This window comes from Nostoc sp., from assembly GCF_036916655.1.
In the GTDB taxonomy this organism is placed as follows: Bacteria; Cyanobacteriota; Cyanobacteriia; order Cyanobacteriales; family Nostocaceae; genus Nostoc.
In genome coordinates this window covers 1-57,671 of the sequence record NZ_JBALFY010000010.1, presented here as the reverse complement: position 1 = coordinate 57,671, position 57,671 = coordinate 1, and the positions used below count along the sequence as shown (strand labels likewise).

Annotated in this window: 40 protein-coding genes and 4 pseudogenes; 21 read left to right on the top strand and 23 right to left on the bottom strand. The window is 42.1% G+C overall.

Features of this window, described 5'->3' with window-relative positions; all coding sequences use genetic code 11:
* Positions 1 to 52: 52 nt before the first annotated feature.
* From V7L31_RS02075 to V7L31_RS02065, 3 genes are all read left to right on the top strand, one after another.
* Entirely contained in the window at positions 53 to 439 is a 387-nt protein-coding gene (locus tag V7L31_RS02075; protein ID WP_334694717.1) for a thioredoxin family protein, read from the top strand.
* Positions 440 to 715: 276 nt separating this feature from the next.
* The gene (locus tag V7L31_RS02070; RefSeq protein ID WP_334694716.1) at positions 716 to 2,818 is read left to right on the top strand and encodes an NAD(P)H-quinone oxidoreductase subunit 5; all 2,103 of its coding nucleotides are present in this window, start codon (positions 716 to 718) and stop codon (positions 2,816 to 2,818) included.
* A gap of 369 nt (positions 2,819 to 3,187) precedes the next feature.
* On the top strand, positions 3,188 to 3,415 hold the full coding sequence (locus V7L31_RS02065; RefSeq protein ID WP_334694715.1) for a type II toxin-antitoxin system MqsA family antitoxin: 228 nt from the start codon (positions 3,188 to 3,190) through the stop codon (positions 3,413 to 3,415).
* A 22-nt stretch (positions 3,416 to 3,437) separates the two neighbouring features.
* Here the strand turns inward: V7L31_RS02065 and V7L31_RS02060 are convergent, their stop codons facing one another.
* Together V7L31_RS02060 and V7L31_RS02055 are read right to left on the bottom strand one after the other, a co-directional pair.
* A complete protein-coding gene (locus V7L31_RS02060; RefSeq protein WP_334694807.1) occupies positions 3,438 to 3,653 on the bottom strand; it encodes a hypothetical protein in 216 nt (71 codons plus the stop codon).
* A 61-nt stretch (positions 3,654 to 3,714) separates the two neighbouring features.
* Positions 3,715 to 3,960: a hypothetical protein gene (locus tag V7L31_RS02055; protein WP_334694714.1), complete on the bottom strand. Its 246-nt coding sequence runs from the start codon at positions 3,958 to 3,960 to the stop codon at positions 3,715 to 3,717.
* A 372-nt stretch (positions 3,961 to 4,332) separates the two neighbouring features.
* On the opposite strand from V7L31_RS02055, the gene V7L31_RS02050 reads away from it, so the two are divergent.
* Positions 4,333 to 5,910, top strand: a complete 1,578-nt coding sequence (locus tag V7L31_RS02050; RefSeq protein ID WP_334694713.1) for an NAD(P)H-quinone oxidoreductase subunit 4 — start codon at positions 4,333 to 4,335, stop codon at positions 5,908 to 5,910.
* A 271-nt stretch (positions 5,911 to 6,181) separates the two neighbouring features.
* Here the strand turns inward: V7L31_RS02050 and V7L31_RS02045 are convergent, their stop codons facing one another.
* Entirely contained in the window at positions 6,182 to 7,156 is a 975-nt protein-coding gene (locus tag V7L31_RS02045) for a DUF4351 domain-containing protein (RefSeq protein ID WP_334694712.1), read from the bottom strand.
* 134 nt (positions 7,157 to 7,290) lie between these two features.
* Here V7L31_RS02045 and V7L31_RS02040 point away from each other — a divergent pair, with 134 nt between their 5' ends.
* The gene (locus tag V7L31_RS02040) at positions 7,291 to 8,013 is read left to right on the top strand and encodes a Uma2 family endonuclease (RefSeq protein ID WP_334694806.1); all 723 of its coding nucleotides are present in this window, start codon (positions 7,291 to 7,293) and stop codon (positions 8,011 to 8,013) included.
* Positions 8,014 to 8,208: 195 nt separating this feature from the next.
* Here the strand turns inward: V7L31_RS02040 and V7L31_RS02035 are convergent, their stop codons facing one another.
* The 7 genes from V7L31_RS02035 to V7L31_RS02005 form a co-directional block, all read right to left on the bottom strand.
* Positions 8,209 to 8,784, bottom strand: coding sequence for a TIGR04376 family protein (locus V7L31_RS02035; RefSeq protein WP_334694805.1), 576 nt, complete (start codon positions 8,782 to 8,784; stop codon positions 8,209 to 8,211).
* A 207-nt stretch (positions 8,785 to 8,991) separates the two neighbouring features.
* Complete coding sequence (locus V7L31_RS02030) at positions 8,992 to 11,061, bottom strand: prolyl oligopeptidase family serine peptidase (protein ID WP_334694711.1); 2,070 nt, start codon at positions 11,059 to 11,061, stop codon at positions 8,992 to 8,994.
* 333 nt (positions 11,062 to 11,394) lie between these two features.
* Positions 11,395 to 17,172, bottom strand: a complete 5,778-nt coding sequence (locus V7L31_RS02025) for a response regulator (protein WP_334694710.1) — start codon at positions 17,170 to 17,172, stop codon at positions 11,395 to 11,397.
* Positions 17,173 to 17,255: 83 nt separating this feature from the next.
* Positions 17,256 to 20,171 carry a methyl-accepting chemotaxis protein gene (locus V7L31_RS02020; protein WP_334694709.1) on the bottom strand — a complete coding sequence of 972 codons (2,916 nt, stop codon included), beginning with the start codon at positions 20,169 to 20,171 and terminating at the stop codon, positions 17,256 to 17,258.
* A 14-nt stretch (positions 20,172 to 20,185) separates the two neighbouring features.
* Positions 20,186 to 20,716 (bottom strand): chemotaxis protein CheW, encoded by a 531-nt coding sequence (locus tag V7L31_RS02015; RefSeq protein WP_179068518.1) that lies wholly within the window; start codon positions 20,714 to 20,716, stop codon positions 20,186 to 20,188.
* Positions 20,717 to 20,729: 13 nt separating this feature from the next.
* Complete coding sequence (locus tag V7L31_RS02010) at positions 20,730 to 21,095, bottom strand: response regulator transcription factor (RefSeq protein WP_069073698.1); 366 nt, start codon at positions 21,093 to 21,095, stop codon at positions 20,730 to 20,732.
* A gap of 331 nt (positions 21,096 to 21,426) precedes the next feature.
* Positions 21,427 to 22,605, bottom strand: a complete 1,179-nt coding sequence (locus V7L31_RS02005; RefSeq protein ID WP_334694708.1) for a response regulator — start codon at positions 22,603 to 22,605, stop codon at positions 21,427 to 21,429.
* 378 nt (positions 22,606 to 22,983) lie between these two features.
* Between V7L31_RS02005 and hmpF the strand changes: the two genes are divergently transcribed.
* On the top strand, positions 22,984 to 24,747 hold the full coding sequence (gene hmpF, locus V7L31_RS02000) for a pilus motility taxis protein HmpF (RefSeq protein WP_334694707.1): 1,764 nt from the start codon (positions 22,984 to 22,986) through the stop codon (positions 24,745 to 24,747).
* A gap of 53 nt (positions 24,748 to 24,800) precedes the next feature.
* Here the strand turns inward: hmpF and V7L31_RS01995 are convergent, their stop codons facing one another.
* Together V7L31_RS01995 and V7L31_RS01990 are read right to left on the bottom strand one after the other, a co-directional pair.
* Entirely contained in the window at positions 24,801 to 24,971 is a 171-nt protein-coding gene (locus V7L31_RS01995; protein WP_334694706.1) for a hypothetical protein, read from the bottom strand.
* A 21-nt stretch (positions 24,972 to 24,992) separates the two neighbouring features.
* Complete coding sequence (locus tag V7L31_RS01990) at positions 24,993 to 25,202, bottom strand: hypothetical protein (RefSeq protein ID WP_334694705.1); 210 nt, start codon at positions 25,200 to 25,202, stop codon at positions 24,993 to 24,995.
* A gap of 151 nt (positions 25,203 to 25,353) precedes the next feature.
* Between V7L31_RS01990 and V7L31_RS01985 the strand changes: the two genes are divergently transcribed.
* Together V7L31_RS01985 and V7L31_RS01980 are read left to right on the top strand one after the other, a co-directional pair.
* Entirely contained in the window at positions 25,354 to 25,680 is a 327-nt protein-coding gene (locus V7L31_RS01985) for a hypothetical protein (RefSeq protein WP_334694704.1), read from the top strand.
* Positions 25,681 to 30,240 (top strand): annotated as a pseudogene (locus V7L31_RS01980) (tetratricopeptide repeat protein); the annotation flags it as partial.
* A gap of 842 nt (positions 30,241 to 31,082) precedes the next feature.
* Here V7L31_RS01980 and V7L31_RS01965 read toward each other — a convergent pair.
* The 5 genes and pseudogenes from V7L31_RS01965 to V7L31_RS01945 all read right to left on the bottom strand — a co-directional run bounded on the left by V7L31_RS01965 (position 31,083) and on the right by V7L31_RS01945 (position 34,151).
* Positions 31,083 to 31,487: pseudogene (locus tag V7L31_RS01965) on the bottom strand (type II toxin-antitoxin system VapC family toxin).
* Positions 31,484 to 31,762, bottom strand: coding sequence for a DUF2281 domain-containing protein (locus tag V7L31_RS01960; protein WP_334694700.1), 279 nt, complete (start codon positions 31,760 to 31,762; stop codon positions 31,484 to 31,486). Before V7L31_RS01960 ends, V7L31_RS01965 begins: the two are co-directional and overlap by 4 nt.
* 93 nt (positions 31,763 to 31,855) lie before the next feature.
* A complete protein-coding gene (locus V7L31_RS01955; protein ID WP_334694699.1) occupies positions 31,856 to 32,593 on the bottom strand; it encodes a Uma2 family endonuclease in 738 nt (245 codons plus the stop codon).
* Between the two features lie 139 nt (positions 32,594 to 32,732).
* Complete coding sequence (gene tilS / locus V7L31_RS01950) at positions 32,733 to 33,752, bottom strand: tRNA lysidine(34) synthetase TilS (protein ID WP_334694698.1); 1,020 nt, start codon at positions 33,750 to 33,752, stop codon at positions 32,733 to 32,735.
* Between the two features lie 63 nt (positions 33,753 to 33,815).
* A complete protein-coding gene (locus V7L31_RS01945) occupies positions 33,816 to 34,151 on the bottom strand; it encodes a KGK domain-containing protein (protein ID WP_334694697.1) in 336 nt (111 codons plus the stop codon).
* Positions 34,152 to 34,530: 379 nt separating this feature from the next.
* On the opposite strand from V7L31_RS01945, the pseudogene nrdJ reads away from it, so the two are divergent.
* From nrdJ to V7L31_RS01910, 6 genes and pseudogenes are all read left to right on the top strand, one after another.
* Positions 34,531 to 37,164 (top strand): annotated as a pseudogene (nrdJ, locus tag V7L31_RS32515) (ribonucleoside-triphosphate reductase, adenosylcobalamin-dependent).
* A 144-nt stretch (positions 37,165 to 37,308) separates the two neighbouring features.
* A complete protein-coding gene (locus tag V7L31_RS01930) occupies positions 37,309 to 37,527 on the top strand; it encodes a hypothetical protein (protein WP_334694696.1) in 219 nt (72 codons plus the stop codon).
* 100 nt (positions 37,528 to 37,627) lie between these two features.
* Positions 37,628 to 37,714 (top strand): annotated as a pseudogene (locus V7L31_RS01925) (RNA-binding protein); the annotation flags it as partial.
* 53 nt (positions 37,715 to 37,767) lie between these two features.
* A complete protein-coding gene (locus V7L31_RS01920; RefSeq protein WP_334694695.1) occupies positions 37,768 to 38,937 on the top strand; it encodes a pyridoxal phosphate-dependent aminotransferase in 1,170 nt (389 codons plus the stop codon).
* Between the two features lie 77 nt (positions 38,938 to 39,014).
* Entirely contained in the window at positions 39,015 to 39,452 is a 438-nt protein-coding gene (locus V7L31_RS01915; RefSeq protein WP_334694694.1) for a secondary thiamine-phosphate synthase enzyme YjbQ, read from the top strand.
* Between the two features lie 284 nt (positions 39,453 to 39,736).
* Positions 39,737 to 40,786 carry an aromatic ring-hydroxylating dioxygenase subunit alpha gene (locus V7L31_RS01910; protein WP_334694693.1) on the top strand — a complete coding sequence of 350 codons (1,050 nt, stop codon included), beginning with the start codon at positions 39,737 to 39,739 and terminating at the stop codon, positions 40,784 to 40,786.
* 1 nt (position 40,787) lies between these two features.
* Here V7L31_RS01910 and V7L31_RS01905 read toward each other — a convergent pair whose 3' ends face one another.
* Both V7L31_RS01905 and V7L31_RS01900 read right to left on the bottom strand, forming a co-directional pair.
* Positions 40,788 to 41,465 (bottom strand): SDR family oxidoreductase, encoded by a 678-nt coding sequence (locus V7L31_RS01905; RefSeq protein WP_334694692.1) that lies wholly within the window; start codon positions 41,463 to 41,465, stop codon positions 40,788 to 40,790.
* Positions 41,466 to 41,484: 19 nt separating this feature from the next.
* On the bottom strand, positions 41,485 to 41,655 hold the full coding sequence (locus V7L31_RS01900) for a hypothetical protein (protein WP_334694691.1): 171 nt from the start codon (positions 41,653 to 41,655) through the stop codon (positions 41,485 to 41,487).
* Positions 41,656 to 41,875: 220 nt separating this feature from the next.
* Between V7L31_RS01900 and V7L31_RS01895 the strand changes: the two genes are divergently transcribed.
* The 4 genes from V7L31_RS01895 to V7L31_RS01880 all read left to right on the top strand — a co-directional run bounded on the left by V7L31_RS01895 (position 41,876) and on the right by V7L31_RS01880 (position 47,161).
* Positions 41,876 to 42,271, top strand: a complete 396-nt coding sequence (locus V7L31_RS01895) for a hypothetical protein (protein ID WP_334694690.1) — start codon at positions 41,876 to 41,878, stop codon at positions 42,269 to 42,271.
* 451 nt (positions 42,272 to 42,722) lie between these two features.
* Positions 42,723 to 44,513, top strand: coding sequence for a WD40 repeat domain-containing protein (locus V7L31_RS01890; RefSeq protein WP_334694689.1), 1,791 nt, complete (start codon positions 42,723 to 42,725; stop codon positions 44,511 to 44,513).
* Positions 44,514 to 44,966: 453 nt separating this feature from the next.
* Positions 44,967 to 45,635, top strand: a complete 669-nt coding sequence (locus V7L31_RS01885; protein ID WP_334694688.1) for a 2OG-Fe dioxygenase family protein — start codon at positions 44,967 to 44,969, stop codon at positions 45,633 to 45,635.
* Between the two features lie 257 nt (positions 45,636 to 45,892).
* The gene (locus V7L31_RS01880) at positions 45,893 to 47,161 is read left to right on the top strand and encodes a tetratricopeptide repeat protein (protein ID WP_334694687.1); all 1,269 of its coding nucleotides are present in this window, start codon (positions 45,893 to 45,895) and stop codon (positions 47,159 to 47,161) included.
* 123 nt (positions 47,162 to 47,284) lie between these two features.
* Here the strand turns inward: V7L31_RS01880 and V7L31_RS01875 are convergent, their stop codons facing one another.
* The gene (locus V7L31_RS01875) at positions 47,285 to 48,118 is read right to left on the bottom strand and encodes a DUF4114 domain-containing protein (RefSeq protein ID WP_334694686.1); all 834 of its coding nucleotides are present in this window, start codon (positions 48,116 to 48,118) and stop codon (positions 47,285 to 47,287) included.
* Positions 48,119 to 48,659: 541 nt separating this feature from the next.
* Between V7L31_RS01875 and V7L31_RS01870 the strand changes: the two genes are divergently transcribed.
* The gene (locus V7L31_RS01870; protein WP_334694685.1) at positions 48,660 to 52,634 is read left to right on the top strand and encodes a PAS domain S-box protein; all 3,975 of its coding nucleotides are present in this window, start codon (positions 48,660 to 48,662) and stop codon (positions 52,632 to 52,634) included.
* Positions 52,635 to 52,924: 290 nt separating this feature from the next.
* Here V7L31_RS01870 and V7L31_RS01865 read toward each other — a convergent pair whose 3' ends face one another.
* The 3 genes from V7L31_RS01865 to V7L31_RS01855 form a co-directional block, all read right to left on the bottom strand.
* Positions 52,925 to 55,045, bottom strand: coding sequence for a caspase family protein (locus V7L31_RS01865; RefSeq protein WP_334694684.1), 2,121 nt, complete (start codon positions 55,043 to 55,045; stop codon positions 52,925 to 52,927).
* A gap of 179 nt (positions 55,046 to 55,224) precedes the next feature.
* The gene (gene sat / locus V7L31_RS01860; protein WP_334694683.1) at positions 55,225 to 56,403 is read right to left on the bottom strand and encodes a sulfate adenylyltransferase; all 1,179 of its coding nucleotides are present in this window, start codon (positions 56,401 to 56,403) and stop codon (positions 55,225 to 55,227) included.
* A 215-nt stretch (positions 56,404 to 56,618) separates the two neighbouring features.
* Positions 56,619 to 56,999: a hypothetical protein gene (locus V7L31_RS01855; protein ID WP_292872777.1), complete on the bottom strand. Its 381-nt coding sequence runs from the start codon at positions 56,997 to 56,999 to the stop codon at positions 56,619 to 56,621.
* A 131-nt stretch (positions 57,000 to 57,130) separates the two neighbouring features.
* Between V7L31_RS01855 and V7L31_RS01850 the strand changes: the two genes are divergently transcribed.
* Positions 57,131 to 57,331, top strand: coding sequence for a hypothetical protein (locus V7L31_RS01850; RefSeq protein ID WP_334694682.1), 201 nt, complete (start codon positions 57,131 to 57,133; stop codon positions 57,329 to 57,331).
* A gap of 170 nt (positions 57,332 to 57,501) precedes the next feature.
* A complete protein-coding gene (locus tag V7L31_RS01845) occupies positions 57,502 to 57,630 on the top strand; it encodes a ribbon-helix-helix domain-containing protein (RefSeq protein ID WP_334694681.1) in 129 nt (42 codons plus the stop codon).
* Positions 57,631 to 57,671: the final 41 nt, after the last annotated feature.

Here is a 57,671-nt window from a genome sequence, read left to right as displayed (position 1 = left end):
TTCAGTCCTGATAGCTAGTTTGATATAAAAACCTTATAATCCAAGAGGCGTCATGGTGTTGTCGGTTAGTGAGCGGACATTTACTCAAGAAGTTTTAGAATCCCCTATTCCTGTTTTAGTTAATTTTGAAGCACCTTGGTGTGGCTTGTGTCGGATTATCCACCCACTATTGTTGGAATTTCAAGCCCAATGTGGGGAAGAAATTAAATTAGTTGCGGTTAACGCCGATCAAAATTTTAAATTGTCAACTACTTATAGGCTAAAATCACTACCTACTTTACTATTGATTGAAAATGGCACTGTTCGCGATCGCTTGGAATGCTTTCGCGGCAGAGAAGATTTACGTCTAGCTTTAGAAGAGATTAAAGTCAGCTACAGCAATTGCCCGAAAATCTACACTAGTTCCAAAACAATGGATTTAGAATATCGATCAGCCTGATGGATATTGATATTGGGCATGGGGCATGGGGCAAAACAGTTCCGAGTTCCGTTAGGTTTAGCCCGTGCTGAGTGGGGAATCTCACTTCTTTACTCAGCACTCCTGAAGGGTATGGGGCAAATGACCAATGACCAATGACAGATGACCAAATCTAAAACCATGCTTAATACCCCACCCAATCAGTCTTGGGTGGGTTATTTTATGCTAAAGGGTGTGTGTCACAATTATTAACAGTTTGGACACACTAATCAAGAATTCTAAAAGTAGGCGTCAGTGATGGAAGTAATCTATCAGTATGCCTGGCTGATTCCAGTGTTCCCGCTTTTTGGGGCAATGCTGGTCGGTCTAGGGTTAATCTCGTTGAATCAGGTGACAAACCGCCTACGGCAGCTTAACGCTGTGGTGATTATCTCCATGATGGCAGCAGCTATGGCGCTGTCGTTTGCCTTGTTATGGAGTCAAATTCAAGGACACGCGCCTTATCTCCGCACCTTTGAATGGGCAGCAGCAGGTAATTTTCACCTGAGCATGGGCTACACGATCGACCACCTGACAGCCCTAATGCTGGTGATTGTCACAACGGTAGCCTGCTTAGTCATGCTTTACACCGATGGCTACATGGCTCACGATCCCGGTTACGTGAGGTTTTACGCCTATCTCAGTTTGTTTGGCTCTTCAATGTTAGGTCTGGTGGTCAGCCCCAACCTAGTACAGATTTATATATTCTGGGAACTGGTCGGGATGTGTTCCTACTTGCTGGTCGGCTTTTGGTACGATCGCAAGTCAGCAGCAGATGCCGCTCAAAAAGCGTTTGTAACCAACCGCGTCGGCGACTTTGGTCTATTACTCGGCATTCTGGGGCTATTCTGGGCAACAGGAAGCTTTGATTTTAATATCATGGGCGATCGCCTCGCCCAACTCGTCGAATCAGGTTCCATCAGCAATTTTCTCGCTGTCCTGTTTGCGATTTTAGTTTTCTTAGGGCCAGTTGCGAAATCAGCCCAATTCCCCCTCCATGTCTGGCTACCGGACGCAATGGAAGGCCCCACCCCCATTTCTGCCTTGATTCACGCGGCAACAATGGTGGCAGCGGGTGTTTTCCTGATTGCCCGGATGTACCCAGTATTTGAAGGCGTTCCAGTTGCAATGAATGTCATTGCCTTTACTGGGGCGTTTACGGCATTTTTGGGGGCAACCATTGCCATTACCCAAAACGACATCAAAAAGGGCTTGGCTTACTCCACCATTTCCCAACTCGGTTACATGGTGATGGCAATGGGCATAGGTTCCTACAGCGCTGGATTATTCCACCTGATGACCCACGCCTATTTCAAAGCGATGCTGTTCTTGGGTTCAGGTTCCGTAATTCACGGTATGGAAGGTGTTGTTGGACACGACCCCGCCTTAGCCCAAGATATGCGCTTGATGGGCGGATTGCGAAAGTATATGCCCGTCACGTCAATTACCTTTTTGATTGGTTGCTTGGCAATTTCTGGTATTCCACCCTTTGCTGGCTTCTGGTCAAAAGATGAAATTCTAGGGAAGGCTTTTGAGGCTAATCCACTCCTCTGGTTCATCGGCTGGCTAACTGCCGGGATTACTGCTTTCTATATGTTTAGAATGTATTTCTCGACATTTGAAGGCAAATTCCGGGGTACTGACGAGAAAATCAAGCAAAAACTTAAGAAGGCGGCGGCGACAATTGTCCTGGAATTAGAGTCAGAAGAACTAGCGCCGAATTTTGGGCCTGGGGCGATGAAGAAAGGAGAATTGGCTGCCACTGGTGAGCATCATGATTCCCATGACTCCCACGGGCATCACAGCGACTCCCCCCACGAATCGCCGTGGACGATGACCCTGCCGTTGGCACTGTTGGCTGTGCCTTCGATTTTGATTGGTTTGGTGGGAACTCCTTATGCCAATTATTTTGAAGAGTTTATCTTTCCTCCTAGTGAAACCCTCTCCGAAGTTATAGAAAAGGCTGCCGAGTTCAATCCGACGGAATTCTACATTATGGCGGGTGCCTCAGTGGGAATTTCCTTAGTTGCGATTACCTTAGCCTCGCTGATGTATTTGCAAGGGAAAATTGACCCGGCTGCGATCACTTCTAAAATCAAACCACTTTACGAGTTATCCCTCAACAAGTGGTACTTTGATGACATTTACCATCGGGTTTTTGTCCTCGGCTTGCGTCGCCTAGCTAGACAAGTTATGGAAGTTGACTTCCGCGTTGTCGATGGTGCTGTTAACCTCACAGGCTTTTTCACCCTTGTTAGCGGTGAAGGTCTGAAGTACCTAGAAAACGGTCGCGCTCAATTCTATGCCTTGATTGTGTTTGGGGCGGTTTTAGGCTTAGTGATTGTCTTTGGTGTTACCTGATTTTTATTGGGGTGGGCGATCGTCCGCCCCTACATTAATTTCTTGATTTCCTGGTTTGGTTGCCAGATGATCGCATTACGAAATAATTTATTTTCTCGATTACTGTTATTAACTTTTATCTATAGAACATCCAAACTCTTTTCTTGAGCTAGTGACAAATTAGTTTTAAGCATGAAGTTTCGAGTTATCAAATATTATTAGTTTTTGCTCATAAATCTGACTCACTAACTCCTACTTTGGCATCCTCACACAGTCATCTGTAATCAACTCGCGGGGATTAGTTACGCAGGGAGGTAAATATGATATGAAAAAAAGACTCCTGGAAAAAGCGGAGAGAAGCTTAGATGGTTTTACAACTAGGATACAAAGATGATGAGATGCGTAATTTGTCAGCACGGAGAAACTAAACCAGGTTTAGTAACTGTGACATTAGAAAGAGATGAATGTATTATTGTCTTAAAAAAAGTTCCGGCAGAAATTTGTGATAATTGTGATGAATATTATTTAAGTGATGCAGTTACAGAACAGGTTTCAGAAAAAGCAGAGTCAGCTATTAATAATGGAGCAGAATTAGAGATTATTAGATATGCAGCTTAGTTTTCTTATTGGCGTTTCTGCTTTAGTTTGGTTTTGCAAGTCCTTCTGCAATCTCTCTTTTAGCAGATTGGGCAGATGCAATCAGTTGTTGTTGAGTTTTCTTAGATGATTTATTCCATTTCAATTCATCTTGCAAATCTTCCAGGTACTCTCGAAGATGTTCTGCAACTCTTTCTTGTACATCTTCAGATAAAGATTCCATCATCTTAATTACAGTAGCGATCGCTGGAGATGACATAATCGAATTTCCCTTATCAACTTTCACTGTTTATTTTACTAAAAAAACTCAATCAAATCGCCTACTGTAATCCCAAAGCTCTGAAACTGGGAAAGTTTGTCCTGCTGCTGCTTGTCGCACGGACTCTTGCAAATCGGCTAATATTTGTTGCTTTTGGCTCTTGTTCATCAATCCAAGCTAAACCACTGGCGTTATCAGAATTTATGGAACTTATAAGCTGTTGCCAAAGTTCTATAGGGACGAGTACATCTGTTGTTTCTCCATCTACGTTAGTGAGATAACGAATTTGATTTTTAATTTGTGCCATTATCATTATGGTTATTTCTCCTTTGATGCATTTTTGTACCAAATCGCTTTTTTCAACAACCACCAAACAGCATAGTGTATTGTTAGCGATGGGTTGGATTACGCGTAGACGCGGAGCGGCTTGTCGTAGACATCGCACATTGCTTAAATTCTAGTTTAGCGGCTTTATCTAGGGTAAATTTTTGACTTAAATACCAGTATTTAAACTGATATTCTGAATTCCCTCAAGTAAAAATAGATTCCTCGGATACCAAATGGGGGATTGCCAATTTAATTAAATCAACCTAACAATGAAGGAAAAATTGCTAAAAAGCTGTTAGTTAATAACTAGTGACTTTTTGCCAAACATGATTTTGATAGCAGATTGATTGTGATGAATATAGCTAATTTCCCCTGGCTGACGACGATTATTCTGTTTCCGATAGCGGCGTCGCTACTTCTTCCCATCATCCCTGACAAAGAAGGCAAAACAGTGCGCTGGTACTCCCTCGTCGTAGGGCTGATAGATTTTGCACTAATTGTTTATGCTTTTTATACTGGGTATGATTTCTCCAATCCAGATTTGCAGTTGGTGGAAAGTTACCCCTGGGTACCACAACTGGGTTTGAATTGGTCAGTAGGGGCTGATGGCTTGTCCATGCCCCTAATTATTTTGACTGGATTCATTACCACGCTGGCGATTTTAGCAGCTTGGCCTGTCACCTTCAAGCCTAAGCTATTTTTCTTCTTGATTTTGGCGATGTATGGCGGTCAGATTGCCGTGTTCGCTGTCCAGGATATGCTGTTATTTTTCCTGGTGTGGGAACTGGAACTAGTACCGATATATTTCCTGCTGTCGATTTGGGGAGGCAAAAGGCGGCAGTATGCAGCGACTAAATTTATTTTATACACCGCCGGCGGTTCGCTGTTTATTTTGCTGTCTGCCCTGACAATGGGATTTTACGGCGATACGGTAACATTTGACATGAGAGCGATCGCCTTAAAAGATTTCGCCCTGAATTTCCAACTTGCCCTCTATGCTGGCTTCCTGATTGCCTACGCCGTCAAGTTGCCGATTATTCCCTTGCACACGTGGCTACCAGATGCCCACGGTGAAGCTACAGCCCCCGTACACATGTTATTAGCAGGTATTCTCCTGAAAATGGGCGGTTATGCCTTAGTTCGGATGAATGCCCAAATGCTGCCCGATGCCCACGCTTATTTTGCGCCAGTGTTGGTAGTTTTGGGGGTAGTTAATATCATCTACGCCGCCTTGACATCCTTTGCCCAGCGAAACCTGAAGCGAAAAATTGCCTACTCCTCAATTTCTCACATGGGCTTTGTGATGATTGGTATTGCCTCCTTCACCGATTTGGGATTGAGTGGGGCAGTATTGCAAATGGTTTCTCACGGGTTAATTGGGGCGAGTTTGTTCTTCCTCGTCGGGGCAACTTACGATCGCACCCACACTCTAATGTTGGATGAAATGGGCGGTGTTGCCAAGAGAATGCCGAAGATTTTCGCCATGTTCACCACTTGTTCAATGGCTTCTTTGGCATTGCCAGGGATGAGCGGTTTCGTGGCAGAATTGATGGTATTTGTGGGCTTTGCTACTAGCGATGCTTATAGCTCTACCTTCAAAGTCATTGTGGTGTTCTTGATGGCAGTGGGAGTGATTTTAACTCCGATTTATCTGCTGTCGATGTTGCGAGAAATTTTCTACGGTAAAGAGAACGAAGAATTAGTTTCTCACCAAGCTTTGATAGATGCCGAACCCCGTGAAGTATTTATCATTGCCTGTTTGTTAATTCCGATTATTGGTATTGGTTTCTATCCCAAATTGCTAACTCAGATGTACGACGCTACAACTGTACAATTGACAGCAAGATTGCGTGATTCCGTGCCGACATTAGCACAGCAACAAGAAGAAACGCTAAAGGTTTCTTTGAGTGCGCCGGAAATTGGTAATTAAGTTGCGATCGCTAGTTTAGTTTAAATATTGATTACTTTGAGGGCGGGTTTTTTACCCGCCCTTTTTGTTATTCACTCAAAAGTTTTGATTTGGTAAAGTAAAAAACAACTCATCGAATTGAGTTAAAAAAATCCTGTATAAGATAAGTAACAATAACTAACTAACGGATAAATTCCTTGTAGAGACGGCGATTTATCGCGTCTTTCTAACCGTCAAAATGAATTTTACAAACTAGTAGATGTATTTTTTAGATTTTCTATAAAAATAGATTTTAAACTGATTGATTTATTTGCAACCAGTTAAGTAAATCTTCCATAGCAGTAAAATCTAACAAAGCTTCGCCAAGGGTTTCTAATTGATTTAAAGAAAGAGATTTGATGCGCTCTTGCAATTCTGGTGATAATTCTCCCACTCGTCTTTGTAGTAACCTTAAAATAAGCTGTTGTTTACCTTCTTGTTTACCACGCTCGTAGCCGATGCGCTCACCTGTAGTTACATATCTCATAGTCCGCTCCTGTTCAAATTGTTTAAACTCTTCCCAAAACTGATTTTCCAATGCCTTTGGTAATATCATAACCCAATCGATAAATCGATATAGATTGCGAATATCCTGCTCTTCTAACCCCAAATCATATAGTCTGCGAATTAAACTAAATTTCCATATTTTGCGTTGTTCGGGTGATGAGCGCGTCTGCTGCGTTTTCAAATGCGCCATGACCACAGTTGCAAATGGATTATTGCTATTTTCTAACTCGTGAAAGCGATTTTCATAATCCAAAAGTTTAACACTACCAAATTCAAAACTTAAGCGAGTGTTGGGATAATTGTAACTGTAATTGTTTGGTCGCCATTCGCGGTTTGAATCGCACAGAATTGCAAGGCTAATCGCTGGTCGATCGAAGCGGTCAAATATGCGAAAATTGTAGGTAAACATCCGCTTGGCAAAGTTATCTTCTTTTTGTGCCTGAATTTCAACATGGATTAATAACCAAAGTTCTTCCCCTTGGGTTTGCCAAACTTTGACTAATTGATCGGCATATCGCTTACCCTGTTCCGCTTCACGAGCTATTTGCTGAAATTCTTTATCTAGAAATTCGTAGGGACGTTCCCAGTCAATTAATGCATAAGTTTCTGGAAAAAAGAAATGCATTGCTTGGGGAAAATAAGCTTCTATAATTTCTTTCCAAGGGCTATCAAAATCAGCGCGTAGGCGTAGCCCGTCATAGACATCGCTAATATTGGTCATATTCATCCAAGAAGCTGATTTTCGTCACATTTATGTGAATATTGTAATCCACAATCAATTGTCCCTAGTATACTTACTTAAGTATCGATAAATTTTCTACAATCAAGGTAGAATCAGATGTGGTAAAACCGCTAATGTCAAATTACAATCCCCTGCATTGTTTGCCATCTTCCGAAGAACTACCCGACTCAGATGATACCGCTGTGGATAATGAACTACAAAATTTAATTCCCGGCTTGCTAAAAACGATACTAGCTTTGGTTTGGTGCGATCGCTGGGATTGGTTCTTTGGTGTTGATATGGGTATTTATTATCACCCAGACAAACCAGCCATTGTCCCTGATGGATTTCTCAGTTTAGGAGTTAAACGCTTCGTTGATGAGGATTTACGCCTAAGTTATGTGCTGTGGGAAGAAAAGAAGCTGCCAATTTTAGCACTAGAAGTTGTTTCTCAAATATATCGAGAAGAATATAGTACCAAGAAAGAATTTTATGCAAAAGATTTAGGAATTTTGTACTACGTTGTATATAGTCCCCTGCGGCGTAAAAAGACACCTTTGGAAGTGTATCGCCTAGTTGATGAGGAGTATATCTTAATCTCAGGAAATCCCGTTTGGCTACCAGAAATTGGTTTAGGAATTGGGCGAGAACGGGGAGTTTATCAAGGTATAGTGCGGGAGTGGTTGTACTGGTATGACGAAGAAGGGCAAAGATTGCTAACACCAGAAGAACGCATCAGAGAGGCAGAAGAACGCACAGCTTTTGAAGAACAGCGACGCGTGGAAGCAGAACAACAGGTGAAAATGTTAATTGAAAGGTTGAATGCACTTGGTGTTGATCCAGAAACTTTGTCATAGATTCACCAGATTTTGTAATTTTCGCTGCCTTAATGTTAATTAGCTTCCTGGCTGTCGAGGTCAGAATGCGTCATTTCCCGCAACAATAGGCGTTGAGTTTCCAATATCATTAGTGAATCCTTATTTAGCCATTGTCTAGTTTATCTCGATTTTTTCTATCAAGCGATCGCAACCTGAGACTGAAAGTAAAATATTTTACTTTTGCAGATTCCGCTTCATTTGTTCTAGTTCATCCTGAGTTTCCCAGCTACGAAACTTATCTTCTAAGTCATCAAAACCACTAGAATAACTGCTAGTTTGATTCGACCAGCCAACGGTTTCAAAACGCTGCTGGGTTTGTGCTTTAGCACGGGCTGTCTGCGCTTCAGCGGCTTTAGCTTGTACCTCTTGTCGCCGTTGCTGAATTTTTTGCAGTAGTTCCTGAGATTGCTGAATGCGTTCTTTCAGCCCTTGCATCTGTCCCCAACGCTGATTTCCTTCGCGCAACAAGGCTGCTTCTCGCTCACCCGCCGCCGCCGCCAAATCTTCTCTACCAGCGTTTTTAGCTTTTTGAATACGGATATGCCAACGCTGAATTTCTTGAGCGGTGGACAGAATTTCTTCTTGCGATCGCTTCTCTTGTACTTGTAAATCTGCGATCAGCTTTAATGTGTCTTCTTCTTGCTCACGCAGCTGTTCTAGCAGCGCCTCTAACTCCAAATGTGGATTGCTACGCAAGAATTCTTCTAAACGGTTTTCTAGAAACCGACTCAAATCATCAAATAAGCCCACTGCTAAAACTCCAGAAATTGGGTGCGTGACTATCTTATTGTATTGACACTCGTACATTGTCGGGACAATCTGAATTCAGAATTCAGAATTCAGATTGGGCTACGCGCCCCTGCGGTAACAGGAATCAGAATAAATAAGTGGTGGATTCAGACCCGCCACTGATTATTTGCCTTTGGTGTCTCCCTTTGGGAGAAGAACACTAAATTGCTAAAACTTCACATCTAAAGTACGCACCAAAAAAGCCCATTTGTCTGCGGCTTCTTCGATAATTTTAGCTGTGGGTTTACCCGCACCATGTCCGGCTTTAGTTTCAATTCTAATTAAGGTTGGTTTATTACCTGTGTGAGCTGCTTGCAAAGCTGCGGCAAATTTGAAACTATGAGCAGGGACAACACGATCGTCATGATCGGCTGTGGTAATCAAGGTTGCTGGGTAAGCTGTATTTGGTTTGATGTTGTGTAGTGGCGAATAAGCATACAGCGCGGGAAACTCTTCTGGGTTATCTGCTGAACCATATTCGGAAGTCCAAGCCCAACCGATGGTAAATTTGTGGAACCGCAACATATCCATGACGCCGACTGCTGGTAAAGCTGCACCAAATAAATTAGGACGTTGGGTTATGCAAGCACCCACCAATAAACCGCCATTACTACCACCTGCGATCGCTAGCTTCTCTGTCTTAGTATACTTGTTAGCAATCAACCACTCAGCAGCACCAATAAAGTCATCAAAGACATTCTGCTTTTTATCTTTTATTCCTGCTTGATGCCATTCTTCGCCGTATTCTCCACCACCGCGGATATTAGGCATCGCATAGATACCACCCATCTCCATCCACACCAACAGACTCACAGAAAAGCTAGGTGTCATTGAGGCATTAAAACCGCCATAAGCATAGAGATAAGTAGGGTTATTACCATCTAATTTAATGCCCTTTTTGTGGGTAATAAACATTGGCACTCTAGTACCATCTAGGCTCTGATAAAATACTTGTTTTGTCTCGTAATCATCAGGATTAAAATCTACCTGTGGCTGGCGGAAAACCTCGCTTTTTCCTGTCACCAAGTTGTAGCGATAAATAGTGCCTGGTATGGTAAAGCTAGTAAAACTATAAAAAGTTTCAGTATCATAACGCTTACCACCAAAGCCTCCGGCTGAACCAAGTCCGGGTAGTTCTACCTCTCGAATAAACTCACCTTTGAGGTCAAAAATTTTGATTTGGCTATGAGCATCTTTGAGGTAATCAGCGACAAAATGATTATTAAGTATACCGACACTTTCCAAAGTTTCCGCAGATTGGGGAATGATTTCTCGCCAATTTTCTGATGCAGAGTTTTTCGTATCAATTGCAATCACTTTTCCCCGTGGTGCATTTAAATCTGTGCGGAAATAAAAGACGCTATCATCATTGTCAATGAAGCTGTAATCTGCCTCAAATTGGTTAATTAGTTCTATGACTTCCGCATTAGAGTTAGTCAAATCTTTAGAGAAAACTAAATTTTTAGAGTCAGTACCCAGCCAAATTGAAATTATTAGATAGTGTCCATCTTCAGTAACACCACCATTAAAACCCCATTCCTTTTGGTCAGGGCGATGGTAAATTAAAACATCTTCTGATTGAGGTTTACCTAATTGATGATAGTAGAGCTTTTGATAATAGTTAACATCTTCTAATTGAGTTTTTTCATTTGGCTCATCGTAGCGACTGTAGAAAAAACCTTGATGATCGTGTGTCCAAGATGCACCCGAAAATTTAATCCACTTTAGATGGTCTTGGAGGTCTTCACCAGTTTCAACATCGCGTACTTTCCACTCTTGCCAATCAGAACCAGAAGACGATAGACCATAAGCTAAAAGTCTACCATCCTCACTAATAGACAATCCCGAAAGAGCAACAGTGCCATCTTCTGAGAGTTTATTCGGGTCGAGTAAAACTTTGGGTTGATCGTCGAGAGTTTTCAGAGTGTAAAGGACACTTTGGTTTTGCAGCCCATCATTTTTAAAATAAAAGTAGCGTTCGCCTTCTTTAAAAGGGATACCATATTTTTCGTAATCCCAAAGTTTGGTAAGGCGTTGTTTAATTTTTTCTCTAGCAGGAATTTCACTCAAGTAGCCAAAAGTAACTTGATTTTGTGCCTCAATCCAAGTCGTTGTTTCTTCAGAGTCAGGATCTTCTAACCAACGGTAAGGATCTGCGACTAAAGTACCGTGGTAATCATCGACTTGATTACTCTTATGGCTGGATGGGTAGGTGAGCGGCTTTTCAGAATCAGTCATAGTCTTAAGTCAAAAGTGCTTCTTTACATACTACAAAGATAGACCCAAGACGTGGAGTATAGAAACAGAGAGAGGTATCACCGAAACAGCACTCCTGAACTCGTTCCCAGTCTCCAGCCTGGGAACGTATTCTGAGAGACTCTGACTCTCGTCAAGCCAAACACTTGTAGAGACGGCGATTTATCGCCGTCTCGAAAACCCAAAATTGTTGCCAGTAGGCCTTAACCCAAGCGTATTCAGGTTAAGACAAGAGATGCGATGAATCGCCCTCTCTACAATAATCAGTCTTTGCCTTGACAACAGCCCTACAAGGTGTTTCTCAAAATTGTGAAACTAAGCGTTACTTGTAGTGGTAATGAGTTTCTCCCCTTTCAGCATCCGCCCTGCGGCTTCGAGGAGAGCTTCTTCAAGATAAGGCTTGGTAAAGTAGCCACTAGCACCGAGTTGAGACGCAATTTGTCTGTGCTTGTCTGCACCCCGTGAGGTGAGCATGGCGATCGGTAATTGGTTGAGGTTAGAGTCTTTCTGAATACGAGAGAGTAACTCCAGTCCATCACAGCGGGGCATTTCGATGTCGCAAAATACGATATCGCAAGGCAGACCGGAGCGGAGTTTATCCCAAGCTTCCTGACCGTCACGCGCCTGTTCTACGCGATAACCTGCCTTATTAAAAGTTAAGGACAGCAACTCTCGGACGGTAATCGAGTCATCGACAATTAGCACTGTCGGGTCAATCTTCGCTGGAGAGGTATCTGGAGTAGCTTTTTGTTGCCAAGAATTGCCACCAGTTTGTGTAGAAATCCGTCCCTGGAAGATGTCAATTATTTCCAGCACGTCAGCAATGGGCATAATCCGACCATCACCCAGGACTGTAGCACCAGCTACACCGATTGGCTTAGGCGCTGGCCCCTCAAATTGCTTAATTACAATTTCTTGTTCGCTCAACACCAGGTCAATCTGTAGAGCAATCAGGGTATTTGCCGATCGCACCACAACCACAGAAACCATATCATCATCTCTGGTGCCACCATAAACATTACCGCGACTGATTTGGCGATTGAAGGTTAAAAGTTCCTTCAGAGGTCGGAATGGTAGCACTGTATCACGCCAGGAAATAAATGATTGCCCATTGGCATCATGTTGAATATTTTTGACGGGAATATCTAGCGTATCTTCTACACCATCCATCGGGAAGGCAATTCTGGCTCGATCGGAGACGCAGCAGAGGGCTTTACAAATACTTAGAGTCAGTGGTAAACGAATAGTGAAGGTGGTTCCCTTGCCAACAGCAGAATCGGTGTTTACTGTTCCCCGAATTTCGCTAATCTCGGAGCGCACTACGTCCATACCCACACCACGACCGGAAATTTCATCAGCTTGGTCTTTAATCGTAAAACCAGACTGGAACAGCAAATCGTAGACTTCCAGGCGAGACATGGCTTTTGCTTGCGCTTCTGTAAGCATACCAATCTTCACCGCCTTAGCCTTAACTCGTGCAGAGTCGATACCTGCGCCATCATCACCGACAGAAATGATCGTTTGGTTGCCTTGGTGGAAGGCGCGGATAGTAATAATTCCTACAGGTGGTTTACCAACAGCTTGCCTCTCTTCTGGTGTTTCAATACCGTGAGCGATCGCATTATTCAGCATGTGAGTCAGCGGATCGGTCAGATGATCTAAAATCATCTTGTCAATTAAGGTATCACCACCTTCGATCACCAACTCTACTTGTTTGCCACACTTAATAGCGTTGTCACGCACTCCTCGCCGCCAGCGATCGATTGTTTGGGCAAAAGGTACCATTCGCGCTCTAGTTAATCCCTCTTGTAACTGGGTGGTTACTTGGCGGAACTGCCTTGCGACTCGCTCGGTTTCTTCGGTAACAAAATCAATGTCACTAGCTGACTCACGCACTCGCACAATGCGCTCAATCATCTGTTGTGAGAGTGTATGGAAAGGAGTAAAACGATCCATTTCTAACTCACTAAAACCCCTATCAGCGTTGAAATCTGGCGCTTGGAAGCCTGGGTCTTTCTTTTTGCGTCCAGCTAACAGAGAGGCTTCTAGAAGCGATCGCTCGTACAACTCCTGCATCCTGGCACCGACATCTGAGAGTTGTTGTACCTGAATCAGCAAGTTATCTAATGACTGCCGCAGCCGTTCATGATCTTGCTCTAAGGTATTGCGGTTTACCACCAACTCCCCAACCAAATTACTCATATCGTCCAGTTGTTTCACTGGAACCTTCATTGTTTCTTCAAATCTCGCAGCCCGACGAGTAGAGGGGCCGGTAGCTTTGTTGGTGTTAGATTTGACTACAGGAGAATGGGATATTGTTTGATCTGCTTCTGCTAGCAACTTCTCCAAATCGCCAAATTCATCTTTGATTGCTGGTAATGGAATGGGATTTTTCGCCAAGACTGGTTGAATGTCTTGGGGCTGGATGCGATCGCTATCTGTACCTAATAATTCTTCCAGGGCAGCAAAATCTACTTCTGGTATCTCCTTAGTTTTGGAGATTGGTGCTAATTCCTCTCCTAGTAATGCTTCCAAGTCTGCAAATTCATCTTCTGAAGCAATCTCTTCAATAGGTTCTGTAGTTGCTAATTCTTCAGTCGGGGCAATGATAGGATTTTCTGCAACTTCAGATATCTCTCCTAAATTCCACAAATCAGTTTCTACATCTTCCTGAATAACCGTTTGTGTGAAGTCATTGATATCTTCTGAGTCAATTTTTGTCGTATTTTCCCCTAATTCTTCCTGATTTACTGTTGCTATCAGAGTCGTTGCTGTCAAAAATAAATCATTTCCAAAATCTGTATTTTCTGTAAATTCAAAGGTCGTTTCTAAATTATTATTCTCATCAGTTTCTAAAACTTCTGAGTTTATCGGGGCTGAATCTGAAGTTTCGCCAAAACTAATAGTTTCTGATAGTTCATCCACAGAATTGTCTGTGGGTTCCATCTGAATATAGGTGGAATCTGTAACTACATCTTCAAATAGCAGTTGTGGATTTTCATCGAATGGAGCGAATAAATCACCTGGCTGTGCTTCGGCTGATGCTGAATCTGAAGTTTCACCAAAACTAATAGTTTCTGATACATCCACAGAATTATCTGTGGGTTCCATCTGAATATAGGTGGAATCTGTAACTACATCTTCAAACAGCAGTTGTGGATTTTCATCGAATGGAGCGAATAAATCACCTGGCTGTGCTTCGGTTGATGCTGAATCTGAAGTTTCACCAAAACTAATAGTTTCTGATAGTTCATCCACAGAATTATCTGTGGGTTCCATCTGAATATAGGTGGAATCTGTAACTACATCTTCAAACAGCAGTTGCGGATTTTCATCGAATGGAGCGAATAAATCACCTGGCTGTGCTTCGGCTGATGCTGAATCTGAAGTTTCACCAAAACTAATAGTTTCTGATACATCCACAGAATTATCTGTGGGTTCCATCTGAATATAGGTGGAATCTGTAACTACATCTTCAAACAGCAGTTGTGGATTTTCATCGAATGGAGCGAACAAATCACCTGGCTGTGCTTCGGCTGATGCTGCATCTGAAGTTTCACCAAAACTAATAGTTTCTGATAGTTCATCCACAGAATTATCTGTGGGTTCCATCTGAATATAGGTCGAGTCTGTAACTACATCTTCAAATAGCAGTTGCGGATTTTCATCAAAGGGATCTAATGAATTAGCTTCCAGAGCAATACCATATATCTCTGAGGGCTGATTAGTAAATTCTGGAGCAAAATCTAAAGCTTCTGGTTGTTGTGCGAACGACGGTGTTTCAGCCGTAGAGGCATCATTGATTATCGGGGAAGCAGTTGAGTTAATTGGTGCTAACTCATCAAATAAATCATCTCCAGAATTTGATGATAATATCAAATCTAGCTCTTCTTGATGCTGGAAATTGATATCAAAGTCTTCTTCTAAATCAAAACTGGCTATAGAAGAAGGTATGGATTGCTGACTATCGGCAAAAATATCATCAGCCGCCGCAGTAAACAAACTCTCATCTAACGCCCTTTCCACATTCTGCTCAATTAAGGAATCAAATTCGTCTTTTTCCTCTGTGGTTTCCTGGCTCCAGAAGTTGCTCAGATCGTTTTCTGATTGAGAAAACTCAGGTGCGGTTGTTGGAGATGTATCGAATAAATCACCACTTTCTGATTCACTTGTCGGCAGTAGTGTCTGTTCCTCCATATCTGCAAATAGGTTGTCAAAAGACAAGCCTGTTTGCTGGGGTAATTCTATATAGTCACTAGGGGTAATTTCTTCTACCCAATTTGCATTTCTAGTTTCTAAGAATAAGTTATCAAAGCTGTGTTGTTGGTTGTTAGATAGTTCCACACTGGCGGAGGCCTCAGTTTCGGGTTGAGTCACTTCATCTGTTGGCAATAGTTCTTCTTCATCTAATGCCAGTGTCAATAAATCTTCAACTACACTATTTTGGTCAATATTTTCAGGAGTTTGATTTATATCACTAGGAATATCAATAAATTCTTGTAAATTTTCGGGAGAAGAAGAGTCTAAATTTATATCAAGTACGTTAATACCACTCAACTCTAAAGTCGTAGCAGATGTTTGTTGATTTTGCGGTTCGGAATTATCTTTTTCTAGGAAATTGTCGCCAAATAACAGGGATAAATCTTCTGCCGCAGTTGTGGTTGCTGGTTGCTGCGTGTTGCTTGTGTCTTCATCAAAGGAGAGTAAATCGGATAAATCGCCATCAGCAGCCTCAGCGTCAGTGCTGCTGAAGTCAATTCCAAAGTCATCGGTAGCAACAATATCTAAGGTTTCTTCTTGATGCCAGCTTTCGTCTAGTTCGGGAGTTTCACCTTCAAATAAATCGGCAAGGGTATTTAACTCAGCTATTCCTACCTCTGGCCCGTGGGGGTCAATATTGTTACTAATTGGATGTGCTTCGTCATGTGTGGTGAAAGCAAGACTGGTATGAGTTGCAGCGTTTAGTGGTGTCCCTTGCAGAACATATGGGCGATCGCGATCGCTTCTATCTTCTTCTAGATTCAGTTCTTCTGTTTTCTGGGTTAACAGCTCGGTGTTAGCAGATAGAATTGGCTCTGATTCTGTCAAAGCCGCAGACTCTTCATCAAATAAATCAGGCGTAATTTCTAATAACTCAATTTCTGCAAAGCTCAAAAGTGCTTCTAGTTGCTGACTGATTGCAATTTCGGCTTCTCTACCTTGCAGAACTAATTCTTGAGCTTGTTTGATTTCGGTAATGACAATTTTAGCTAAAGTCAGATAAGTATTTTCGGGATTACCGATCGCACTGGCTGCTGCTTGGCACAAACCGCACCACTTAGGCAAATTCCAAGTCTCACCAAGTTTGACTAACTGGTGACAGCATTGCTGGAGGTTTTGCCGAGTTGAAGGGGTTGTGGTTTGCTTAAATAGCTGCAACATTTCCCGCAGTCTTTGCAGCACTTGGGCTTGAAACTCGCCCCAATTATTTTCTTTAGCTGTGACTGGCGCAAGTCCGTGGGTGTCTCGCACTTCCTGGGGTATTACCGAGTCTGGAGATTCCTGATGGGCGTTTTCTGCCAAACTGGGAATATCTCGCCGCAGGAAAAGTTCTGTAAGTGTGGAGACATTCTCTACAGAGTTTGTGTGTAGTTCTGTGGCCTCAGAACTGCTGGCGACTCCACTCTTTGCTTGTTCTACAAGTAGTTCTAGATGTTCATACAGCCATTTAAAAACTGGCTCTGTCTCTGACATCAAAGTATTAGCTGCATCTTCGGAAAGACCATAAGGCCCACTCAAATGCTCTAACAGCGATTTTAAGGTATCAGATACACCAAGAAATAAAGACTCTAACTTTTGGTCAATCTGAACCGGATTATCTTTAAGAACTTTAAAACAATCTTCCAGACGGTGGGAGGTATGCTGGATGCTAGTTAATCCAAGCATCGCCGCTCCTCCTTTGATGGAGTGAGCCGCCCGGAAGACTTCACTGATCATTTCCGGGTCGTTCAGAGTACCCTCTAAATTCAGCAAGCCTTGCTCAATGGTATTCAGGTGATCCCTGGCTTCTTCAATAAAGTAACCCAAAATCCGCTGTTGTTGTTCCGGCAGCATAGTTTTTAGTCATTAGTCATTGGTCATTAGTCATTAGTCATTGGTCATTGGTCATTAGCAAATAACAAAGGACAAATGACAATTTATCTGGTTTCCATAGTTTCTACTCGGAAACGTTCAACGGAGGCGATTAAGTCGCGGGATACACCTACTAAGTGTTGTAGGGCACCTGAAACTCGCTGTGCTTCTTGAGAGGTTTCTTGCGCGGTCAGTTCTACTGATTGCATTACATGAGCGACGGCGCGGGAGGTTTCCGTTTGTTCCACAGTATCGCTGGTAATGGAGCGCACAAGAATATCGATGCGATTCGCCACTTGAATAATGTTTTCGAGCGATCGCTTGGCTTCTTCTGCCAATTTTGTTCCTTTAATAACTTGTTGTGTGCCTTCTTCCATCGCGGTCATTACTGAGCCTGTTTCGCTTTGGATTTGCATCACAATTTGTTCAATTTCCTTCAGGGATTTAGCAGATTTATCCGCTAGCTGGCGCACTTCGTCTGCTACAATCGCAAACCCGCGTCCCGCTTCTCCGGCTCTTGCCGCCTCAATACTGGCATTGAGTGCCAGCAAGTTTGTTCTGGAAGCAATTTGAGAAATCAACGCCACAATTTTAGAAATTTCTTGGGAAGATTCCGCCAACCGCTTCACTTTGCGAGTGGTTTCGGCCACGGTTTCCCGAATTTCTAAAATCCCTGCTACGGTATTTTCTACTGCTTCGCCACCTTTGAGAGCGATCGTACTAGCATCACGAGCAACGGTTTCAGCTTCTCGCGCCGCCTCTGCTACCCGCTGAATCGAGTCAGTCATTACCTGTACAGAATTCAGCGTTACTGCCAACTCTTCCGCTTGGCGCAAAGCATCACTAGATAAGGCTCTGGCAAAGGTTTCAGAGTTGGTTGCACCTTTTGTTACATCCTTCGCCGCCACTTTTACCTGTTGCACAATATCGCGCAAGTTTTGAATTGTCAGGTTAAAGGCATCAGCGACAGCTCCCAGTACGTCGGCTGTCACTTCCGCTTGGACTGTTAAATCACCTCTAGCAGCACCTTCCACATCATCCAAGAGGCGAATTACCTGACGTTGCAGGTTTTCTTTGGCTTCCTCTTGTTCATCAGCTTTGCGTTGGGCTTCACTTGTGGTTGTGAAAATTACCCGCGCCATTTCATTAAAGCCAGTAGCTAAATGTCCCAATTCATCTTCGGAAAACACTGTGGCTTGAGCATTGAGATTTCCTTGACGCACAGCCTCAAACTGATTTTGGAGATCGTCAGTTGTGCGCCGAATTTGTTTCAGTGCCAGATTTCCCATGAAGCCTGCGGTAGCAAAACCTGCAATTCCAGCAGCTAATGACATTGCCCAACCGGTGTTTCTGACTGTTTCTCGTTGTTGGGGTGGCGAAAATGTGGTAGCGACAAAGCTAACTGTGGCTACAACCAGCGCTGAAACAATCCCCACACTGCCAGCAATTAACCATTGCTTCCGTTCGATGGAAGCATTCTCTAATGGTGCTAACCATCCTTGCTCGATGCTGACATTGGGTTCTAATTTCGAGACATCTGTTTGGCTAAAGACTGGAACGGCTTCATGGGAACCAGTCATCGAAAATAATTCTTCTTCGCGATCGGCTGTGGTACTTGCTGCTACTTGAGAGCGTCCACTGTCACGAGTTTCTGCTGGAGCAGAATGCATTGCTAGATCGCCGAAGTTAGAATCTCCTTCGATCATGTCAAACCCTGGAATATTGCCTAAATCGTCAAATTCCTCAAAGTCATCTAAAAACTCGATATTGCTTTTAGAATTTTCTCCATTCAGTATAGTAGCAGAGTCTTCATAAGAGCTTAAACCATCTGAACCAAAGGCAGATTCAAATGCTTCCATGTCAAAATTTTCATGATCGTCAAAGCTATTTTGACTACTGAATTCGTTTGAGTTAAACTGCTTTTCTTTCTGAGGTAAGTTACTACCAAAAGATGAAGATTTCTTAGATAAATCTGGCTCTGAATCTAAATCTGTTGATTTTAACCAACTATGTGCTTCGGTTTCCGGCAAATGTTCTTGACTGACAGATTCCACATTTGTTATTGGCGAATCAGTTCCCAGTTCTTCTGAGACAATCAGTAAAGTTTCGTCTCGAAAACTAGATTTTTTATATTCTAAATTTCCAATATTCTGTTCTGGAGACTTTGGCTCACTCAACAAATCAGTGAAATTATTCTCGCTATTATCGTTTGGTGGATTAGAAACTGAAGAGTTATTGTTGTCAATAGTTGAATTTCCGTGAGGAGAATCTATCTCATTATCTGAGAATTGACTATTTACTAATGATTCTTCCAGAATATTTTCTGATATATCTTCCTGCCAAAAAGCAGGCAACTCTAATTCTGTGTTTTCCTCCCATTTGTTATTTGAATCTTGTTGCTGTAAGTCTTCATCTAAAGCAAAAGGATCGTCACCAAAAGGAGTAGAAGAATCTGATATTTTGACTGTTCCAATACTATCTTCTGTGGGGATGTCAAATGGACTTTTTGAAGATATCTCTTCAACGCCATTCACAGTTTCTTGATGCTCTCCAAAAAAGTTCAAGTCAAGGTTGTTGCTGTCAAACTCCTCACTAGCGCTCAAATCTTCTAATTCTGGTTCAATATATGCCAGTGGATCGGATATCTCTGAGGAATTTATTTGCTCTTGATTTTCTGATGTATCAACCTGCCCACCGAATGACTGTAAATATTGATTGATATTCTCAATTCCATTATTGGCAAAACTAATAATTTCTTGATCATTAGTCAAGCCCAATACCTGTTGGTATTCTTCTTTTGCTACATCGTACTGCTGTAAAACATAGTAGATGTGACCCCTTAACAAATGGGAGTTAGGGTCATCTGGTAAATTTTGCACCACTTGGTCAACTAAAGTGGCCGCAACCTCATAATTCCTTTGAACATAGGCGGTCATCGCCTGTTGATATGTTGGCTCGTAATTATCAATACTTGCTGCCATTTCCTCCTCCAATTTCATCCTGCCCACCTAGCACTCCGTACAATTGCCATTTGATCGAGTAGTCGTAGACACTGATTTTTTTTAGCACCTAATGACCACTCTCCACGTAAAAAGGGCGCCATAGTATCTGGAACACTAGTTGGTGGCATGAGATTTTGGACATCCAACCAATCCATACCACCGATTTCCTCTACTGCTAAACCCACGATTGTGTCTTGTTCTTCAATGGCAATCACCGAAATTTCAGCTCTATCCGTGTTTAATGCACTTGCTTCTCCCAGAAATTGACCCAAATCGGCCACCCAAATAACTCGACCTCGTAAATTTAGAGTACCCAAAAGTAAAGGAGAAGCATTAGGAATCGGGGTGATTCTATCAGGACTTAGTTCAATTACCTCCCGGATGCCAGTTGCTTGTAGTGCAAACTCCTGATGCGAGGGAATGTAAAACCTCAAATGTAACTCACCTTCAGGACTTTCTACTTGTAATTCTGGTCGGAAGTGGTCTTGACCGCTGCCACTTAAAAAGTCCGGTTTGCTGACCATGTTGTTTTTATCCTTATCCTCGCAGCAGTTGTTTGACTGTTCCTACCAACTCGGTTGGTTGAAACGGTTTGGCTATGTAAGCATCTGCACCCTGCTTCATGCCCCAGTAGCGATCGAATTCTTCACCTTTGGAAGAACACATCACCACTGGAACATTTTGGGTTTTAGGATCGGATTTTAACCGCCGACAAACTTCATAGCCGTTCATCCGGGGCATGACAATATCTAATACCACTAAATCTGGAGGTGCTATTTGAATTGCCTCTAATGCTTCTAATCCGTCACTGGCGTGGGTAACTGTTAGGCCAGTTGCTTTCAGGAGGTCTGTAATCATCTCCCTTTGGGCGATACTGTCTTCCACAATCAGAACTGTACTCATAAATGTCATTTACCTCCTGATTTAGACGTTCCTAATTGGAACATTCCCTGATTCCTCCGCAAGTATTAACTGTATAAATTAATTTTATGTCTTCACTATTTTCCCGTAGATTGACGTTTCACTGAGTTAGCTGACTCTGTGATAACATCTTTTAACTCATCTTTTAGTAGATCAACAAATCTTTGATCTCTTTTGATCTCTTTATACGCTTCACAGATGGGGGAGAAATCAATTCAAAATGACGCTCGCAGACTCGCTAACGCTGCGCTAACAAAATTTTAAAGAACTTGTGCCTCCTGCTTCCTCTTTCCCAATGCCCCAGGCCCAATTTTCATTGTTTGTCGATATATTTCTCTACAAGCATGAGTAACTCATTGTCTGTAAACGGTTTTGTTAAATAATCTGTTGCCCCGACCATCCTAGCTTTGACTCGATCGATAAACCCATCTTTACCAGTAAGCATGATAATCGGTGTGAGCCGAAATGCTGTTGAATGTCGCAGCATGGAACAAACCTCGTACCCTTCCAATTCCGACATGGCAATATCGCATAAAATTAAATCTGGTTTGAGTTGAAAAACCAGACTCAGTGCCTCTAAAGGATTGGTGAGAGCGATCGCTTCATAACCTTGTGGTTGTAAGATGGAATTTATAGTCTCACCGATGGCGATCGCATCGTCAATACATACTATCCGCCCCCTCGGTTTTCCTTTCAATTCTCGGCTATCCGTGTGTGTATCTGGTTTATTTGTTTCTGAATATACTAGTTGTAGCCAACTTTGTTGCACATAAGGGTATATTGCCTTAGCGACTGTCAAAATATCTCGGTTGAGATGGCGAGCTAGTTGACGCAAGGATGTTTTACCATCAGCCCAATGTTGTAGTTTATTTACAGTTGCTTCTGGTAGGGAAGATTGTAGCTGAACTTTGTCAGATAGTACTGGTAATTGTTCTGGAGACTGGATGTGTGGATAGAGTTGCTTCCACTCTTGCACCTGCTTCGTAATTTTTGTCACAAATGGAGCAATCTCGAAGGTGTTTAATTGCGGAGCAAGGGCCACACCTTGATGGAAAATGAAGTTACCTTGGCGTAAACTCAGCAAGTCGAAGAGAGTTTCATGCACCAAGCCCTGAATGATACTACCAGCGATCTTTGGATTGATGATATTACGCTCCAAGAGTGCCCAAAGATAGGCATACTCTGGCGCGTCGGTTGGTGGTAGGGAGGCAATTTGTTTGTCGGTGAGTCGCGTCTCAACTCGGTAATGACGTAAATAATCGCTAATTCTGGATAAACTACTCTCGCCTTCTTGGCAATAGATAATTTGACCATTCAAGAAAAAGACAAACCAAGACTGTTGTTTGGGGCGATAAATGTTTGCTCCCTCTCCACCTAATTTGTTGTTATGGTGAGAGCTATGAGCTTCAATCCATAATTGACCGGTTCGTTGTCCTAACTCAATCAATTGCAGGATACTGCAAATATCAATTTCATTTAAATTTCCCTGCATTTAGCTAAAAAGTACTCCTTAAGTATTTAAGTATTGCTGAGTTCTGACCTCTTCTTTAAGTATTGATTATGGATTATTGGAAAGATTGTTACTCTCTTCTTATTGTCATTAGGGAATACATTAAACTATAAACCTTAATCTTTCGTAATATACTTCGACAAAGCTAGTGTTAACACGGAAGTCATCATCACTGTCATCAGTACAAAATATAAAGGCGCGACCAGATCGCTTTTATAAGTATCAAGACGTAATATCTCGTATCTATAGTTTTGTCTGTCTTGTGCTTCTAAGCTTCGGTTTAGTGAGACAAGTTAACAGAATTATTTAAGGTATATTTCAAAACATGAACTTTAAGTGCATCAATAAAGGACTAACGGTGTGCTGTATTTAGCAGAAGTACAAAAACAGAAAGGTGGTTTACTCGGTGGCGGTGCTAAAACCGAACTGAAACTGCTAGCTTGTCAGCGAACTGACCAGAATTGGAGTACTGTGTCGGAAGAAGTGATTGCCGCTGAGGATGCAAGCAAATTAAATGACGGCGCTTTGGTATTAGCTGAACTGAATCCAAATCGTCAAGTACAGCGGATTCAAGAAGCAGGGCGTCCACTCGTCAACATTTTGCAGAATTTTTCCCGCCAACTGGAGAAATTTAAGCTCAAGGAAGATGAAATCGATCAGTGGAAGCAGTCGTTAACGTTTCAGGCACAAGAGTTGAATCGCCGTGAAATGGATATGGAGGTACGCTCAGAACAGTTGCAACAACTGGAGGAAGAGTTACAACACCTAGAGGAGCAAAAACAGGAAGTTGACACCTCCCGCCAGGAAATTGAACGATCGCAAGGAGAAGTTGAGCGCAACCGTCAAGAGTTGGAAGGCGCTTGGGAGCATTTGCGGGGCGAGCAGCGTCGCCTAGAGGAACGTCAAGCGGATTTTAAACAAGGGACGGTTTTGGATGAGGAACAAAGTCGGGTAATGAGTGAGTTACTCGATCGCTTGTCTAGTCGTGTTGCTCCCACTGAAGCAGTTAGAGAACATTTACATCTAGCCTTTGAATTGGTCGAAAAGCAGCAAGCGACTCTGACGCCGCACTGGCAAAAACTGGAGGAGCATAAAAGTGCGATCGCTCAACAGCAACAAGAAATAGAGGGTTTGTCACAAACTTTTAGCGATCGCCAAAATGCATTACAAGAAGCACAAAATTCTCTAGTCCAGCAAACAGCCCAATTGCAGATCAATACAGCAAACCTTACCAGCAAGCAAGAGTACGCTCAGATCATCAAAGAGCAGTTACGAAACTCCGAAGAGTTATATCAACAGATGCACTCTTTAGCTGCAACAGCTGGTGATGTAGTTCTTGGCAAGCAAGCTGATGTGGAAGCTTTGGAGAAAATGCCTTTAGAAGAACTGCAAAAGATCGTACAAGACTTGGAGCATAAGTTAGAAATAGATGCTAGCTTTGTTCACGATCAAGAACAAGAACTGACATATAAACAAGAAACTATAGAAGAACTCCAAACTAAATTAAATAATGCATCTGACCATGACCATATCAATTTGGAACTGGAACTAACAGATGAAAAAGACCTCTATCAGATGCTAAATTCCAGCTTGGTGGGACAACGCCGCAATATGCTACAGCATCAGAAGTTTCTCAAGCAACACCAAGCTGTAATGCTGCGACGCCAAGGACATGCTGTCACTGATGAACAAGAAAGTAACAACAAAATTAATTTAGAACCGATTCTGCTACAAATTGAAACCCAGAGACAACAATATTCACAGGAAATCCAAAAGCTAGAACGTGAGATTGAGCAAATTCGTTCTGGTGTTGAGCTAAATCAGGGAATGATTGACAATCAAACTCACGATCTGGATGAAAAGCGCCAAGATATGAAAGCGCTCGAGGAAAATTTGCTATCCCTAAGAAGGACAACTGCTGAATTCTCTGGCCGAGTGAATCTTTATCAAGAAGCGCTACAACCAATTCAGGATTCTCTAGATGGATTACGGCAAAAGCTGCAAGTAATTGGAGAATCTTTAGATCAATTCCAGGAAACTGGTGATTCTCAAGTCCAAGCGATCGCTCAGTTGCGTCATACTCTCCAAGGTTTAATACCTCAGCCGGAATTACTAGCGTCTTAAAAAGTTCTGGGGCTTTAGCCTAGTTAAAGCCCAAGTACAAACTCTGAGCTTAGTTATTCTATAAATAAACTAGATTCTACATTAAAAAACTCTCCCAGCCTACGCGCTTGTTCTGTATTTATCTTCTCTTGTCCATTTAAAATATTATTAACCAAATCTTCTGTTCCTAAAACTAATACTAAATCATCTTTACTTCTCTCAGATTCTTCTAAAAGAAATAACAATATAGATAGAGGATTATTCTGCTAGATCGGCTGATAATATTCTTGTTCAAACTTTTCAATTAAAGTAATTAATAGCTGATAAAGTTCATCTTTTTCTGGGGTGCGCTCTCGGTGCATTAAATCTTCCCCTATCCCCAAAGCTTGCTCATTTTCAGCTTCAGTTTTTATCAGCTTAGGAAGATAGGCTGTTAATAAGTCCTTGTATTTATCTGGATTAAAAGTAAGGGTCATTTTTCCTATAAGTCTTAACTCCTAACTATTTCAAACAGATCCAGTCGCCTTTTACTTGAGCGATCGCACTTAAAGCTTGATAGCGCCAATCGCGTAGCTTCACTATTTACGGATAATATACAGAATATTGTATAAATTCGCAGGTAAGTTGATGGCAGAAATTCAAATCGGAATCGAAGGCGAAGCTGCACCAGCAGCAGCCGAGGCTTTGCTAGAAATTCCTGGAATATCGGGAAGCTATGAAGTTCCAACCCAAAAAGAGGCAACTCTAGCAGCTGTTGCTACTATTATCGGTATTGTGGGTGGTGTTGCGACTTTAGCTGAACAAATCCGCAAATGGTATCAAGAATGGCATAAATCTCATCCAGGGAAGCAATTTGATGTAATAATTCTTGACCCTGATACTGGAAACAGGATTTTACTCGAAGAAGCTACTATAGAGGAAATCACGGAAATCCTCAAATCTATCAGCAAATAAGTGCAAACTATCCGCATTCAACTTCGGGAAAGTACGCAGGAAACAGTTGAACTCAGGTATTGGCTACCTCAAATAAAGCACTATGAATCACGTCGCCTAAAATTAGCAGAAATCGCTGATTTCCTCAAGCAAGGCGAACGAGATTACTATAAACTGCTGCCCAATTTACCAGGAATCGGGAAGCAGTTATTTTTTTGGTTGGATGGCGATGGACGCTGGTTGAGTCGGGGAATTGCTAACTGTCGCGGTGAGGGGTTGGTAATTGCCATTGATACCGGGAAAAAACTGGCACATCTACCTTGGGAAGTGCTGCATGATGGTAAGGATTTTTTGGTGAAGCGGGTTAATCCAGTGGTGTTACCTCTGCGCTGGATTGAAAAAGAAACGGAAGGGTTTTCTGTGGAAGCACGACAATTGCGAGTATTGTTTATGGCAACCGACCCGGAAGATGTGCAACCAAAGTTAGAGTTTGAACAGGAAGAAGCGAGAATTCTGGCTGATACGCGAGATTTTGCTGTAGATTTGCGGGTGGAAGAAAGCGGTTGCGTTAGCGAGTTGGGTAAGGTGTGGAGTCGCTATTTTAATGACTTTGATGTGTTTCACCTCACAGGACACGCCTCTATTAAAGATGAAGCACCTTACACGCCTTACTTTATCACTGAGACGGAAATCGGAGATCGCCACGAAACCACAGCCGCAGAACTGGCCGAAGTCTTTCGGTTTCGTTTTCCCAAGTTGGTGTTTTTATCTGGGTGTCGGACTGGACAAGCACCAGATAAAGGCGCTGTCCCTTCAATGGCTGAGGCACTAATTGCCCAAGGTGCGAGGGCGGTTTTAAGTTGGGGGCGGCCTGTGGAAGATCGGACAGCTACAGCCGCCGCCGCGCACCTCTACGGGAAATTGGCTGCGGGATATCAATTAGCTGAAGCACTCGCTAGCACTTACCAGCAGTTGTTTAAACAGAAAGTGCGTGACTGGCATTTGTTGCGGTTATATGTCCAGGGAGAATGTCCGGGTGCGTTGGTGGAAGTGTTGGGAGATATCCCACCCTCAGCGCCGGAACCTGCATACCAACAGTTTTTAGACCCCGATACCCAACAGGTGCGGGTGGCGAAACCCTCGGAGTTTGTTGGGAGACGGCGGACTTTGCAACGTTGTCTCAAAGCTATTCGCACTTCATTAGGGGTACTAATTCACGGACTGGGGGGTGTGGGTAAGAGTACTGTGACGGCGCGACTTCTGGAAAGGATGGTTGGCTATCACAGGCTGGTGAACTTTCGGCAACTGGATGAGGACAAACTGCTCAAAACCCTGGCTGAACAATGTACCTCGGAACGGGGGCATGATATTCTCAATGGCAAGTTACCGTTGATGCAGCGCCTCACCAAGTTTTTCACTGAAGGACTGAATACCAAAGAACAGCGCTTTGCCTTTGTGCTGGATGACTTTGAGGCTAATTTGGATTTACGAAATGGGGTTTATGTCTTGCAACCACAAGTTGTAGATGTACTGCTGGCGTTGCTGAAGGCGATGCAAAATTCCCAACTTCCCCACAAGGTAATTATTACCTGTCGCTACAATTTCACATTGTCGGAACTGAATCATCGTCTGTACCGCGAACCTCTGGGGGCTTTGGGTGGGGCAGATTTAATTAAAAAGTATAATCGTCTGGATTCGTTTAATGGCAGTTGGCAATTTCAGCCAGATTTGCCCGAACGTGCCAAACAAGCAGCAGATGGAAATCCTCGGCTGTTGGAATGGTTAGATCAGATTTTGCAAAATTCCCCGAAGTCGCCGTCAGCCGAGAGGGGAGTTGAGATGATTCTGCAAAAGATGGCAGATAAGGAAAAGGAATTTCGTGAGGATATTTTGGCACAGGAATTGCTGAAGCAGCAAACTCCAGCTTTGCGTCTTATGCTGGGGAAGTTGTTGGTGTATGAGTTACCTGTTCCTCAAGCTGCGATTTCCCCGATTTGTGAGGATATCTCAAGTTGGGAAAGTCATATTCAACGCGCTGAAATTTTGGGTTTGTTGGAAGTTACCCTCACCAACAACACAGAGAGGTTGTATCGTGTTCCCCGGATTTTGTCACCGTTGCTAGAGTTTCCAGAAAACCCCAAGGGTGAAGAGTTGTATAAACAAGCTGCACAAATTTTGTATCGTCTGTGGTGGGAAGAGGCGGAAAGTTCTACGGAATCACAAATGTTAGAAATTCATCGCTTGGCTTTGCTAGGCAAAGATGGAAACATTGCGGTGGAAATAGGTAATTTATTGGCGAACCGCTTGCGGAATCAAAGCCGTTTTCGGGAAGTAATACATCTGTGCAAATCAACCTTAGAAATTACTAAAAACCATAGTGTTCTTAGAGAAATTGCTTATTGTGAATACAACATGGGTGAGGTTGATGGAGCATTAAATTATTACCAACAAGCTTTAAATATTTGTCCCGCAGAAGATGAACAAGAATTAGCATCAATTTATCATCATTTTGGGATGCTAAAAGCTAGGAAAGGGGAAGTGGATGAAGCAATCGCACTCTACAATCTTTCTTTGGAAATAACTGAACGTATTGGATATTTCCAAGGCAAAGCGTCGACTTTACACGAACTGGGAATTATCTACGTCAACAAAGGGGAAGTGGAACAAGCGATCGCACTCTACAATCAAGTCCTTGAAATTGATGAACGTATTGGAAATGTCCAAGGCAAAGCAGCGACGTTGCACTGTCTGGGAAGTATCTACGTCAACAAAGGGGATGTGGATAAAGCGATCGCACTCTACAATCAGTCTTTGGAAATCACTGAACGCATTGGAGATGTCCAAGGTAAAGCGAACACTTTGCACGAACTGGGAATTATCTACGTCAACAAAGGGGAAGTGGAACAAGCGATCGCACTCTACAATCAGTCTTTAGAAATAAAAGAACACATTGGTGATGTCCAAGGCAAAGCGACGACATTGCACTGTTTGGCAGGTATCCATGCCGACAAAGGGGAAGTGGAACAAGCGATCGCACTCTACAATCAGTCTTTGGAAATAAATGAACGTATTAGTAATGTCCAAACCAAAGCAGCGACGTTGCACAATCTGGCACATATCTACGCCAACGAAGGGGAAGTGGAGCAAGCGATCGCACTCTACAATCAGTCTTTGGAAATCACTGAACGCATTGGAGATGTCCAAACCAAAGCAGCGACGTTGAACAATCTGGCAATTCTCTACGCCAATAAAGGGAAAATCGATGAAGCGATCACACTTTTCAATCAGTCTTTGGAAATAAGTGAACGCATTGGTAATGTGAAAACTAAAGCGACAACGTTGCAATGTCTGGAATATCTACGCCAACAAAGGGGAAGTGAATGAAGCGATCGCACTTTTCAATCAGTCTTTGGAGATAAAAGAACGCATTGGTGATGTTCATGGCAAAGCGGCGATGTTGCACGAACTGGGAATTCTCTACGCCAACAAAGGGGAAGTGGATGAAGCGATCGCACTCTATAATCAGTCTTTGGAAATAAATGAACGCATTGGTAATATCCAAACCAAAGCGGCGACGTTGCACCAACTGGCAGGTATCTACGCCAACAAAGGAGAAGTAGAGCAAGCGATCGCACTCTACAATCAGTCTTTGGAAATAAAAGAACGCATTGGTGATGTCCAAACTAAAGGGTTGACGTTGCACCAACTGGCAGGTATCTACGCCAACAAAGGGGAAGTGGAGCAAGCGATCGCACTCTACAATCAGTCTTTGGAAATAACTGAACGCATTGGTGATGTCAAAACCAAAGCAGCTACGTTGCACGAACTGGCAGGTATCTACGCTGATAAAGGGAAAGTGGATGAAGCGATCGCACTTTTAAATCAGTCTTTGGAAATAAAAGAACGCATTGGTGATGTCGCAGGTAAAGCCGCGACGTTGCACAATCTGGGGCATATCTACGCTAATAAAGGGAATGTAGATGAAGCGATCGCACTCTACAATCAGTCTTTGGAAATAACTGAACGCATTGGAAATGTCGCAGGTAAAGCCGCGACGTTGCACAATCTGGGACATATCTACGCTAATAAAGGAAATGTAGATGAAGCGATCGCACTTTTCAATCAGTGTTTGGAAATATTTGAACGCATTGGTAATGTCCAAAGCAAAGCAATGACTCTGTGCTGGTTAGGAGGTTTGGCAGAACAGCAGCGTGAATACACTAAAGCAATATCCTATTTGCAACCAGCTTTAGAGATTTTGCAGCGATTGAAGTCACCGGATGCTGAAAGTGTGAGTGCAAGTCTTGATAGGGTAATGCGTAAGGTATCTACGCCAATAAAGGGGATGTGGATGAAGCTATCGCACTTTTTAATCAGTCTTTGGAAATAAAAGAACGCATTGGTAATGTCCAAGGCAAAGCAATGACTCTGTGGTGGTTAGGAGATTTGGCAGAACAGCAGGGTGAATACACTAAAGCGATATCCTATTTGCAACCAGCTTTGGAGATTTTGCAGCGATTGAAGTCACCGGATGCTGAAAGTGTGAGCGCAAGTCTTGATAGGGTAATGGGTAATTCGTAATTCGTAATTACAGGACGGAAAGATTTTTTGTCTCACGCAAAGGCGCAAAGAAGAACGCGAGAGTGTTTTCTAAATAAATGAAAATTGCTGTAATGAGTCTTTAATACTCGTGGACGAGTCTTTGATACTCGCGCGAGAGTCTGTGATACTCGTGAATGAGTCTTTTATACTCGCGGACGAGTCTTTTATACTCGTGGACGAGTCTTTGATACTCGCGGACGAGTCTTTTATACTCGTGAATGAGTCTTTTATACTCGTGAATGAGTCTTTTATACTCGTGGACGAGTCTTTGAACTCCGTTAATGAACCTCAGAGCTTCGTTAATGAGTCTTTATACTGTTTGACTTTAATTATGATACAAATACGTTGGTAGGGGCACGGCATTGCCCATTGGTGTCAACTTAACGTGAAACCGCACGTCCGCCAGGGATTGTAAATCCCTGTCTCATAGCTAAAGTCATCTGAAGATGACTAAAATATCGCCAAAAATCCCTAGTCTACTTCAGTAGACTTGCGCTATTAGTCAGGGAATTATATTCCCTGGCGGGCTGGCGGGTGAACAACACCCAATGAGTACGCTATTTTTGGCTTAAGTTGACACCAATGGGCATTGCCGTGTCCCTACGCGAAATCTATATGTATCAGGGTTTTAGTGAAATGGTATTACAGCAATTTAGGTGAGAGAATCAGGATCTATGCCGAGCGATGTCTACGACGGGCTACGCCTACGCACTCTACAATCAGTCTTTGGAAATAACTGAACGCATTGGTGATGTCCAAACCAAAGCAATACGCATAGCAAATTGAATAAACAATGCGGTATCTTAATTAATGAACCAATTTTATATATTTATACCATCAAAATCTTGAAAATCTGCTACAGTATTCGTTACTAAAATCAAGTTACTTGTAACTGTAATACTCGCAATTTGCCCATCAATAAATCCAGGATTTTTACCAATTTTTGATAATCTAGCTCTTTCCTGAGCATGATATTGTGCAGATTTTAGATCGTAATCGAATAAAGGGATTTATGCTAAAATTACGTTGTTGATATAATCCTCTATATCTTGACGTTTTTTAGAAATAGGAAGACGTAAACAACCATATAACATTTCATGGATAACTAGGATAGCTGTGGCTGTTTCTTGTCTATATAATCTTAGCTTTTCCATTACTTTCTCGTTGGGATGAGGTCGTTTAGCCTCCGACAAAATATTAGTATCTAGTAAATAATTTAGACTCATAAATTAACTTCTCTTCCTGGTGACTTATCCCGGAGATTTTCAAAAGTGTCATCATCAATACTTTCTAAATCAACCCTTTGTCTAAAGTCTTGTAAGGCTGACCAAAAATCAGTAATGTCTTTATTTTTCCTTAATTTTTTTTGATATTCAGATGTAAAAAAGGGGTTTTTAGTTGACAATTTATATTTGAGAAATTGAATAAAATCTAAAACTTCTTGCTGTTTATCTGGTGGTAATTCTCGGAATGTTTGTAGAACTGTTTGTTCAATAGTCATAGTTTTACCTCTGCTAGATGAGATATGATTACATTATAAGAAAATTGCTGTAATGAGGCTTTGATCTTCGTGGATGAGTCTTTGAACTCCATTTTAGATTAAATCAGGATCTACACCGAGCGATCGCAACCGTTCTCGTAATAATTGGATTTCTTGCTGTGCTTGTTGAGCTTTTTGCTGTGCCTGCTGAACTTCTTGTTTTGCCTGCTGAACTTCTTGTTGAGCAAGTTTTTTGTCTTCTTCTGGTGTTAAAAACCGTTGTCCTTGTTGGTTATACCAATACATCCACTCCTGTGGTATGCCTAGATAAGTTCCTCGTTCGATGCCAATTCCTAAACCTATTTCTGGCAACCAAACTGGATTTCCATCATATAATTCATAAGTATTATTAAATAATTTGTAAACTTCTAAACGTGGCTTGTCGCAACGAAATAGGTTGTAAATTACATAATACAAAAACCCAAATCTTGCGTACTCTGCCTTCTTGGTTGAGTACTCACCGCGATCTATCTGAGATACCACCTCAAGTACTAATATCGGTAGTTTCTTTTCTTTCCAAAGCACATAACTGGGGCGGAGATTTTCATTATAAAATCGTTTAACACCCAAACTCAAAAACGCATCTGGGACTATCGCTGGTAAATTTGGGTCGTAATAAATCCCCATACGAATACCAAAAAACCAATCCATGCTATCTGCCCAAACCATTGCTAATACGCTTCTGAGTAAATCGGGAATTGATTTTTGTAATTCGTTATCTACTGGGGTATCGTCAGAGTCAGGTAGTTCTTTTAAAGAGGGCAAACGATCTGATGGATCGTAATTTAGCATGATGAGCTTACCGTTCCTCAGTTATTAGTACATCTTTATTTTATAAATGAATCTTGATAGCAATTTAGAAGAACGCGAGAGTGTGATTTAACGTGAATTCGACAAACCTCTCCCTGCTTTGCAATAGCAATACTCAAAACTATTTCAAACAGATCCAATCGCCTTCTACTTGAGCGATCGCACCACCAGGAAATGGATCGGTTTGCGATCGGTTGGGCGCTATAATTAAAGCCGTTAATTTTTCAATGTGTTCAAAACTAGGCGCATCAGTCAATATTTGCTGCAACACCTGACGCATCACGCGACGTTGCAACGCCAATGGTGCTTTCTGCAATACCCGACGATTTAAGCGTAAGGGGAGTGGGGAGTGGGGAGTGGGGAGTAGGGGAAAAAGAGGTAATTCTTCATTCTCACCCATGCCCAATGCCTTATCCTGCAACTCCTGGGCAGCTTTTTCTAAATGTTCCACTTCCGCTTGTAAAAGTTCTGCTGTTTGGGCTAAGGCTGATTCTACTTGCGGATTGAAATTATCTCGCAAATATGGTATCAATTCTTGGCGAATGCGGTTGCGGGCATATTGCAAATCTTGATTGGTGGAATCTTCCCATATTGGTAATTTAAATTCTTGACAAAATTGCTCTGTTTGTGTGCGAGTAATTTCTAAAAGTGGACGCATTAGCATAATGCCTGTAGTTAGAGGGCGCTGCCAAGTCAGGGCTTGTAAGCCATCAGCACCAGTACCGCGAATTAAATTGTAGAGGAGAGTTTCGGCCCGATCGCTGGCGGTGTGTCCTGTCACTATATATTGATAATTATTTGCTTGGGCGATCGCACTTAAAGCTTGATAGCGCCAATCGCGTGCAGCAGCTTCATTATTTATCGGTTTATTCGCTGTTTCTAAATAAAAGGATATACCCCAAGTTTTCGCTAAATTTTCGACGTGATGAGCATTAGCTTGGGAATCAGAACGCCAGCGATGATCACAGTGAGCAATACCTAAATTCCATCCCCATTTGGATTGTAAATCTAAAAGTAATTTAATTAAACACAAAGAATCTTGTCCGCCGGAGACAGCGACTAATAGCCGTTGGTTGCGCTCAAATAAGTGGCGCGATCGGATGGTGCGATGGATTTTTGCGTGTATAGGAGTCCATACCATTTTTTTTCAGCGCACACAGACAAAGATAATTTTCTATTATATCTGTGTAGATAAACTTTGGTATTAGTTTTTACCTTCCTTTAGTTGCTGCCGAAGGTCGTCAAGGGGGGAGTTTTCCTGTTTGATGTCTAATCGATGATCTTCGATTTCATCAGGGCAAAATTCTAGGGTGACTCTAATTTTACCTGTTCGCCATTGTTGACCAGGTATTAAAACACAACATTCAAATCCTTCTCCAAATACTCTTGATCCTGACGATGTACAGTGTTCTGCCCAAATTTTCTTGATTTCCTTTAATAACTGAAACACTATTTGAGTGCGGGGTAAATTTTCAAAAGCTTCTTGGTAAAAATGCACAACATCATCATCAGGATTTAGAGGCTTCCATTGATCATTCATAGTCAATCTCCTGTAACTAAATTTATAGTTCCCAAGAGATTGGAATTAATTGTTGGGATTTGACTTAAAGCCACAACTTGTTTAACCGTCACGCTAGTTGTAGGAAAGTAATGAAAAGTCCTGAGTACTGAGTAGTGATAATCAGCTTGAAGATCAGGCGATAGAGATAATTTACTTACAAAATAATTGGTGTAAATTAGAACTGAGTATGTATATCTCATCCAAGGGTGAAGGACATTATACATCATAAAATTTTGTTGTAATTAGTGCAGGGTAGAGCTAGCGTAAAGTGGACAATTTGACAATCTTTAATACTAAAACTACTTAGCGTATAGTCATAATCTGTCCGCATGCAAGAAGAACGCAAGACACTTAATATATGGTTCAGAATCTCGAAAGAACACGCCAGAGTGCAAGGTTTCCAGAAACAGCACCGGCTGCAAATCCCGTATTTTTTAGAACCTACAGCCGCCGGACAAAGGCGGGACTAAGGGAAACATGGGATGAGGTATGCGATCGCACTCTACAAGGCTTAGTCGAGTTGGGAAAGCTAACTCAAGAAGAAGCTCTCACATTGGATAAGATGCAGCGCAACTTGAAAGCTATGCCCAGTGGGCGCTGGCTATGGGTTGGTGGTACAGACTGGATAACCAAGCCCAAGAACTTTTCCGGGGCTTATAATTGCACCTCTACCAATCTCGAAGACTGGAGTGCCTTTGGCTTAATGATGGATTTGGCAATGATGGGTTGTGGCACTGGAGCCGTTCTAGAACCACAATTTATTAACCAGTTGCCTCCCATCCGTAATCAACTGAATGTCACTGTAAAAGGGGAAATTGGCAGCACTCCTATCCAACTGCGACGTGAATATACTGAAACTCATATAGAAGGCAATAACGTCACTATTCACGTTGGAGATAGCCGTGAAGGTTGGGTTGAATCATATCAAGCCTTATTAGAACTCTCCACTGATGAACAATTTTCAGCAGAAGTTGAAGTATTAGTTGATATCAGCGATGTCCGCAAAGCAGGAGAAACTCTCAACGGCTTTGGAGGCGTTGCAAATCCTGTAAAATTGCCCGGACTTTATCAGCGTTGTGCTTCCATCTTGAATAAAGCTGTAGGACGACAATTAAATTCAGTTGAGTGCTGTCTGTTAATCGATCAAGGTGCTGTAACAATTGTTGCCGGAAATATCCGAAGAAGCGCGGGGATGCGTCAGTTCGATTCTGGCGATCACCTAGCAGCCACCGCCAAAGATAACTTATGGCAGCAAGATGAAAATGGCAACTGGCGAATCGATCCAGAGCGTGATGCTCTAAGGATGGCAAACCATACGAGAGTTTTTCACCGCAAGCCAACCTTAGAAGAATGTGTCGGTGCTGTCCGCAAACAATATTACAGCGGCGAGGGAGCGATTCAATGGGCTGGTGAAGCCGTAGCGCGATCAAACATTGATTTGCTGCCAACACAGGCTTTGAAAGTTAATTTTTTGGAAGCTTATGAACAAGGAACAGCAAAACAGTGGTTAAAACAACGTTATCCAAATCTTGATGCTAATGAGTTAGAACATCGTTTAGCTCGTTACGCTTTAAATCCGTGTGGTAATTGATTTTGCCTCACGTTAAAAACCTCGCAAAAACGGGGAAAGCTGAGATGCTAATCCCGTGGTAATCAAAGGAATTAAAAAGCCTTTGACACCGTACAGCGTAGAGAGTGAAACTAGATTACCCTAAAAATTGGTATCTAGAATATAATTTCTCCAAGAGTGCGGGGGCGTATGTGATAAATAGTTTCTAGTTGCAGATAAACCATCTGGCAAAAAGAAATTCCTCTATTATTTGAGGTCATATATGCAAAATGTACGCGGAACTACTGCGAATAATCAAGCAGTAGAACTAGGGGATAAAAAGCCTCTAGGGTAACAAATTTGGAAATCATCGGTAGTAACTTCCACTGCAATTTGTCAGAGGTTCATCTTAATCAAATCGACCCACATAACTACAAAGAACAGGAGGAAGCTTTCACTGCTGGGGCGTTATCTGTTGCGGCACTTTTAAATCACAAATTCCTAGAACCACGCTATCAATACAGCCGTGAATTAGACCCAATTGTGGGAGTTTCTTTTACAGGTTTATTTGATTTCTTTGTCCATGCTTTTGGTGTTGATTGGCTGCGCTGGTGGGAAGAAGGAAGACCAGCAACTCCACAAGGATTAGCTTTCAAGCGTGAGGAAGAGAAATACCTCAGTTCTTGGAGAGATATTGTACATCGGGTAGTTTGGGATTATTGCGATCGCCACAATCTCAAGCGTCCAAATCGTTGTACCACAGTGCAACCCAGTGGTACTAAGGCTTTATTAACTAATGCTAGTTCCGGCTGGCATCCCCCGAAAGCCCAAAGATTTATTCGCCGGATTACTTTCGGTAAAAATGACCCAGTAGCCTTAGCTTGTATTGACTATGGTTACAACGTCATTCCCTCTCAGTCAGACAAAGATGAACAGGGCAATTTGCTCAACGATCCCTTTGATCGACGGGTGAGTGAATGGCTAGTGGAAATCCCTGTTTCTGTAACTTGGGCTGATTTATCGGGGGCTGATGAAATTGATGTTTCTAAGTTTTCAGCCTTAGCCCAATTTGATTTTGTCCTTCAAGTTCAACGTTGGTACGTGACTCACAACACATCAGCAACTTTGGAACTTCGCTCTGATGAAATCGAGCCTTTGGGACAGCGCATTTACGAAACCATCCAGAATGATGAGGGATATATTTCAGCAGCCCTTTTAGCTCGTTTTGATGACCTGCAATCATTCCCACGTTTGCCGTTTGAACCAATAGACAAATCCACCTACGATCGCTTAACTCAAGAGGTGAAAGCACGCCGGAAAACAGATGACTTCTGTGCAGTCTTAAGCCGCTACGATTTAGGCGAAATGTCAGAGGCCGGCCCTAGTGGTTGTGATTCTGATAAGTGTATGTTTCCCGATCAGCAGCCGATGACTGGGGACTAGGGACTGGGGAAAAAGCAAGGGGGCAGGGAGCAGGGAGTAAGAGAGAAGAGTTTTCCCTCTGCCTCTTTTCAATGCCCCAGACCCAGACACGTTACGATCAATTAAGAAGTAATAATTTTTTACGGCACTGCCAGGAGTCTCTTAATGTTCATTGATGAATTGTCGCCTATATTCAGGGAATTTACTCAGCATCCAGTCTCATTTGTGGGTGGGTTCTTCTCTGGTGTGCTTCGGCTCAATCTCACAGACGATCCCGTTAAAGGCTGGCTAGATAAACAGATTCACTCAAATAGTTACAGCCGCACCACAACTGATGCCCATAATGGTAAAGCCAATGGCCCTCAGCAGATTTCCATTGACTAAAAACTCCAATCATACATAGTTGAATTTACTCAAAAATAGGGAGTCAGTGCTGCCCTTGGCAGCACTGAACCCTACTTTCTAAAATGATTATTTTACTTGATGGATGAATCGTCAACTCAAAGTTAATAAAGCCAAGCCGCGAGAGGATAATCCCCGTGGTAGTTGGTCGAAAAAACAGGATTTTTAACGCTTATCTTTTGGTGTATTAGATACTAAAGTCAGGTACATAAGCAAGAAAATATGGAATCCCTAACCTCTCGTATGCAAGCGGTACAGTCACCGATTATTCCTGTGGTTGGGGAACTGATTAAAAATTCTCCAGGAACAATCTCTCTAGGACAAGGTGTAGTTTCTTACAACCCACCACCGGAAGCCATAGAATTTTTAGCCAAATTCTTAGCCGAACCAGACAATAATTTATACAAATCAGTTGAGGGAATTCCCCAATTACTGACAGCGCTTGCAGAAAAATTGCAAGACTTCAACGGCATTGAAATCAACCAGGAAAACTGTATCGTCGTGACAGCAGGGAGCAATATGGGATTTATGAATGCCATTCTTGCTATTACTAACCCAGGCGATGAAATTATTCTGAATACGCCCTATTATTTCAATCACGAAATGGCGATCGCAATGGCTGGTTGTCATCCGGTGTTAGTGACGACGGATGAAAATTACCAACTCCGACAAGAAGCGATCGCTCAAGCAATTACTCCCAAAACACGGGCTGTGGTGACGATTTCACCAAATAATCCGACTGGAGTTGTCTATTCAGAAGCAGCATTACGCCAAGTAAATCAAATTTGTGGTAATCATAATATTTACCACATCAGCGATGAAGCTTATGAATACTTTACCTATAACGGAATAAAACACATTTCACCTGGCTCATTTGGTAATAATAGCGAGTACACCATTTCTCTCTATAGCCTTTCCAAAGCATACGGTTTTGCTAGTTGGCGCATTGGGTATATGGTGATTCCCAAACACTTGCTTGTCGCTGTTAAAAAAGTCCAGGATACAATTTTGATTTGTCCGCCAGTCATTTCTCAATATGCAGCTTTAGGGGCATTGCAGGCAAAAGAGGAGTATTTGCAGAGTCATATAGGAGCTATCGCTCAAGTACGCCAACTAGTACTAGACTCCCTTAATCGCCTACAAGGCTTGTGTAGCATTATCCCCGCCGATGGCGCTTTCTATTTTTTCCTCAAAGTTCATACCCAAATGGATGCTTTTGAGTTAGTTAAAAGACTAATCCAGGAACATAAAGTAGCAGTTATTCCAGGTACAACCTTTGGCATAGATGACGGATGCTACCTACGCGTTGCTTATGGGGCGCTGCAAAAAGAGACGGCAAAAGCAGGTATAGAAAGATTAGTGCAAGGTTTGGAAACTATAGTTAGGAGTTAGAAGTCATCCATATTTCTGCCTTCTTCAAGGCTGTGATACCATATCTTGTCCGCAATTGCAAATTTAGAATTTAACAGATGCCGATTATTAATAAGTTAATTGAAATTGAAACTGAGCCAAAAATTAATATTCATAATATCACCTCACAAATTCAAGATTTTATTGCCTCAACATCAATTAAAAATGGACAAGTTTTAGTATTTTCTCAACACACAACAACAGCATTAGCTATCAACGAAAATGAAGTCAGATTATTAGAAGATGTCAAAGTGTTCTTGCAAAAATTAGCACCTGAATCAGACAGCTATTTGCATAATGATTTGCATTTAAGAGATGTTCCAGAAAATGAGCCGATAAATGCTCACTCTCATTTAATCGCAATGATGCTGACCACGAGTGAGATAATTCCCATTATGGATGGTAAATTAGTATTAGGAACTTGGCAATCTGTTTTATTTTTTGAGTTAGACGGCCCGCGTAAAAGAACGATATTTGTGCAAATTTCTGGCGAATAATGCAACTTCACACCTGTAATGATTTTAGAGAAACCTAAAACGAAGAGAATCACGAACATGACAAACAAATGTATCAGTTGAATTTCCTTACAGCAATTAAAAATCTGAAATAATGTTTTCAAACATAACCTTCCTTTCCACAAACCAGGACTTTTGTTGTGTCAAAGGTAGACGCAATTATACCAATTTTAGATTTTAGATTTTGGATTTTAGATTAAACGTTTTTACCTAAAGTCTGCTCCAGTAATGTCCAACATCTTATCTATTTCAATTTGGTATTAGTTATGAAAAATAACGATAATTTTGTATTACGTAATACTTGGTACTACGCTTTGCCTAGCAATCAAATTAAGCCAGGTATGATGATCAGCCGCATTTTCTTGGGAGAACCAGTATTGCTAATCCGTAGTCAGGATGGCAAAGTCTCGGCGATGCGGGATATTTGCCCTCATCGTGGTGTGCCCTTGAGTTGCGGTAGATTCAATGGGCAGGAAGTGGAATGCTGTTACCACGGTTGGCGTTTTAACGAGGGTGGACGCTGCACTACAATACCATCTCTTGTAGAAGAACAGCAGATGGATTTGAGTCGCTTTGACGTACAGTCTTATGCAATTCGCGAAGCTCAAGGAAATATTTGGATATATATGGCCGATCCAGATAACCCTCAACCTGCTTCCGAGATAGAAATTCCGGTGATTCCAGGGTTTGATGAGCCGCCCCAGTTCGTAAAAGTCGTGAAATTTCCTTGTTTTGTGGATCATGCAGTGGTAGGTTTGATGGACCCGGCTCATTCACCTTATGTTCATCGCGCTTGGTGGTGGCGAAATGAGCAATTACATGAAGAAGTAAAGCAGTTTGATGCTTCACCCTATGGCTTTACGATGCGACGACACCGATTACCAGCGAATGGGGGTCGATTATACTGGTTGATTGGCGGTGGTGTACCAGAAACGGAGATTTCTTTTCGTTTACCTGGAGTCAGAATTGAAGAAACCACAATTGCCAATCATCGAGTCGTTAATTTGACAGCTGCTACACCGATTTCAGACACAGAAACGGAGGTAACTTTTGCTCTTTATTGGACGCTCCCTTGGATGGGATTTTTCAAGCCACTGATAAATATACTGGCGCGGAGTTTTATTGACCAAGACCGAACAATTGTAGAAAAGCAGCAGATTGGTCTCAAGTATAACCCCGTGCTGCGACTAATTAAAGACTCAGATGTGCAGGCACAGTGGTACTACCAGTTGAAGCGGGAGTATGCTCGTTCTATTGCTGAAGGACGAGAATTTGTGAATCCTGTTAAGGGTCAAATACTGCGCTGGCGTGCTTGAATTACTCCAAGGTAAATTCTGCAAATTCTCTTGGCCCAAACAGCATATTTCGGTCTATGGCTGACAAGATTTTATTATTGGCACGTTGGCTATTTAAAGAACGGACAACTAACTGGGCGACATCTGCACGATTGATGCTACCAATAATGTGCGGATCTTCAGTCAAAACACCATTACCCGTTGCTGGTTCTGACTTTAGTCCACCAGGACGGATGATTGTATAGGTGAGTCCACTGGCGATTAAGTGTTGTTCAGCTTTGTCTTTCTCAACTAAAACTGTTCCCAGTGCGGCTAAAACTTGGGGTGACAAAGCAACAACACTATTACCAGCACCAATGGAAGATATAAGAATAAACTTTTGCACTCCAGCTTTAACTGCTGCATCGATCAGATTTCTATTACCAGGGTAATCTGCTCTTTCTGCATCTGTCGGTAAACCACCAATTGTACTGATAACGGTGTGAATAGGTTCATCTTTGAGGATTGCGCCTTCTACATCCTCAATATTTAAGGCATCTCCCACAACTACTTGAATACCTGTTTTCTCTAGTTCAGCTGCAACTGCTGCTGTTCTCACGAGTGCTTTAACCTTTAGCTGTTGCGCCCTCAGATATTGGGCAATTTCTCGACCAACACCGCGACTTGCTCCAGCCAGAAAAATATAAGATTCACTTGTCATAATAAATTTAACTACTTACTTATTGGGATATACGGATGACTGGGGTAGTAGCATTTCCAGAGCTTACACCATAGCGATCGCTGTTGTTCGCAATTACTCTATCACAAGTTCCTCCCATGAGTAGAAGTGGTAGGGAGTCTGGTAAGGATAAGATAGTTGCTGCCTTGTAACCTAATGATAACGTTGCCATAGTGTGTAAACCATAACCAAAAGATGCTGCAACTTGTCCGCAAATTTTTCTATTGGTCAGGTACAACTGCTCCTAACAATCCCAATCTAGCGATCGCAAATAACTGAGTAACTATAATTACATAAATATTAAGATAGCAATTATACTTAACCCAATAGTAGGAGGTATTGTAATAGGTAATTGTGTCAATCTAGCAAATGACTTTTCTATGGATTTACCTATGGCTAAAAAATCTCAACCCAATCTAGAGCAATATCATGATGTCAGATTATCTGCTACTACCAGAATATGGGTAATTACAGTCGCAATTCTCGGAGTTTGCGTCCCATTGTCAGCCATTACTAGAAGCGGTGCTATTCTTCCTTTAGTTGCTATTGGTGGCGCAGCTGTTGGTACGGTTGCTGTTTGGCGTTCTGATGAGCAAAAATCAAAAACTAACTATTTGCAACAGCAGCAAATAGAACTACTAGAGGAGAGATTAGCCAATTTAGAAACAATTGTTAGCAGTGATGACTTGAACTTGCAAATGAAAATTAAACAAATCGAAGCAAGGGATACTTTTGGCAACTCCTCTGATGTCAGTACTACACCCAGACAACCAAAACGTAAAGGTTAAAATAATTCGTAATACTCGCCATTGGCATAGCGTCTCATAGAGAAGGCGAGAAGTAAGCTACGTAATTCCTATACCGCAAGAGTTTCATTGATTTGGAATGGGTGGTTTACTTCCGCCGTGCTGTACTAGGTTATTTTTGTGTAGGTATTTGTTGACTTAACGTATCTGTAATCTTAGAAATCCGTCTCCAATTAAACTTTCTTTTGCAGCTAGAAGTGTTTCTAGGAAAACAGTATCTCTTTGTCCATGTCCGTTAGAATTGACTGACATCATCTAAATTCTATACACTTCAACTGCATCAATTCATGAAACGTCTAAGTGCTGTCTATCTATCTCTTTCCCGGAAACATCTGCCAATGGCTGTGTTTTATTAGACTGCTAACATTACTGAATTTTTAATTAATTAAGGTTATAAACTTGAGTAATTGCATTGGTATAGCTTACCGTAGGTATGCAACAGTTTGCCGCAGGAATGCAGATGGATTGGATTAGCTTACTCAAAGCTCAACAAACTGACTTTCTTCAACGTGTGAAAAAACCTAAAACTTACGACTTATCTTTGCTAGAAAGTCAAGTTAAAGGTTGTCACACTGAAGTTATGGCCTTTTGGGGTGAGCCATTGGCTAGACTCCAAGAACTTTCTCGCCAACAAGCAGAAGTTCTCGCCAGAAATCCGCCGCCAACGCCACCTGAATATCCTGAGCCTCCTGACTGGACGATACCTTTCCCGAAATACTTCCAACAACAAGCCCAAGATTATCTTTTACGGGAGTATATTGTTGACCGAGTAATAACTGAACGGTTAGGCAAATTGGTAAAAAAGGTGTCACAAGATACCTTACAAAACATGATTTTAGATGATGAAGGAAATTTATGTGGCGAAAGTAAATTTCCTTATGTACTTAAAGATCATCCTCAGCTAAGTATTCAAGTTTACGTTGCTGATGGAGAAAGTTTTAATGGTATTAAGAAAGACAAAATTAGATGGTCGATTACTCAAGAAGATTTAGAAAATCATCAAGTATTAATTTTTCTATGTTTGTTTTATCCATCTACAGGTAATTTAGGTTACGAGAGGCAAAGCATAATAACAGGCTTTTTACCGACAAATCAACTTGAATTTGCTGAACCAAAACTGTATGTAACTCCGAGTAACTTGTTGTATGCAGGGGGATTGAGTTGGTATTTAGAATCACTTACTGGCAAAAAAAATGCGTCGCCAGTAATTAATGAGAGAGCGATCGCAGATACAATACAGACTCTACCATCAGAGCATTGCCTTAAGGATATAGTCGGTGACTGGGAATGCTGGCAGACTTTGCAAGGACATACCAGAGGTATTAATTGTCTAGCTTTCAGTTCCGGGTGTAACAATGGCAAAGCTTTACCCATTTTGGCAAGTGGTAGCCGTGGCGAGACGAAACTTTGGGATTTAAGCAAGGGTGAATTAATAGAGACATTATCAGAGTATCCTTGGGTACTATCTGGGTTAGTGGATGAAGTGAATTCCGTAGCTTTTAGTTCAGATGGACAGACTTTAGTGAGTTGCGGTGCAGATTCCACAATTAAGCTTTGGCACGTAGGTGCTTTAGACTTGATAGATATTTTGCACAAACACAATGGGGTAGTGCGGTGTGCTGCCTTTACCCCCGATGGCAGAATGTTAGCGACAGGCGGAGATGACAGAAAAATTCTATTTTGGGATTTGATGCAACGTCAGGTAACGATCGCACTTTCTTTAGATGATACAGCTGCTCATTCCCTAGTTTTGAGTCGAGACGGGGAAACTCTGGTGACAGGTAGCTACCGCAAAATCAAAGTTTGGCGCACCTTACCCCAAACGGGGATCAAAAGTTTAAAAGATGCACAACCTCTGCATACCCTTATGGGTCATGCTCATATCGTTCGTTCCTTAGCAATCAGTGCAGATGGTAAACTACTTGTGAGTGGTAGCTGGGATCAAACAATTAAAATTTGGCAATTGGAGACTGGAGAGTTACTTCATACTCTTAAAGGACATAGAGATAGAGTATATGCGATCGCTTTAAGTCCCGATGGACAAATTATCGCCAGTGGTAGTGCTGATAAAACCATCAAATTGTGGCATCTCCAAACTGGAGAATTGCTGGGCACATTTACAGGTCATGGGAATATAGTCACAGCCTTAGCCTTCACAGCATCCGGTGAGATGTTGGTTAGCGGGAGTTTAGATAAGACAATTAAAATTTGGCAACGGAGTTAATAGTAATTCGTTTTGAAGAGGCATGAAGCATTCCCGATGAAACGAATTTCAAAAGCCTTGGATGAAAGAATTACTGGGGACTGGGGACTAGTACCGCAAGGCGGAATTAAAAATTAAAAATTAAAAATGAATACAACGTCAGCATTTCATTGATTTGGAATAGGTGGTTTATTTCCGCCGTATTGTACTAGTATGTTTACTCAAAACTCAGCACGGGCTAAACGCCCCGCTACCGCTAACAGAACTCAGCACTTAGCATTCAAAACTAAGTATGGTAAATCCTTTCAGCAGCTACTTTGCCCTCTCAAAAAATTTGAGTAATTTTACATATCATGGATTGTCAAATTTTGTAGTCAAATTGACAACATATTAACAAAAAGTAGCATATACTAAGTGTTATCAGCCTCCCATAAAAAATCCGGGAGAATTTCAACGTGCAAGGAGGTAAATCCTATGCAAGAGGTGTGGACATCAACGGAATTAGAATATGCTTTTTTGTTTACCCTAAGAAAAGTAAATTCGCTCAATCCAGAAGGTTTCAAGTCATTTTTTAGTAATATGCCTATTGACCCTTATATCAAAGGCGATTATCGTTCCAGAAGATTATCTAGGTTCACAGTCTTTGGAAATCAGTTAATCAAATTACCTCATGGCTACCTTTATCAAAGTAAAGAATATAATCCATTAGTAGGTGACATAAAAAGAGAGTTTGCAGAATTAGACGATGCACTCATAGAACTTGATATTTTTAGAAATCTTGTCTTGGCATTTAGTGATTTTTGTAAACTTCATCCAGAAGCGGAAATTGGAGTTCATCAAATTAGAACTATTTGTTCGGCAGATAATTTGGGTAATCCTGCACCTGAAGGTATCCATCAAGATGGTACTGATTTTATTGGTATATTTTCAGTAGATAGAGATAATATTCAAGGTGGAGAAACACATCTGTATACTGCCAAAAGAGAAAAGCCTGTGTTTAGCAAAGTTCTAAATCCGGGAGAACTCTTATTAGTCAACGATCATGATTTTTTCCATTTTACTACTCCGATAAAACCACAGATTGATGCTCAAGGAAGTAGGGATGTTTTTGTACTGACTTCTCCTAGCTTACTTTCGGAATAATTTTAGTAATCTGGAAATATTTTATAATCTACGAGATATGGGGAATTGAATCTATTCATTTCCCCTATTTTTTGTTTGTAATTGTAAATAATCATACTGATACAGCCCTTCCGACAGCTATTTTATTTTATTTCATCAAAAATCCGAAATTCAGCAAAGCCACGCTGGATACTTAGAATATTAAGTGTGAGCGCATAAGTTAGACTACAAAACAAGCCTGCTGGAATTCAACTAACTGAATCAACCAAACAAATGCTATGAATGACGAATTCTACAATAGAGGATTGGAAAAGGCTAGGCGAAAAGACTACGCTGGAGCAATTGAAGAGTTTAACCATGCTTTACAACTGACACCTTATTTTACCGAAGCTTACTTGCAACGGGGTTTAGCACATTATGACTCAGGAGCAATCCTGAAGGCTGTTTCAGATTATACCGAAGCCTTGAAGCTGAATCCTGAGAGTGTAGAGGCATATTATTGTCGGGGATTAGCAAGAGTGGCGCTGAAAAATTTGCCGGGGGCGTTGGAGGATGTAGAACGCGCTATTCGTCTCAATCTCAATTATGCTGCTGCTTATAATCTGCGGGGGATGGTACGGCGCAAACAGGGTTATATTCAAGATGCGATCGCTAACTTTAAAAAAGCTGCACAACTATATTTAGAGCAACAAGACAAAGAGAATTGTCGTCGGTGTCTGGAACAAATTAAACAGTTACAACCCAAAGAATTACCAGTCCTTGAGCAATCACATTCTATAAGTGCGCCAATTTTATCCACCAATGATTATTTCACGCAACTATTAGAAAAGGCGGAAAAAGGAGATACCCAAGAGGCACTCGCCGATTTAAACTGGTTATTAAAAGCCGATCCGCAAGACGCCCAAGCTTACTGCTGTCGTGGAGTTGTGCGTTATAAAATGGGTAATTATCGAGAAGCGATCGCAGATTTTAATCAAGCATTGCGGCTAAACTTTCAAGATGCCATTGTCTATCGTAACCGAGGTAAAGCACGTTCTATATTGGGAGATCATCAAGGAGCGATCGCAGACCTTAACCAAGCACTCCAGATACAGCCTGAAGATGCCTTAGTCTATATTGCCAGAGGTAATGCCTATCGAACAACAGGCAATTATCTTGGTGCAATTCAAGATTACACCCAAGCACTGCAAATCAACCCCGATGATGCTCAAGCTTACTACAATCGCGGCATTGCCTATACTTGCTTAGAAGAAATACAAAAAGCCGTGGAAGATTATCAACGGGCGGCGAGTATCTTTTGTGAACAAGAAGACTGGGGAAATTATCAACAAGTCTTAAGTAGCCTAGAAAAAACCCAGAAGTTTAGTCCAGAGTCCAAAAAACAAAAGTATAACTTGTTACGCCAGCGAATTTTGCGAATGGTTGGAGGATACTGGGAAATAGCCGAACGATTGATTCAGCAAAAACAGAATTACCATCCTGGGATGTCAGACGAGTGGTATTTGCAAAAAGTGATTGATGATTTAGAACGCGATCGCGGTAGATAAAATATAAATACTACTACAAACGTAAATTCACCCGTACACTTCTTATACGGGTGAAAATGCAATCAATCACCTGTCGTTTTCCAATGAAACTAAATGCACACTATCTTAAGCACATTTGAAAGCTTAGTTAGAAGTGCGAGTTTGACGGCGGCGGCGCAATCCAAACATACCAACTGCTCCCACCGCAAACATTGACAGAGTAACAGATGGTTCAGGAACACTAGCACCAATTAACGCTTTAACATTTGCCTCGCCGATATCAAGAACAACGACAACATCGTTAAAGTCACGGTCAGAACCTTCGTTCCACTTACCAGTTTTAGAATCTACCCCAGAAGCGTATAAATCGCCGTATAAATCCTCAAATGCCAAGAGGATGTAATTATTGTAAGCGTAGGCAACTGCGTGCTGTAATCCATCCGCATTAGAGGCAGTGTCAGTACCATAGATATTGGCATAAGTACCACGGCTCAAACCATCAGCTCTCAACCAGAAGTCGAGTTGAGTACCTGCGGTAATATTACCAATATTGACCCCATCACCCAGCTTTAGTGCATTACCGCCCCAGTCACCAACACACCCGGCTCCTTCACAAGAAATATCATTAAAAAGTAGCCCAGACTTGTTAGTAGTTCCTGCGGCATCGAAGGCTAACTGGTTTCTAAAAGAAGCACCTTCATTGATAAAGTAAACAGAAACATCGTGGTCGTATTTTAGGTTTAATTTACTGGGGTCTAATTTAAATTGTCCGCTATTTGGCAAGGCAGCGCTTTCTGCTTGGACAAATTGTTGAAAAGGAACGTCGTTAAAACCAGTTTGAGACTTACTATATACTGTTGATTGAGTCCAAGAACTATTCCAACTAAAATCAGCAGCAGATGCAGTTTCTACTTTAGAAATTAATCCAGTTAAGGTAGCTGTAGCGGCAATTAAAGCAGTGAAAAAAAACGTTTTCATCTCAGGAGTCATTAAGTAGGGAAAATAGTTCAGACAGTATTTTTTTATCAATATGTCTGTGTCACTTGTTAATTTTTAGCAGTTATCCTTTAGCAAAGTCAATCTGTAATTGGGCTTTTGTTTGTATATTCAAATAGCTCTTTATTTAATGTATTTTTACTGAGAAATATCCAATTGCTAACTTAATTTATGTCACGAGTGTTCAGCATTTCAACTGAAAATTATGATGATATATTTATGGGGAATTTATATTTTTATTAAAATAAGATTGTATATCTTTATATTTAAAGTCCAAAACCTCAACCCAAAATCTCAAACTATATAAGTTACGTTGAGGATACTCGACAATTTTGAAATCCTCTCAAAGGTTGTTTTTTGAGCCACTATTACTTCCTACTATAAATTGTGCAAGAAAAAATATGCACACAGGTAGATGAAAAATTAGTCAAAAGGTAGCCTAAAATACAAAGGATATAAATGATTAACCCGTAAGAAATACGGGAGTTTACTACGCTAGATAGATGCGGTTAGAGAACACTCAATGTTAAATGTTAACCGCTTGCGGCTGCAAGATATATTAAAAATTCCGACAAATTCACTCGTGGCAAAAATCGCGAGTGCAATCCCTATTTTGGTTGGCGGTTTAGTACTAGTTGGCTGGTGGCTTGGCATTGAAGTTTTCAAGCGCGGCTTTCCCGGTAGTCCTGCCACAATGAAAGTCAATACGGCGCTGTGTTTTATATTATGTGGTCTATCCCTGTGGTTATTTTCAAAAGCAGGGAAGCACGGAAGTGTGGGAGAAAGAATAATTCAAAATTACCCCCACAGTTCCACTCCCTCCAATTCCCAAAAGGGTCTTTTGACCCCAATAACTCTACTAATTTCTCAGGTATGTGCGATCGCTGTCACCGCAATTGCAGCACTCACACTCTGTCAATATCTGTTTGGCTGGAATCTCGGCATTGATGAACTGGTGTTTGGTGATTCGCCAATTAGTATAGCGACAGCATATCCGGGGCGAATGGGGGTGAACACAGCACTAAACTTTATGCTGGTGAGTGTAGCCCTACAGATTTTGATTCATTCAAAAAACCACCGCAGTTATTGGTATGCCCAAATTCTGGCTCTGATTGCGACTTTAATTTCTTTTCAGGCGCTAATGGGCTATGCCTACAAAGTAAAAGTTCTCTATGGACTTGCCCCTTATACAACATCAATGGCCTTACATACGGCGGGGTTGTTCATATTACTAAGTATAGGCATTTTGTGGGTGCGCGCAGAACAGGGGTTAATGTCGGTAGTTACAAGTGATACTGACGGTGGCTTACTTGCACGTCGTTTATTAGTTGCTGCGATCGCAATACCTTTTATATTAGGGTGGATAATTGTTCAAGGTCAACGAGCAGGACAATACGATCCGGCCTTTGCAGTATCGGTATTTGCCATCGTCCTGATTGTAATTTTTACTATTTTGATTTGGCAAAGTGCCAGGGTTATTGAACGCCTCAGCTATCAACGCGACTGCGCTCAAAAAGCACTGAGAACCTACGAAGCTAAACTGGCGAGTTTTGTCGATGCTAACGTCATCGGTATTCTGTTTGGTGATGTGTATGGCAATATCCAGCAGGCAAACGACGAATTTCTCAGGATGATTGGTTACACGCGAGAAGACTTGTTAGCAGGTAAGTTAAGTTGGAGCAATATCACCCCGCCAGAGTATCTAGACTTGGATGAACGAGGTTTTACGGAAGCACAAGGCAACACCAACGGTGCTTGTACACCTTATGAGAAAGAATATATTCGCAAGGATGGTAGCCGCATCCCTGTTTTAATTGGTTACGTATTGCTAGGAGACAACCGAAAAGAATCAGTAGCATTTATTCTCGACTTAAGCGAACAGCAAGCTGCGCTACGCGAACGCAAGCAAGCAGAGGCAGAGCAACAAAAATTAGTATCGTTAGTAGAAAATAGCTCTGATTTTATCAGTATTGCCACCCTTGAGGGTAAATTACTCTATATAAATGATGCAGGTCAAAAGCTGGTCGGGCTTGCAAGCCTAGAAGAAGTGGGGCAAAAAGCAGTATTAGATTACGTCATGCCCAAAGACAAAGCCTATTTTCAAGAACATATACTGCCAACTGTGCGATTACAAGGACGCTGGCAGGGAGAATTCTGCTTTTGCCACCTCCAAACAGGTCAACCAATACCAGTTGATTACAATATCTTTACTGTTACAGATAAGAACACAGGTCAGCCAATTGCCTTAGCAACTGTGACTCGCAACATTAGCGAACAAAAACAGGCTAAGGAACAAATATTACAACTAAATAGGGATCTACAACGCCGGATTACTGAGTTACAAACTTTGTTAGAGGTAATTCCCATTGGAATTGGTATTGCTGAAGATCCAGAATGCCAAAATATCAAGGTCAACCCTTCTTTTGCCAAGCAGTTGGGAATATCTTCAGATACAAATGCTCCCTTGGGCGAAAAACCGACAAGCTTTAAAATCTACCGAGAAGGCAGGGAACTATCCACAGAAGAACTCCCAATGCAGTATTCTGCTGCTCATGGTGTTGAAGTTGTGGATTTTGAAGTTGATGTCGTCCATGACAATGGTAAAATCGTCAACCTGTTGCAGTATGTTGCACCTCTGTTTGACGAAGAGGGTAAAACTAGAGGAAGTGTTGGTGCATTTTTAGATATTACAGAGCGCAAACAGGCAGAAGAAGTACTATTAAATCAGCAAAAATGGCTAGAAGATGTGTTAAATCTGATGCCAAGACCGTTGCTGTTTATCGAACCAGGAACAGCGCGGGTAACTTTTGCCAATCGCTCTGCTGACGAATTAGCTGGGGGCGAATTTCCTAAAGGTGTAGCCGCAGCAGATTATCACACAGTCTACCACTACACAGATGCGGCTGGCGATCGCATCCCTAATGAACTTATGCCAGGAGTGCGGGTTGCCCTTGGCGAACGTCTGAATGGATTGGAGGTAGACTGGCACACTCCCGGTGGTGTGCGCTCTCTACTAGTATTTGCTGATACTTTGCCAGCAATGCACGGTCATCCATCTATCTGTATTTTGGTATTCCAAGAGATTAGCAATCTCAAAGAGGTACAAAAAGCACTATCGTTAGGTTACAAACGGCTAAAGCTACTATTCGACACAGTTAACGATTTACTATCGAGTCAGCAACCAGTAGTACTAATCGATAGCGTCTACCGAAAACTCTCAGAACAAATTGATTTAGATGTTTACTTTAACTATTTGGTTGAGGATAACTCTCAGCGAATGCAGTTGGGGGCTTACAGTGGCATTTCCCCGGAGATGGCGAAAGAAATTGAGTGGTTGGCTTATGGTGAATTGGTTTGTGGTAATGCAGCCCAGGAACGTTGTGCAATAGCTATAGAGAATGTGCAGCAATCAACTGACCCGCAAACAGAATTGATTCGCTCTTTAAATATTACTGCTTATTATGCCTATCCATTGATTGCCCAAGGACGACTATTGGGCACTCTTTCTTTTGGCAGCCGCACTCTGTCAAGCTTCACCGACAATCAAAAGGGGATGATGCAAGCAGTATGCGACCAAATCGCGATCGCAATGGAACGGGCGAGTTTAATTGCTTCTTTGCAACAACAAACTGAGCAGTTGCAAGACGCTAATAGGATGAAGGATGAGTTTCTAGGGATATTGTCTCATGAGTTGCGATCGCCCCTGAATGCCATCCTGGGTTGGGCGCAATTGCTGCAACGAAGCAAGCTGAGTGAAACCCAAATGGCTAGGGCTACAGAGACAATTGAGCGCAATGCCAAAGCGCAAACCCAGCTAATTGAAGACTTGCTAGATATATCACGGATGATTAGAGGGAAGTTACGCCTGAATGTCGGTACTTGTAATTTGGTTCCGATAATTGAGTCAGCCATTCAGACTGTTAATCTCGCCTCCCAGTCTAAGGAAATTGATTTGAGATTTTCCATTATTCCCTCCAAAGAAACGCCAAACTCAAATGGGGAATTAGAAAGCAATCATGAAAATCTCGAATCTCCAGAAGCACAATCCCCAAGTAGTCTTGGCGAAAATTCTCAATTCTTAGTTGCTGGTGATTTTGAGCGCTTGCAACAGATCGTCTGGAATCTGCTATCCAATGCTATTAAGTTTACATCCGTCGGAGGAAGGGTAGAGGTGCAATTGTCAGTAGTCAGCGGCCAAGAAAAACAACAGACAACAGATAAATATGCCCAAATTCAGGTAACTGATACAGGCATTGGGATTAATCCTAACTTTCTTCCTTACGTCTTCGATCGCTTTCGTCAAGCTGATAGTTCTAACACTAGAACTTATGGTGGATTAGGACTAGGATTAGCGATCGTCCGTCATTTGGTAGAGTTGCATGGTGGTACTGTTCACGCAGATAGCCCAGGTAAAGAACAGGGAGCAACGTTTACAGTCAAACTACCACTTCTAAAAATTTCCCCCCTTTACCCCTGTGCCCCTTTGCCCTTTGCATAAGTTCGTAACTTTTTAAACGCAGAGAAACACAGAGAAACACAGAGAAACACAGAGGTAAACGCATAGGCACTTTGCCTTCCCGCAGGGTAGGTACGCAGAGTTTTGCCAAGGGATATCCAGAAATTAAATTACTCAATTTTTGCATCCAATAGGAGCAGGGGGACAAGGTAGCAATATATCTCCCAAGTCTCCCCAAAGCGATTGATTATTTTTTTATTTGGAAGTCCCCAAAGTTAATTCGCTATGAATTAATGAAATGTTGTACTTAGAAAAAATGTGCAGTGGATTCGTCAAACCACTTGAAAACTAAAGCTAAAACTTGCCCAATTATTCACATCCAAGATATATGAGTCGGCTGCTGTGCCGTTTATCTCCGTTTTAAGATGTAAGTCTTGGAGCAAGGCTTGTGCAATGTTTAAGGAATTCAATAATGGGCCAATAGTCCGTTGTTCGGCTGAGGAATATTTAGCAGCGTTCAAAGCGGCGAGAGTTGCGGTAAAGGGAGTAGTACTAAAAATTAGTTGTTGTTCGCAAAAGAAAGCTGGCCCTGAAATCACCCATTCGGAAGCACCATTAGTTTGGGGTAAGGTAAGGGTTTCACCTGGGGCGATGACGACTTCTTTGAGGAGGGACTTGGTGTCGTCGGTGTTTGGTTCTTGGGGAGTTTCCCAAGAGTAGAGGGCGATCGCTGTATGATTATTATTTAACCCCAGCACAATTAAATATACTGGGCGATCGCTCTGGTTTTCCACTCGATATTGCATTCGACTACCGATAGGGACAATCGGTGTAGGGAGAGACGCGGCTAATCGCGTCTGTACTGATTTTTTGATCGGAGTTTCAGTTTTAAAAGCTCGGACTGTTTCGCGCTGCATAACAACGCGAGGCGATATATTACTAATTATTTCTAAGGTTGCTTTGAGAGCCAAGCGAGAAGAACCTTGATTTTCTGTGAGTCGCCATAACTTGGCTGCTAGCAAGGTTGATAATTTTGGCGCTAACCTTTGTACGGCTAATTTTACTGCTTCTCCTACTTCCCCCGTGGTATTGGGAATTAGTTCGCCACCGAGAGAAAATAGACTATAACGACTAGGGATTTCCTGTAGTTTACCAAATACATAATCAGCGGGTTTTTCTCCCACTACTACAGTGGAGATATGGGAAAATGCAGCGAAGGCACTTGTCGCGTCTACCCGCTCAATTCTTTCCAATCCAGTATCTAGAGCTATGGTTAAATTAACATTTCGGGGTAAAACCCGGACTGCTTCTTGGACGAGTTGCCCGACTTGTAGGGAATTTGCACCTTCAATTTGGGAAATTTGGGCTTTTGCTGTTAATCCAGTCCGCGATCGCAATACTAATTCTTCTGTTGTTGCTAGGGTAAATCGAGAATTCACCCCGTAGTATAGCAGCACTTGTGGCGGTAATCCTGCTAACCACAGATGGACTGTTTTGCCGTCTTCTTCAATAGCTGTCACCGCGCCTTCTGCACCAATGATACTCTCTGGCTGTAGAGACGTTAGATGTTGATTTTTCTGACTAGTTAATAACGCTGGTTGCTGTTTGCTACCCAATTTGGATAGAGAATTTTCTACATGAGAAAGGGAAACTTGAATTGTGGTGGCTGGGGTGAATTCCCACAAATACTGCGTCAAGGCGTAGGTAAATAACCCAGCACTAAAACCAGAAAAAAGTCCTTCCCTTGCTGGCTGCTTTGGTTCTGAGGTAGCCGCTAAAACAATCGGAGTGCTGGGTAATTTCTGAGTTTTGAGTTGTTGGAGAAAGTCAATTTCTTCTGCTGCTAGCTTTACATCTACTGATTCCTGAAGGGCACGAATTTTTAATCCTAAGACTGTGTTAGGAGCATAATAGCTAGTATCTAATACTGCTGTGACTCGTTCTGTGGGGAGCGATCGCAATAATAGCAGTAGAGTTTCTTCTAATATATAGTTGACTATTTTCTCATTTTGTGAATTTTGAATAAAATTAGCTGACACCAGAGCATTTTGCCTTATATCTGGTGATGTCTCTAATTTGACACGACTACCATAACCACTAAAGTGAAAGACGATTGCATCACCAGGTTTAGCTTGCTTACCCAGATGATCCAAAAAAGCCGCCTCAATCAATTCCCTGCTGGCTTCTTCCTCAGTTAAAGTTAGGATATCTGACCGTTGGAAGCCAAAACGATGAATCAAAAGCTCTTTTTGTAGTTCGACATCCGTCAGACAACCACTGAGGGCTGGAATTTTTGGGTATTGGTTAATACCTATTAGTAACGCCAATTTGCGCGGACTGGGTTGTGCCAAAGCCTGATAATAGCGATTTCCCAAAGACAACCACTCAGCTTCAGTTATCCCCAATACCGCGAGTATTGAGCCAATTCTCTCTAAAAACGTGCGCCGTTTCATAATTAGCTATCAGCCCTCAGCTATCAGTTAGCAGCTTACAGGGCTGAACTCTGTATTGTAAAGTTACAGTTTATGCTGCTTGCTTCTTGACCAAATAATTGTTCATTCATAATTCATAATTTCTGGTAAAAATTCATCAGTGGAGTCTTAATTACGAATTACGAATTACGAATTACGAATTATGCCGGCACTTCTATCCGCATTGCCCGCGCCAACTCTGCTGCTACCTCTGGGCGAGAAAATTCTGGCGGAGGTAACTCACCGCGCCGTAGCATTTCTCTAACTTTTGTCCCTGATAGGTGAATGCGTTCTTCTGGGCGGCTGGGACTGGTTTTAGATGTTGCCATCTGCTTAGTGCGTGTGCAGTAGAAAGCGTGTTCAAATTTCATCGGCACAATGCCTAATTCACCTGGCGCAAACTCATCAAAGATATACTGTGCGTCGTAAGTGCCGTAATAGTCACCCACACCAGCATGATCCCGTCCGACGATAAAGTGAGTACAGCCGTAGTTTTTGCGGACTAAAGCATGGAATATGGCTTCACGAGGCCCAGCGTAGCGCATTGCGGCGGGATTAATTGCCAAAGTTACCCGGTCTAAGGGGTAGTAATGTTCTAGCAAAATTTCATAGCAGCGCATCCGCACGTCAGCGGCGATATCATCCTCTTTTGTCGCCCCGACTAATGGGTGCAAAAATAGACCATCAACAATTTCTAAAGCGCACTTTTGAATATATTCATGGGCGCGGTGAATGGGGTTGCGAGTTTGAAAGCCGACGATGGTTTTCCAACCCTTGTCTTGAAATAGTTGCCGTGAGGCCGCTGGATCGATTTGGTAAGTGGGAAACTGGGGATGAGGTTCGCGTTGCAACAGCCAAATATCACCCGCCAGATGTACAGTACCTTGGTTATAGAGTACCTGTACGCCGGGATGATTGACATCATCAGTGCGGTAGACTTTGATTGCTTCGCGGGTTTTGTCGTAGTTATATTTTTGGGTGAGTTGCAAAACTCCGATAAATTCGCCTCTGGAGTTATCCAGACGGATTAAGCCGCCTTCTTGTAACGGGGAAGCTACTTCTTCGCTTACCGATAGTGTAATCGGGATTGACCACACAAGACCGTTAGCTAATCGCATTTCTGTGACAGTGCGATCATAGTCTTCTTGGTTCATAAAACCCGTCAGCGGACTAAAAGCACCGATCGCAATCATTTCTACATCCGAAACGGCGCGATCGTCAAGTTGCACTCGCGGCAAAAAGTCAGCTTTTGAGAGAAACTCCGCTCTTTGTTCTGGTGTGGCGATACGGTTAACCAACTGTCCACCGTGGGGGGCTATGGCATCTGGATTGTGACTCAACGTAATCCCCTTTTTGTATTAACTGTTATTGTTTCAGATTATGTACTAACTTATCAAATGCTGGTACGTAGAGAAAAAGAGTTTAGGGATATAGGGGTCTAGGAAGTGGGTTCTGGGTTCTGAAATTGGTATCAGCGCTCCCAGAGATTGGGGGTATACCCTAACAAAAAACTCCCCTCAAGTGAATGAAGAGAGTCTAAAGAGTTAGTGAAGAGTTATTGCATTTCTAACAGTCCTATCACTTGCTCCAGTTTCATCTTAGCCATGTGCAAAGCTAGCAGTTTCTCTTGATCGTATCTGTCTGGATAGTTCATTCTCCTTCCCTCAAGAGTGATTTTGATGAGTGCTGACTGTTCATCAGTAGGTGAACCCATTTCATCAATTGCAGTGCTTATTATCTGGATAGTGTTAAAGTCAGGAGTCTTCAATCCCCTTCCTTGTCTCATCTGCTGTAGTGCGAGTTGGGGAAATGCCATTAGAGATACGATGAAGCTCGTCTTGTAACCTGGGTTTCCTGTAGGCTTAATCCCGTACCTATGACACAAATCATGTAATTCAAGAGTAGTTTTGATTTCGAGTTCTGACCTTGTGAACATAAAATAGAATTGTCTATTTGCTAAAAGTGGACATTGGCGGGTATTAACTTCTCTAGGGGAAATACTCGCCAAATTTAAGCATACAATGTGTTGCCCAATTGATTGCACTTTACATTCACAATACTTAAAAAATGCCTAACCCTGAAGGCAACCCAGACATTAAAAAATATGGATTTAAAACTGATAGAGATGAGCCTTTAACAGAGCGGATTGCTATTCGAGTTACTAAGTCAATGGCTGAAAAAATTAAAGCTATTGACAATTATCCAGAGTTTTGTCGTCAAGCTCTGAGCGAAGCGTTAGATAAGCTCGATCAATCAGTGCGAGAGTAACGACAGACAACAAGTGTAGAAGTAATTTTTGATAGAGAGTAGGTAGTCGTAGCCCGCCGCAGGTATCGCTTTTCAGTATTCACTTTTGCTAATTGAGCCTAATATGGCAATAAATGGCATAAACTGCCATAGAATAATATTATGAAGGAAAAATTAGGGAAGCAGTATCAGTGAAAAGTATAAATATATCTCTCCCTGACACGATGCGGACTTATATAGAAGAGAAAGTGGCGGCTGGTGGTTACAGCCCACATTCCGCACCCAGAACTGTCACACCCCAAAGAAACGAATCTATTTAGTACATCCGAACTAATGATTGAGAAAATTGACTAGAATTTAT

Excerpts from the sequence above, each read along its gene's own strand:
- V7L31_RS02075 (WP_334694717.1), top strand. The coding sequence starts at position 53 with ATGGTGTTGTCGGTTAGTGAGCGGACATTTACTCAAGAAGTTTTAGAA.
- V7L31_RS02070 (WP_334694716.1), top strand. The coding sequence starts at position 716 with ATGGAAGTAATCTATCAGTATGCCTGGCTGATTCCAGTGTTCCCGCTT.
- V7L31_RS02065 (WP_334694715.1), top strand. The coding sequence starts at position 3,188 with ATGATGAGATGCGTAATTTGTCAGCACGGAGAAACTAAACCAGGTTTA.
- V7L31_RS02060 (WP_334694807.1), bottom strand. The coding sequence starts at position 3,653 with ATGTCATCTCCAGCGATCGCTACTGTAATTAAGATGATGGAATCTTTA.
- V7L31_RS02055 (WP_334694714.1), bottom strand. The coding sequence starts at position 3,960 with ATGGCACAAATTAAAAATCAAATTCGTTATCTCACTAACGTAGATGGA.
- V7L31_RS02050 (WP_334694713.1), top strand. The coding sequence starts at position 4,333 with ATGAATATAGCTAATTTCCCCTGGCTGACGACGATTATTCTGTTTCCG.
- V7L31_RS02045 (WP_334694712.1), bottom strand. The coding sequence starts at position 7,156 with ATGACCAATATTAGCGATGTCTATGACGGGCTACGCCTACGCGCTGAT.
- V7L31_RS02040 (WP_334694806.1), top strand. The coding sequence starts at position 7,291 with ATGTCAAATTACAATCCCCTGCATTGTTTGCCATCTTCCGAAGAACTA.
- V7L31_RS02030 (WP_334694711.1), bottom strand. The coding sequence starts at position 11,061 with ATGACTGATTCTGAAAAGCCGCTCACCTACCCATCCAGCCATAAGAGT.
- V7L31_RS02025 (WP_334694710.1), bottom strand. The coding sequence starts at position 17,172 with ATGCTGCCGGAACAACAACAGCGGATTTTGGGTTACTTTATTGAAGAA.
- V7L31_RS02020 (WP_334694709.1), bottom strand. The coding sequence starts at position 20,171 with ATGGCAGCAAGTATTGATAATTACGAGCCAACATATCAACAGGCGATG.
- V7L31_RS02015 (WP_179068518.1), bottom strand. The coding sequence starts at position 20,716 with ATGGTCAGCAAACCGGACTTTTTAAGTGGCAGCGGTCAAGACCACTTC.
- V7L31_RS02010 (WP_069073698.1), bottom strand. The coding sequence starts at position 21,095 with ATGAGTACAGTTCTGATTGTGGAAGACAGTATCGCCCAAAGGGAGATG.
- V7L31_RS02005 (WP_334694708.1), bottom strand. The coding sequence starts at position 22,605 with ATGCAGGGAAATTTAAATGAAATTGATATTTGCAGTATCCTGCAATTG.
- V7L31_RS01990 (WP_334694705.1), bottom strand. The coding sequence starts at position 25,202 with ATGACCCTTACTTTTAATCCAGATAAATACAAGGACTTATTAACAGCC.
- V7L31_RS01985 (WP_334694704.1), top strand. The coding sequence starts at position 25,354 with ATGGCAGAAATTCAAATCGGAATCGAAGGCGAAGCTGCACCAGCAGCA.
- V7L31_RS01960 (WP_334694700.1), bottom strand. The coding sequence starts at position 31,762 with ATGACTATTGAACAAACAGTTCTACAAACATTCCGAGAATTACCACCA.
- V7L31_RS01955 (WP_334694699.1), bottom strand. The coding sequence starts at position 32,593 with ATGCTAAATTACGATCCATCAGATCGTTTGCCCTCTTTAAAAGAACTA.
- tilS (WP_334694698.1), bottom strand. The coding sequence starts at position 33,752 with ATGGTATGGACTCCTATACACGCAAAAATCCATCGCACCATCCGATCG.
- V7L31_RS01945 (WP_334694697.1), bottom strand. The coding sequence starts at position 34,151 with ATGAATGATCAATGGAAGCCTCTAAATCCTGATGATGATGTTGTGCAT.
- V7L31_RS01930 (WP_334694696.1), top strand. The coding sequence starts at position 37,309 with ATGTTCATTGATGAATTGTCGCCTATATTCAGGGAATTTACTCAGCAT.
- V7L31_RS01920 (WP_334694695.1), top strand. The coding sequence starts at position 37,768 with ATGGAATCCCTAACCTCTCGTATGCAAGCGGTACAGTCACCGATTATT.
- V7L31_RS01915 (WP_334694694.1), top strand. The coding sequence starts at position 39,015 with ATGCCGATTATTAATAAGTTAATTGAAATTGAAACTGAGCCAAAAATT.
- V7L31_RS01910 (WP_334694693.1), top strand. The coding sequence starts at position 39,737 with ATGAAAAATAACGATAATTTTGTATTACGTAATACTTGGTACTACGCT.
- V7L31_RS01905 (WP_334694692.1), bottom strand. The coding sequence starts at position 41,465 with ATGACAAGTGAATCTTATATTTTTCTGGCTGGAGCAAGTCGCGGTGTT.
- V7L31_RS01900 (WP_334694691.1), bottom strand. The coding sequence starts at position 41,655 with ATGGCAACGTTATCATTAGGTTACAAGGCAGCAACTATCTTATCCTTA.
- V7L31_RS01895 (WP_334694690.1), top strand. The coding sequence starts at position 41,876 with ATGGCTAAAAAATCTCAACCCAATCTAGAGCAATATCATGATGTCAGA.
- V7L31_RS01890 (WP_334694689.1), top strand. The coding sequence starts at position 42,723 with ATGCAACAGTTTGCCGCAGGAATGCAGATGGATTGGATTAGCTTACTC.
- V7L31_RS01885 (WP_334694688.1), top strand. The coding sequence starts at position 44,967 with ATGCAAGAGGTGTGGACATCAACGGAATTAGAATATGCTTTTTTGTTT.
- V7L31_RS01880 (WP_334694687.1), top strand. The coding sequence starts at position 45,893 with ATGAATGACGAATTCTACAATAGAGGATTGGAAAAGGCTAGGCGAAAA.
- V7L31_RS01875 (WP_334694686.1), bottom strand. The coding sequence starts at position 48,118 with ATGAAAACGTTTTTTTTCACTGCTTTAATTGCCGCTACAGCTACCTTA.
- V7L31_RS01870 (WP_334694685.1), top strand. The coding sequence starts at position 48,660 with ATGTTAAATGTTAACCGCTTGCGGCTGCAAGATATATTAAAAATTCCG.
- V7L31_RS01865 (WP_334694684.1), bottom strand. The coding sequence starts at position 55,045 with ATGAAACGGCGCACGTTTTTAGAGAGAATTGGCTCAATACTCGCGGTA.
- V7L31_RS01855 (WP_292872777.1), bottom strand. The coding sequence starts at position 56,999 with ATGTTCACAAGGTCAGAACTCGAAATCAAAACTACTCTTGAATTACAT.
- V7L31_RS01850 (WP_334694682.1), top strand. The coding sequence starts at position 57,131 with ATGCCTAACCCTGAAGGCAACCCAGACATTAAAAAATATGGATTTAAA.